At 64.3% G+C, this 53,497-nt stretch carries 61 protein-coding genes and 1 riboswitch (1 of these 62 cut by a window edge); of the genes, 20 read left to right on the top strand and 41 right to left on the bottom strand.

The annotated features are described in order from the left end of the window. Positions 1-15 precede the first annotated feature (15 nt). Both XH81_RS23890 and XH81_RS23895 read right to left on the bottom strand, forming a co-directional pair. Positions 16-411, bottom strand: coding sequence for a VOC family protein (locus XH81_RS23890; RefSeq protein ID WP_028140132.1), 396 nt, complete (start codon positions 409-411; stop codon positions 16-18). Next, a complete protein-coding gene (locus XH81_RS23895; RefSeq protein ID WP_333913676.1) occupies positions 412-765 on the bottom strand; it encodes a c-type cytochrome in 354 nt (117 codons plus the stop codon). A 335-nt stretch (positions 766-1,100) separates the two neighbouring features. On the opposite strand from XH81_RS23895, the gene XH81_RS23900 reads away from it, so the two are divergent. Beyond that, entirely contained in the window at positions 1,101-1,409 is a 309-nt protein-coding gene (locus XH81_RS23900; RefSeq protein WP_038947481.1) for a hypothetical protein, read from the top strand. A 62-nt stretch (positions 1,410-1,471) separates the two neighbouring features. Here XH81_RS23900 and arfB read toward each other — a convergent pair whose 3' ends face one another. The 7 genes from arfB to XH81_RS23935 form a co-directional block, all read right to left on the bottom strand. Beyond that, a complete protein-coding gene (arfB, locus tag XH81_RS23905) occupies positions 1,472-1,888 on the bottom strand; it encodes an alternative ribosome rescue aminoacyl-tRNA hydrolase ArfB (RefSeq protein WP_028140135.1) in 417 nt (138 codons plus the stop codon). A 117-nt stretch (positions 1,889-2,005) separates the two neighbouring features. Then, positions 2,006-3,373, bottom strand: coding sequence for a M16 family metallopeptidase (locus XH81_RS23910; protein ID WP_028140136.1), 1,368 nt, complete (start codon positions 3,371-3,373; stop codon positions 2,006-2,008). Then, positions 3,370-4,764 carry a M16 family metallopeptidase gene (locus XH81_RS23915; RefSeq protein WP_442868203.1) on the bottom strand — a complete coding sequence of 465 codons (1,395 nt, stop codon included), beginning with the start codon at positions 4,762-4,764 and terminating at the stop codon, positions 3,370-3,372. Before XH81_RS23915 ends, XH81_RS23910 begins: the two co-directional genes overlap by 4 nt. Positions 4,765-4,954: 190 nt before the next feature. After that, positions 4,955-5,680 (bottom strand): hypothetical protein, encoded by a 726-nt coding sequence (locus tag XH81_RS23920; RefSeq protein WP_028140138.1) that lies wholly within the window; start codon positions 5,678-5,680, stop codon positions 4,955-4,957. 95 nt (positions 5,681-5,775) lie between these two features. Further along, entirely contained in the window at positions 5,776-6,270 is a 495-nt protein-coding gene (lspA, locus tag XH81_RS23925; RefSeq protein WP_028140139.1) for a signal peptidase II, read from the bottom strand. Between the two features lie 10 nt (positions 6,271-6,280). Continuing rightward, positions 6,281-9,289 carry an isoleucine--tRNA ligase gene (gene ileS, locus XH81_RS23930; RefSeq protein ID WP_028140140.1) on the bottom strand — a complete coding sequence of 1,003 codons (3,009 nt, stop codon included), beginning with the start codon at positions 9,287-9,289 and terminating at the stop codon, positions 6,281-6,283. A 203-nt stretch (positions 9,290-9,492) separates the two neighbouring features. Next, positions 9,493-10,464 carry a bifunctional riboflavin kinase/FAD synthetase gene (locus XH81_RS23935; RefSeq protein WP_028140141.1) on the bottom strand — a complete coding sequence of 324 codons (972 nt, stop codon included), beginning with the start codon at positions 10,462-10,464 and terminating at the stop codon, positions 9,493-9,495. A 229-nt stretch (positions 10,465-10,693) separates the two neighbouring features. On the opposite strand from XH81_RS23935, the gene XH81_RS23940 reads away from it, so the two are divergent. Continuing rightward, a complete protein-coding gene (locus XH81_RS23940; protein WP_008567674.1) occupies positions 10,694-11,089 on the top strand; it encodes a response regulator in 396 nt (131 codons plus the stop codon). Positions 11,090-11,275: 186 nt separating this feature from the next. Here XH81_RS23940 and XH81_RS23945 read toward each other — a convergent pair whose 3' ends face one another. The 9 genes from XH81_RS23945 to uvrC form a co-directional block, all read right to left on the bottom strand. Beyond that, the gene (locus XH81_RS23945) at positions 11,276-12,130 is read right to left on the bottom strand and encodes a TIGR01459 family HAD-type hydrolase (RefSeq protein ID WP_028140142.1); all 855 of its coding nucleotides are present in this window, start codon (positions 12,128-12,130) and stop codon (positions 11,276-11,278) included. A 15-nt stretch (positions 12,131-12,145) separates the two neighbouring features. After that, positions 12,146-13,651, bottom strand: coding sequence for an EAL domain-containing protein (locus XH81_RS23950; protein WP_028140143.1), 1,506 nt, complete (start codon positions 13,649-13,651; stop codon positions 12,146-12,148). Between the two features lie 149 nt (positions 13,652-13,800). Then, a complete protein-coding gene (locus XH81_RS23955; protein ID WP_028140144.1) occupies positions 13,801-14,931 on the bottom strand; it encodes a YihY/virulence factor BrkB family protein in 1,131 nt (376 codons plus the stop codon). Then, a complete protein-coding gene (locus XH81_RS23960) occupies positions 14,932-15,519 on the bottom strand; it encodes a phage holin family protein (protein WP_271596386.1) in 588 nt (195 codons plus the stop codon). A gap of 91 nt (positions 15,520-15,610) precedes the next feature. Beyond that, positions 15,611-16,570, bottom strand: coding sequence for a 50S ribosomal protein L3 N(5)-glutamine methyltransferase (prmB, locus tag XH81_RS23965; protein WP_028140146.1), 960 nt, complete (start codon positions 16,568-16,570; stop codon positions 15,611-15,613). Next, complete coding sequence (locus XH81_RS23970; RefSeq protein WP_028140147.1) at positions 16,570-17,052, bottom strand: molybdenum cofactor biosynthesis protein MoaE; 483 nt, start codon at positions 17,050-17,052, stop codon at positions 16,570-16,572. The genes prmB and XH81_RS23970 overlap by 1 nt, the downstream gene beginning before the upstream one ends. Before the next feature lie 3 nt (positions 17,053-17,055). Continuing rightward, positions 17,056-17,307: a molybdopterin converting factor subunit 1 gene (gene moaD / locus XH81_RS23975; protein WP_018318355.1), complete on the bottom strand. Its 252-nt coding sequence runs from the start codon at positions 17,305-17,307 to the stop codon at positions 17,056-17,058. Further along, positions 17,304-17,921, bottom strand: a complete 618-nt coding sequence (gene pgsA / locus XH81_RS23980) for a CDP-diacylglycerol--glycerol-3-phosphate 3-phosphatidyltransferase (protein WP_018318354.1) — start codon at positions 17,919-17,921, stop codon at positions 17,304-17,306. The genes moaD and pgsA overlap by 4 nt, the downstream gene beginning before the upstream one ends. Positions 17,922-18,018: 97 nt before the next feature. Continuing rightward, positions 18,019-20,073 (bottom strand): excinuclease ABC subunit UvrC, encoded by a 2,055-nt coding sequence (uvrC, locus tag XH81_RS23985; protein WP_028140148.1) that lies wholly within the window; start codon positions 20,071-20,073, stop codon positions 18,019-18,021. Between the two features lie 249 nt (positions 20,074-20,322). On the opposite strand from uvrC, the gene XH81_RS23990 reads away from it, so the two are divergent. Next, positions 20,323-20,946, top strand: a complete 624-nt coding sequence (locus tag XH81_RS23990; RefSeq protein ID WP_028140149.1) for an outer membrane protein — start codon at positions 20,323-20,325, stop codon at positions 20,944-20,946. 114 nt (positions 20,947-21,060) lie between these two features. Here the strand turns inward: XH81_RS23990 and XH81_RS23995 are convergent, their stop codons facing one another. The 4 genes from XH81_RS23995 to XH81_RS24010 form a co-directional block, all read right to left on the bottom strand. Next, complete coding sequence (locus XH81_RS23995) at positions 21,061-21,276, bottom strand: cold-shock protein (RefSeq protein ID WP_008544396.1); 216 nt, start codon at positions 21,274-21,276, stop codon at positions 21,061-21,063. Between the two features lie 268 nt (positions 21,277-21,544). Further along, positions 21,545-22,405 (bottom strand): 23S rRNA (adenine(2030)-N(6))-methyltransferase RlmJ, encoded by an 861-nt coding sequence (locus tag XH81_RS24000; protein ID WP_028140150.1) that lies wholly within the window; start codon positions 22,403-22,405, stop codon positions 21,545-21,547. A gap of 155 nt (positions 22,406-22,560) precedes the next feature. After that, positions 22,561-23,253 carry a ribonuclease T2 family protein gene (locus XH81_RS24005; RefSeq protein ID WP_028140151.1) on the bottom strand — a complete coding sequence of 231 codons (693 nt, stop codon included), beginning with the start codon at positions 23,251-23,253 and terminating at the stop codon, positions 22,561-22,563. 131 nt (positions 23,254-23,384) lie between these two features. After that, on the bottom strand, positions 23,385-23,846 hold the full coding sequence (locus XH81_RS24010; RefSeq protein ID WP_028140152.1) for a hypothetical protein: 462 nt from the start codon (positions 23,844-23,846) through the stop codon (positions 23,385-23,387). A 185-nt stretch (positions 23,847-24,031) separates the two neighbouring features. Between XH81_RS24010 and XH81_RS24015 the strand changes: the two genes are divergently transcribed. After that, positions 24,032-24,331: a hypothetical protein gene (locus XH81_RS24015; protein ID WP_028140153.1), complete on the top strand. Its 300-nt coding sequence runs from the start codon at positions 24,032-24,034 to the stop codon at positions 24,329-24,331. Positions 24,332-24,376: 45 nt separating this feature from the next. Further along, the gene (locus XH81_RS24020) at positions 24,377-24,907 is read left to right on the top strand and encodes a DUF3617 domain-containing protein (RefSeq protein ID WP_028140154.1); all 531 of its coding nucleotides are present in this window, start codon (positions 24,377-24,379) and stop codon (positions 24,905-24,907) included. 66 nt (positions 24,908-24,973) lie between these two features. On the opposite strand, the gene XH81_RS24025 is transcribed toward XH81_RS24020, so the two are convergent. From XH81_RS24025 to XH81_RS24035, 3 genes are read right to left on the bottom strand one after another with little or no spacing between them, the layout of a single operon-like run. Next, on the bottom strand, positions 24,974-26,362 hold the full coding sequence (locus XH81_RS24025; RefSeq protein WP_028140155.1) for an ATP-binding protein: 1,389 nt from the start codon (positions 26,360-26,362) through the stop codon (positions 24,974-24,976). Between the two features lie 18 nt (positions 26,363-26,380). Next, positions 26,381-27,112, bottom strand: coding sequence for a response regulator (locus tag XH81_RS24030; protein ID WP_028140156.1), 732 nt, complete (start codon positions 27,110-27,112; stop codon positions 26,381-26,383). Further along, positions 27,109-27,651 carry a MarR family winged helix-turn-helix transcriptional regulator gene (locus XH81_RS24035; RefSeq protein WP_028140157.1) on the bottom strand — a complete coding sequence of 181 codons (543 nt, stop codon included), beginning with the start codon at positions 27,649-27,651 and terminating at the stop codon, positions 27,109-27,111. Before XH81_RS24035 ends, XH81_RS24030 begins: the two co-directional genes overlap by 4 nt. Before the next feature lie 336 nt (positions 27,652-27,987). On the opposite strand from XH81_RS24035, the gene XH81_RS24040 reads away from it, so the two are divergent. The 5 genes from XH81_RS24040 to XH81_RS24060 all read left to right on the top strand — a co-directional run bounded on the left by XH81_RS24040 (position 27,988) and on the right by XH81_RS24060 (position 32,309). After that, positions 27,988-29,070, top strand: a complete 1,083-nt coding sequence (locus XH81_RS24040) for a branched-chain amino acid aminotransferase (RefSeq protein ID WP_028140158.1) — start codon at positions 27,988-27,990, stop codon at positions 29,068-29,070. 135 nt (positions 29,071-29,205) lie between these two features. Beyond that, a complete protein-coding gene (locus tag XH81_RS24045) occupies positions 29,206-29,730 on the top strand; it encodes a YegJ family protein (RefSeq protein ID WP_271596387.1) in 525 nt (174 codons plus the stop codon). Positions 29,731-29,874: 144 nt separating this feature from the next. Beyond that, positions 29,875-31,395, top strand: a complete 1,521-nt coding sequence (gene hisS, locus XH81_RS24050) for a histidine--tRNA ligase (RefSeq protein ID WP_028140160.1) — start codon at positions 29,875-29,877, stop codon at positions 31,393-31,395. A 55-nt stretch (positions 31,396-31,450) separates the two neighbouring features. Then, positions 31,451-31,717, top strand: a complete 267-nt coding sequence (locus XH81_RS24055) for a tautomerase family protein (RefSeq protein WP_109866587.1) — start codon at positions 31,451-31,453, stop codon at positions 31,715-31,717. Positions 31,718-31,904: 187 nt separating this feature from the next. Beyond that, entirely contained in the window at positions 31,905-32,309 is a 405-nt protein-coding gene (locus tag XH81_RS24060; protein ID WP_028140161.1) for a thioesterase family protein, read from the top strand. Between the two features lie 95 nt (positions 32,310-32,404). Here the strand turns inward: XH81_RS24060 and proC are convergent, their stop codons facing one another. Both proC and XH81_RS24070 read right to left on the bottom strand, forming a co-directional pair. Beyond that, entirely contained in the window at positions 32,405-33,241 is an 837-nt protein-coding gene (proC, locus tag XH81_RS24065; RefSeq protein WP_028140162.1) for a pyrroline-5-carboxylate reductase, read from the bottom strand. A gap of 163 nt (positions 33,242-33,404) precedes the next feature. Beyond that, complete coding sequence (locus XH81_RS24070; RefSeq protein WP_028140163.1) at positions 33,405-33,905, bottom strand: YbjN domain-containing protein; 501 nt, start codon at positions 33,903-33,905, stop codon at positions 33,405-33,407. A 411-nt stretch (positions 33,906-34,316) separates the two neighbouring features. Further along, a riboswitch (FMN riboswitch) is annotated at positions 34,317-34,477 on the top strand. Positions 34,478-34,552: 75 nt separating this feature from the next. On the opposite strand from XH81_RS24070, the gene XH81_RS24075 reads away from it, so the two are divergent. Further along, positions 34,553-35,113 (top strand): 6,7-dimethyl-8-ribityllumazine synthase, encoded by a 561-nt coding sequence (locus XH81_RS24075; RefSeq protein WP_038947465.1) that lies wholly within the window; start codon positions 34,553-34,555, stop codon positions 35,111-35,113. 113 nt (positions 35,114-35,226) lie between these two features. Here the strand turns inward: XH81_RS24075 and XH81_RS24080 are convergent, their stop codons facing one another. The 6 genes from XH81_RS24080 to XH81_RS24105 form a co-directional block, all read right to left on the bottom strand. After that, the gene (locus tag XH81_RS24080) at positions 35,227-36,180 is read right to left on the bottom strand and encodes a ribose-phosphate pyrophosphokinase (RefSeq protein ID WP_026202002.1); all 954 of its coding nucleotides are present in this window, start codon (positions 36,178-36,180) and stop codon (positions 35,227-35,229) included. 191 nt (positions 36,181-36,371) lie between these two features. Further along, positions 36,372-36,986, bottom strand: a complete 615-nt coding sequence (locus XH81_RS24085) for a hypothetical protein (protein WP_028140165.1) — start codon at positions 36,984-36,986, stop codon at positions 36,372-36,374. 187 nt (positions 36,987-37,173) lie between these two features. Beyond that, on the bottom strand, positions 37,174-37,941 hold the full coding sequence (gene pgeF / locus XH81_RS24090) for a peptidoglycan editing factor PgeF (protein WP_028140166.1): 768 nt from the start codon (positions 37,939-37,941) through the stop codon (positions 37,174-37,176). Next, on the bottom strand, positions 37,938-39,056 hold the full coding sequence (locus tag XH81_RS24095) for a class I SAM-dependent methyltransferase (RefSeq protein WP_028140167.1): 1,119 nt from the start codon (positions 39,054-39,056) through the stop codon (positions 37,938-37,940). Before XH81_RS24095 ends, pgeF begins: the two co-directional genes overlap by 4 nt. 20 nt (positions 39,057-39,076) lie before the next feature. Beyond that, complete coding sequence (gene lgt, locus XH81_RS24100; RefSeq protein WP_271596388.1) at positions 39,077-39,922, bottom strand: prolipoprotein diacylglyceryl transferase; 846 nt, start codon at positions 39,920-39,922, stop codon at positions 39,077-39,079. An 8-nt stretch (positions 39,923-39,930) separates the two neighbouring features. Further along, on the bottom strand, positions 39,931-40,668 hold the full coding sequence (locus tag XH81_RS24105; protein ID WP_028140169.1) for a dienelactone hydrolase family protein: 738 nt from the start codon (positions 40,666-40,668) through the stop codon (positions 39,931-39,933). A gap of 160 nt (positions 40,669-40,828) precedes the next feature. Here XH81_RS24105 and XH81_RS24110 point away from each other — a divergent pair, with 160 nt between their 5' ends. The 4 genes from XH81_RS24110 to ychF all read left to right on the top strand — a co-directional run bounded on the left by XH81_RS24110 (position 40,829) and on the right by ychF (position 43,831). Next, entirely contained in the window at positions 40,829-41,089 is a 261-nt protein-coding gene (locus tag XH81_RS24110; RefSeq protein WP_028140170.1) for an accessory factor UbiK family protein, read from the top strand. A gap of 264 nt (positions 41,090-41,353) precedes the next feature. Continuing rightward, on the top strand, positions 41,354-42,064 hold the full coding sequence (locus XH81_RS24115) for a 50S ribosomal protein L25/general stress protein Ctc (protein WP_028140171.1): 711 nt from the start codon (positions 41,354-41,356) through the stop codon (positions 42,062-42,064). 58 nt (positions 42,065-42,122) lie between these two features. Next, positions 42,123-42,728, top strand: a complete 606-nt coding sequence (gene pth / locus XH81_RS24120) for an aminoacyl-tRNA hydrolase (RefSeq protein WP_028140172.1) — start codon at positions 42,123-42,125, stop codon at positions 42,726-42,728. Positions 42,729-42,733: 5 nt separating this feature from the next. Continuing rightward, on the top strand, positions 42,734-43,831 hold the full coding sequence (gene ychF, locus XH81_RS24125; protein WP_028140173.1) for a redox-regulated ATPase YchF: 1,098 nt from the start codon (positions 42,734-42,736) through the stop codon (positions 43,829-43,831). Between the two features lie 148 nt (positions 43,832-43,979). On the opposite strand, the gene XH81_RS24130 is transcribed toward ychF, so the two are convergent. After that, positions 43,980-44,276, bottom strand: coding sequence for a DUF4282 domain-containing protein (locus tag XH81_RS24130; protein WP_018318325.1), 297 nt, complete (start codon positions 44,274-44,276; stop codon positions 43,980-43,982). Positions 44,277-44,443: 167 nt separating this feature from the next. Between XH81_RS24130 and XH81_RS24135 the strand changes: the two genes are divergently transcribed. From XH81_RS24135 to XH81_RS24145, 3 genes are all read left to right on the top strand, one after another. Next, positions 44,444-44,896 (top strand): MaoC family dehydratase, encoded by a 453-nt coding sequence (locus XH81_RS24135; RefSeq protein ID WP_028140174.1) that lies wholly within the window; start codon positions 44,444-44,446, stop codon positions 44,894-44,896. Continuing rightward, positions 44,896-45,375, top strand: coding sequence for a MaoC family dehydratase (locus tag XH81_RS24140; RefSeq protein WP_028140175.1), 480 nt, complete (start codon positions 44,896-44,898; stop codon positions 45,373-45,375). The genes XH81_RS24135 and XH81_RS24140 overlap by 1 nt, the downstream gene beginning before the upstream one ends. A gap of 198 nt (positions 45,376-45,573) precedes the next feature. Next, positions 45,574-45,720, top strand: a complete 147-nt coding sequence (locus XH81_RS24145; RefSeq protein ID WP_028140176.1) for a hypothetical protein — start codon at positions 45,574-45,576, stop codon at positions 45,718-45,720. Positions 45,721-45,760: 40 nt separating this feature from the next. Here XH81_RS24145 and XH81_RS24150 read toward each other — a convergent pair whose 3' ends face one another. The 5 genes from XH81_RS24150 to XH81_RS24170 all read right to left on the bottom strand — a co-directional run bounded on the left by XH81_RS24150 (position 45,761) and on the right by XH81_RS24170 (position 49,236). After that, positions 45,761-45,898 (bottom strand): hypothetical protein, encoded by a 138-nt coding sequence (locus XH81_RS24150; protein ID WP_162832260.1) that lies wholly within the window; start codon positions 45,896-45,898, stop codon positions 45,761-45,763. Between the two features lie 282 nt (positions 45,899-46,180). Continuing rightward, the gene (locus XH81_RS24155) at positions 46,181-46,603 is read right to left on the bottom strand and encodes a hypothetical protein (RefSeq protein ID WP_028140177.1); all 423 of its coding nucleotides are present in this window, start codon (positions 46,601-46,603) and stop codon (positions 46,181-46,183) included. A gap of 326 nt (positions 46,604-46,929) precedes the next feature. Beyond that, on the bottom strand, positions 46,930-47,847 hold the full coding sequence (locus XH81_RS24160) for a hypothetical protein (protein ID WP_028140178.1): 918 nt from the start codon (positions 47,845-47,847) through the stop codon (positions 46,930-46,932). A 271-nt stretch (positions 47,848-48,118) separates the two neighbouring features. Then, complete coding sequence (locus tag XH81_RS24165; protein ID WP_028140179.1) at positions 48,119-48,559, bottom strand: nuclear transport factor 2 family protein; 441 nt, start codon at positions 48,557-48,559, stop codon at positions 48,119-48,121. Between the two features lie 230 nt (positions 48,560-48,789). After that, the gene (locus XH81_RS24170) at positions 48,790-49,236 is read right to left on the bottom strand and encodes a nuclear transport factor 2 family protein (RefSeq protein ID WP_028140180.1); all 447 of its coding nucleotides are present in this window, start codon (positions 49,234-49,236) and stop codon (positions 48,790-48,792) included. 295 nt (positions 49,237-49,531) lie between these two features. Between XH81_RS24170 and XH81_RS24175 the strand changes: the two genes are divergently transcribed. Together XH81_RS24175 and XH81_RS24180 are read left to right on the top strand one after the other, a co-directional pair. Continuing rightward, positions 49,532-49,768, top strand: coding sequence for a hypothetical protein (locus XH81_RS24175; protein WP_028140181.1), 237 nt, complete (start codon positions 49,532-49,534; stop codon positions 49,766-49,768). A 138-nt stretch (positions 49,769-49,906) separates the two neighbouring features. Further along, positions 49,907-50,293, top strand: coding sequence for a hypothetical protein (locus tag XH81_RS24180; protein ID WP_028140182.1), 387 nt, complete (start codon positions 49,907-49,909; stop codon positions 50,291-50,293). 84 nt (positions 50,294-50,377) lie between these two features. Here XH81_RS24180 and XH81_RS24185 read toward each other — a convergent pair whose 3' ends face one another. After that, positions 50,378-52,783, bottom strand: coding sequence for an SIR2 family protein (locus XH81_RS24185; RefSeq protein WP_271596389.1), 2,406 nt, complete (start codon positions 52,781-52,783; stop codon positions 50,378-50,380). A 104-nt stretch (positions 52,784-52,887) separates the two neighbouring features. Continuing rightward, positions 52,888-53,497, bottom strand: partial view of an excinuclease ABC subunit UvrB gene (gene uvrB, locus XH81_RS24190; protein ID WP_080670075.1) — the end only. It continues 2,366 nt past the right edge of the window; 610 of the gene's 2,976 nt are visible here — the last part of the coding sequence; its start codon lies beyond the right edge, outside the window — the gene reads right to left on this strand; it ends in the stop codon at positions 52,888-52,890.

The raw sequence follows: 53,497 nt of genomic DNA on the forward strand, positions 1-53,497 counted from the left end.
GATTTTATGATTGGATCAGTTGAAACGTCCGCCCCGCTGGATCACCTCGATCTTGTAGCCATCGGGATCGCTGACGAAGAAGAAGCGCGCCAGCGTCCTGCCGTCGTGCTTGAAATCGCGTAAGGGCCCTGGCGCGAGCTTCTCGCGCTCGAAGCGGGCATGCTCGGTCTCGAGATCCTCGACCACGACGGCGAGATGGCCGTAGCCGTCGCCGGGCTGGTACGGCTCCTTGCGATCGAAATTCACCGTCAGCTCGACCTCGAAAGGTGAGGAGGGATGACGCAGATAGATCAGGGCGAAGTCCGCGAATTTCAGATGGTCGGCGACTTCGAGGCCGAAGGCACGCCGGTAGAAGTCGAGCGAGCGCGCTTCATCAAGCACGCGGATCATGGAATGCACCGGCTTTGCCATTCAGTGCTGCTCCTTCAGGTAAGCGATGATGGCGGCGCGCGTCTCCGGCTTGCCTTGCCGGTAGGCCATGACGACGCCGGGAATGACGGCTTGCGGATTGGTCAGCCACGCGTCGAGCCGGGCTTCGTCCCAGGTGAAATCCGCGTTCGCGAGGCCTTGCGAATACCTGAAGCCCTCGACCTTGCCGGCGGGACGGCCCACGACCTTGAGCAGCGGCGGTCCCTGGCGCGCCGGCTCCGACAGGCTCAACGTGTGGCACGCCGCGCATTGTTGCTTGAAGAGTGTCGCGCCAGCTGGCGGCATCGCGGCCGGCAAAGGCATTTGCGCGTCGGCAACCCGCACCACCAGCACCATCGCGGTGCACAATCCCAGCACGAACGCGCGCATCGTCTAGAGCCGCCCATCCACATCAACCTGCGCAAACTCTAGGCGGCGTCAGATGGGCGGTGGTAGTAGCGGGCTGTTTCGTTGCGCGCGGAGATGCTCGTGGGTCGCGCGTGTTCCGCGCCGCCTTATATGCGGAGCACAATTCCGCGAAACCGCCGTCAAATCCCTAAACGATCACCACACCATGCGCATTGCATGACGATTGCGCCGCTCGAATTCTCGACGCGATGCAATGGCCCGGTACAGACGAGCGGCGCGAAAGCCGCCGGGCCATTCATCGCGAAAAAATCCAGGAGAAATGGATGAAGTTGGTCAAGACCTCGATGATCGCATGCGCTCTGTCGGCTCTCATTGCGACGCCCGTTCTCGCGCAAAGCGCGCCCCCCACCGCCAAGCCGGGCGGCACCGTGCAGAGCAAACCCATGCAAGGCGGCACGATGGGCAACGGCGACGAGGAGATGAATGCTCAGCCGGGCGCGGCGGGCGAGAAGGCCGGCATGAAATCGACCAAGGGCACCAGGGGTACGGTCGGCACCACAGGCAGCGCTGCGCACAAGGGAACGGCCGACGATGCGGCGACGGGCGGCGCAGCCCCTTCCAAGCGTTACTAGTCCAGCCGCGTAAGACGGCACAACTCCGGTCGCCTCGCGGCCGGAGTTTTTTGCCGCGCTAATTAGTCGTCGAAGCGCCCGCCGCGTCCGGCCTTGACGTCGCTGCGGCGCTTCTTGCCGTCGAGCCGGCGCTGCTTTGAGCCAAAAGTCGGCTTTGTCGCCCGACGCGGCTTTGGCCGCACCATGGCTTCGCGCAGCATCTCCGTGAGGCGGTCGATGGCATCCTGGCGGTTGCGCTCCTGGGTACGGAAGCGCTGCGCCTGGATCACGATCACGCCGTCCTTGGTCATGCGCTGACCGGCGAGGCGGGCGAGCCGAATCGCCGCATCCTCCGGCAGGGTCAGCTTGCGCGCGTCGAAGCGCAGCTGCGCCGAGGTCGCGACCTTGTTGACGTTCTGCCCGCCCGGGCCGGAAGCACGGACAAAGCCGATCTCGATGTCGTCCTCGTCGATGACGAGATCGCGGGATATCCGCAGCATGATGGCACCATTCGTGATGTCCGGACATATCGCGGACGTCTGCATTGGGCAATGGTGCTTGGTGGAAACGCAAATGGCCGGGCGAGCCCGGCCATTTCAGGACATCCGAGAGGGACGTCAGTTCGACTTCGTCGCCGGAGCCGCGGACGGCTGCGCCGCGGCCTGCGGGGCGCGGCCGACGACGACGGTCAGGAGACCCTGGCCCCAAAGGCGCTTGGCGGCGGCCTTGGCGTCGTCCAGCGTCACGGCGTCGACGATGGCATTGCGCTTCTCGATATAGTCGATCGGCAGCTTGTCCTGCTGGTACTGCAGCAGCGCCTGCGCCAGCTTGGAGGAGGTGTCGAGCGCCAGCATCTGCGAGCCCTTGAGGTAGGACTTGGCCTCGTCGAGCTCCTTCTGCGTCGGGCCTTCCTCGGCGATCCGGCGCACTTCCTTGTCGATGGCGTCGATGGTGTCGCCGGCGCGGTCGGCGCGCGTGCCGGTATTGCCGATGAACACCGCCGAATGCTCCATCCAGAGCAGCGATTCGAACACCGAATAGGCCAGGCCTCGCTTCTCGCGGACCTCGCGATAGAGCCTGGAGGACAAGCCACCGCCGCCGAGGATGTGATTGACGACATAGGCCGCCATGAAGTTCGGATCGCTGCGCTTCACCCCTGGGCCACCGAATGTGATCACGGTCTGCGGCACGTCGAGCGTCACGAAGGCGCGCTGCGGCGGCTTTGCGGCCTCGACGTCCGGAACCGGCGTGAGGTTGGCCTTGGCGGGCAGGCTGCCGAAGGTATGGTCGAGCAGCTTGCCGAGGGTCGCCGGATCGACGTCGCCGACGACAGCGATCTTCAGCCCATCCTTTGCAAGCACGCGGCCGACATAGTCTTTCATGTCGGGGACCGTAATGGTCGGCACGCTGTCGAGGTTGCCGTTGGTCTGCCGGCCATAGGGATGATCGCCGAAGGCGACCTCCAGGAACTTGCGGCTCGCCAGCGAGGTCGGATTGGTGGTCTCGCGGCGCAGGCCCGAGACGACCTGCGAGCGGATGCGTTCGACATCGGCGGTGTCGAAATGCGGCGAGGTCAACGCGCTCCTGAGCAGGTCGAAGGCCTCGTCCTTGTTGTCGCGCAACATGCGCAGGCTGCCGCGGAAGGTGTCGCGGGTGGCGCTGAAGGAGAGCTCGATGGCGCGGCGGTCGAGCCGCTCGTGGAAGGTCTTGGAGTCGAGATCGCCGGAGCCTTCGTCGAGCAGGTCGCCGACCAGGTTGGCGACGCCCGGCTTGTCCTTGGGATCCTGCGCCGAGCCGCCGGCAAAGGAATATTCCATGGCGATCAGCGGCACGGTTGCGTCCTGCACGAACCAGGCTTCGATACCGCCCGGCGAGATCAGGTGCTGGATCTTTGCGGCCGCCTGTGACGGCGAGACCGCAGCGAGCGCGAGCGCAGCGCCGGTGGCAAGGGAGAATGCAGCGCGTCGAAGGAAGGGATAGGTCACGAACGCTTCTCCTCGCGCTTGGTGGCGGCAGTGTCCTTGATCAGATAGCCCGTCACCGAGCGCTTCTTCTCGAGCCATTTCTGCGCAACGGCGCGGACCTGCTCGGCGGTGACCGCGCGGATGCGGTCGGGCCAGCTCCTGATGTCCTCGATCGACAGGCCCGTGGTCAGCGCGCCGCCATACCAGCGTGCCAGCACCGCCTGATTGTCCTGGGCGTAGATCGCCTCCGCGATCAGCTGGGTCTTGACCCGCTCCAGATCCTCGGCGCGGATCGGGTTCTGCGCGACATTGGCGATGACGCCGTCGACCGCCTGCTCGACCTCGGCAAAGCTGACGCCGGGTTTTGGTGAGGCCGAGATGGCGAACTGGGTCGGGTCGAGTGAGATGCTCGAATAGCTGGCGTTGGCGGAGACCGCGAGCGGCTTGTCGACGACGAGGGCGCGGTAGAGATAGGAATTGCTGCCACTGCCCATCAGCTGCGCCAACACGTCGAGTGCCGCGCTTTCACCGGCCGCAGCCGTGGTTGCCGAGGGCACCAGATAATAGCGCCGCATGCTCGGCTGCTCGACGCGCGGGTCGGCCAGCGTGACGGTGCGCGGGGCGGCGGGCTCCGGCTCCTGCGGACGGACGCGCCGCGCCGGAATCGCTGATTGCGCCGGGATGGAGCCGAAATTGCGCTCCACCAGCGGGCGTATGTCGGCGGCCTCGACGTCGCCGGCGATCACCAGGATCGCGTTGTTCGGCGCATAGAAGCGGCGGTAGAAGGCGAGTGCGTCCTCGCGGTCGAGCTTCTCGATCTCCTGATGCCAGCCGATCACGGGACGGCCGTAGGGATGATTGAGATAGAGCGCGGCCATGATCTGCTCGTTCAGCCGCGCGTCCGGATTGTTGGCGACGCGCATATTGTACTCTTCGAGCACGACGTCGCGCTCGGGCAGCACGTTCTCGTCCTTCAGGATGAGGCCCGTCATGCGGTCGGCCTCGAACTCCATCATGGTCGGCAGCTGCTCTTTCGGCACGCGCTGGTAATAGTTGGTGTAGTCGACCGAGGTCGAGGCGTTCTCGTTGCCGCCGACGCGAAGCACGGTCTGGGAGAATTCGCCGACGGGATGCTTCGAGGTGCCCTTGAACATCAGGTGCTCGAGGAAGTGGGCGAGGCCGGACTTGCCCGGCGTCTCGTCGGCCGAGCCGACCTTGTACCAGATCATCTCGGTGACGACGGGCGTGCGGTGGTCGGGGATCACCACGACCTGCATGCCGTTGCTGAGCGTGAAGTTGGCGGGCGGGGCCGATGTTACCGTGGTCTGGGCAAGGGCCGCGCCGGCCGAGAGGATGCTCGTCGAAAGCAGCGCGGCAAAGAGGCAGGCAGCCGATCGGTAAGAGGACATCATGATCCTTTTGAAAGGCCGAGGTCCGGATGTCCGGCTCGGACGGCACGGCATGCTACACCGTGCGGCTGAGGCTTCGCGTCACGAAGCAGAGAACCCAACGCGGTGGCAAGTTACTGATCAGCAATTTATGCGCCTCGGCCGGCGTACATGAAGCGCCGGCGCGGGGTTTCGGGTCTGTGGAACAGGAACGCTATTGTTCCTTGTCCTTGCCGGACATGATGTCGAAATAGGTCCGCCGCGACTTGTCCGGTCCGGCGCCATAGGAGTAGTTCGGAGACGGCGTCTGATAGCCCGGCGGCGGCTCGACCAGCGACTGGCGCGGCGGCTCCTCGGTGAATTTCTTTTCTTCGGTGGCGTTGCCGCCCTTCATCATATTCCACAGGCCGCCGGAGAAGCCGAGTTCGGCGGGGCTGAGTGACGGATTGCCGTTGGTGCCCGGCTGGATCGGGTCATTGCTTGTCCGGGGGGCTGCGGCGACCTGGCCGGCCTTCATCTCGGCAGGCGTCAGCTGTCGGGCGGCCTGCCAGTTTTCCGTTTCCTTGGTCGCCTTCTTGCGCGCGGCGATGGCTTCCTTGCGGCGCTTCTCCTCGGGGTCCTTGGGCCAGTTCGGAGCGGCCTTGGCCTGGGTCGCGGGAGGCGGCAGGTCGAGCTTGGGCGGCACCACCAGCGGCGAGCGCTCGCGGTATTCGATGCCGGGCTTTTCCATGCTCTTGGCGCCGATGCCGGACATCAGATTGTCGATGATCTTCTCTTCGAAGGTCATCCCGTCATCTTCCTCGTCGTCGTCACCGGCGCGGGCTGCGCCGGCCGACATGACGAGACCGATGCCGAGCGCGACAGCGGACAATTTCAACGCCTGCCAAAGCCCCGATCGGGGGTCTCGAACCATCGAAAAGCTGGTCTTCGAGCTGCGCATTACTGTACCTGTTCCATATTGTGTCAGATCGCCGCTCGCACGCGGCAAACCCTCGCAAAGGCCGGGTTCCACCTGCCGGTCCGTATCGGCCGGGATCAGGGCGCTTTTGCGGCGGGTACCCCCAGGAAGGAATCATACAATAGCCCCGCCACCCCAGCAACGATGGCCACGTCGGCGAGGTTAAACACATACCAATTATAGGTATTTCCGCCGATCTCGATGTGGAGCAGGGCGAAATCGACCACCGCGCCATAGGCGAGGCGGTCGATGCCGTTGCCGATGGCGCCGCCGATGATCAGCCCCAGCGCGACCGTGGCAAGCCGGGTGTGCGAGCGGGCCATCCAGATCGCCAGCGCGACCACGGCGATGGCCTTGACGGCCATCAGCGCGAGCTGTGCCGCCTGGCTGTCGTTCTGGAGCCAGCCGAAGCTGATGCCGATATTCCAGGCCAGCACCAGGTCGAAGAACGGCGTCACCTTCACCACGCCGCGACGGGCGAGGTCGAACCCGTTCAGCAGCCAGAGCTTCGAGGCCTGGTCGGCCACAAGCGTGACCAGGGCCGCGAGGATGCCGGCGCGGAGCGGGGTCATGGGGTGCCGATCAGACGCTCACGCCCAACGCCTTCCACTCGCGCAGTGCTTGTGCGTCGCGCGGGGTGACGTCGGGGTATTCAGCGTCTTCGCCGACCGTCGGGGAGATCTTCCAGGAGCGGGCGCATTTGGTGCCGACCGCCTTCTCCACCACGACCGCGACACCGGGCACGGCATCGAGCCGGAATGCATCGGCGGGAGCCTCGCCCTCACGCACCTCGTAGTTCGAGGTGATGCAGATTTCGGCCAGGTCGACGTCGAACAGCGTCATCAGCATGTCCCGGTCGGCGACATAAATCACCGGCGAGGCTTCCAGCGACGAGCCGATGTTCTTGGCGGCGCGTTCGAGCTCGAGCGCGCCCGTGACGACACGGCGGACGTTACGGATCGCTTCCCATTTCGCGGCGAGCTTGTCGTCGCGCAAGGCTTCGAGATCGTTCGGGAACTGGGTCAGATGCACCGACGGTTCGGCGTTGGGGCGATACATGCGCCAGCCTTCCTCCGCGGTGAAGCTGAGGATCGGCGCCAGCCATTTCAGGACCGAGGCGCACAACAGGTCGATCGTCGTCAGCGCCGCCTTGCGCGTCGGCGACGACGGCGGATCGCAATAAAGCGTGTCCTTGCGGATGTCGAAATAGAACGCCGAGAGTTCGCTGTTCAGGAAAGCGGACAGGATCGCGACCACCGACTTGAAGTCGAACTCCTGATAGGCCTTGCCGATGGCGGCGGCGCGGATCGCGAGCTCGTGCAGCATCAGCCGCTCGAGCTCGGGCATCTCGGCGGGCGCGACCGCCTCAGTCGGCTTGTAATGATGCAGCGTGCCGAGCATCCAGCGCACGGTGTTGCGCAGCTTGCGGTAGGTCTCGACCGTGTTCTTCAGGATCTCGGGACCGATGCGCTGGTCGTCGGTGTAGTCGCAAGACGCGACCCAGAGCCTCAAGATGTCGGCGCCGGATTCCTTGATGACGGCCTGCGGCTCGATGGTGTTGCCGAGTGACTTCGACATCTTGCGGCCGTCCTCGGCCTGGGTGAAGCCGTGGGTCAGCACGATGTCGTAAGGAGCCCGACCGCGCGTGCCGCAGCTCTCCAGCAGCGAGGAGTGGAACCAGCCGCGATGCTGGTCCGAGCCTTCCAGATACATCACCGTGTCGGTGCCGCCGTCGACCTTGCGCTTGATGCCGGCGAGCCCGGGAAACTGCACGGGGTCTTCGAGCACGAAGGCGTGCGTCGAGCCGGAATCGAACCAGACGTCGAGAATGTCGTCGACCTTCTGCCAGTCTTCATTGGCACGCGCGCCCAGGAAGCGCTCGCGCGCGCCTTTCGCGTACCAGGCATCGGCGCCTTCCTGCTCGAAGGCATCGCCGATACGGGTATTGACGGCCTCGTCCTGGAGGATCTCGGCGGAGCCGTCGCCCTTCTCGCGCACGAACACGGCGATCGGCACGCCCCAGGCGCGCTGGCGCGAGATCACCCAATCGGGCCGCGCCTCGATCATGCCGTTGATGCGGTTTTCGCCTGAAGGCGGCACCCATTGCGTCACCGAGATCGCGTGCAGCGCGCGGGCCCGCAGCGTGTCGCCGCTCTTCGCCTTGCCGCTCGCCGCAACGTCCTTGTCCATCGCGATGAACCATTGCGGCGTATTGCGGAAGATCACCGGCTTCTTGGAGCGCCAGGAGTGCGGATATTGGTGCTTGAGCCGGCCGCGCGCCAGCAGCATGCCTCTTTCGACGAGCGCCTTGATCACGGCCTCGTTGGCGTCGCCCTTCTCGCCCTTGTCGTTGATGACACGCTTGCCGGCAAAGCCCGGCGCATGATCGGTGTAGGCGCCGTTCTCGTCGACGGTATAGGGGATTGCCGTGGTGATGCCGCGTGCATCGAGATCGCGCGCCTGCGCCATCCAGGCATCGAAGTCCTCGCGACCATGGCCAGGCGCGGTGTGCACGAAGCCGGTGCCGGTGTCGTCGGTGACGTGGTCGCCGGGCAATAGCGGCACGATGAAGTCGTAGCCGCCGGCAAGGCCCTTCAGCGGATGGGCGCATTCGATCGCGTCCATGGTGTCGCCGGGGATATCGCGCACCTTCTCGAAGGCCGTCACGCGGGCCTGCTTGAAGACCTCTTCAGCGAGCGCATCGGCGAGGATCAGGAGGTCGCCCGTCTTGGTCCAATTGTCGGCGGGCGCGTCCGTCACCTTGTACAGGCCGTAGGCGATCTTCGGCGAGAACGAGATGGCGCGGTTGCCCGGCAGCGTCCACGGCGTGGTGGTCCAGATCACGACGCTTGCGGAGGCGAGAGCGCCGTGCGCGGGCGACGTGACCGGGAATTTCACCCACACCGTATCGGAGGTGTGGTCCTCGTACTCGACCTCGGCTTCGGCCAATGCGGTCTTCTCGACCACGCTCCACATCACCGGCTTGGAGCCGCGATAGAGCGTGCCGTTGGCGGCGAACTTCATCAGCTCGCGCGCGATCTGGGCTTCGGCCGGATAGCTCATGGTGGCGTAGGGATGATCCCAATCGCCGATGACGCCGAGGCGCTTGAACTCCTCGCGTTGCACGCCGAGCCAATGCGTGGCGTAGGCGCGGCACTCCTTGCGGAAGTCGATCATCGCGGTGGAGTCGCGGAAATCGGGCTTCTGCTTGCCCTTCTTGCGATAATGCTCTTCCTCGACCTTCCATTCGATCGGCAGGCCGTGGCAGTCCCAGCCTGGCACGTAGTTGGAATCGAAGCCGAGCATCTGCTGGCTCTTGGTGACGAGATCCTTGAGGATCTTGTTCAGCGCCGTGCCGATATGGATGTTGCCGTTGGCATAGGGCGGGCCGTCATGCAGCACGAACTTGGCGCGGCCCTTCGCGCTCTCGCGCAGTCTCTCGTAGAGGCCGATCTCGTACCAGCGCTTGAGGATCTCCGGCTCGCGCTGCGGCAGGCCGGCGCGCATCGGGAATTCGGTCTGCGGCAGGAACAGGGTCTTCGAATAGTCTTTGGCTTCAGACTTTGGGGACTTTTGCGGCTTTTCGGACATGAGGCTGACTGGCTCGGAAGGGCGCGGGAACGGATGGCGATGCGGAATCGCGGGGTGAAACGACAAAATCCCGGTCTTGCGCCGAGCCCTCAGGCTCAGGCGGAAGCCGGGCCGCTAATCCCTATGATGCGCCGCGCAAACATGGGCTCTCCATAGCAGGGGGCCAAGGGAAGCGCAAAGGTTCGGGGAAGCCGGGTTCGGGCTCAATCGATGGTGCCGAGCCGCGGAAACGCGTCCGGGGCGGCCGCCAGGATGGCGCGGGCACGGGCGGAATCGTCGTCCATCTGCCGGATCAAGGCCTCCAGACTGTCGAATTTCAGCTCCTCGCGAATGAAGCCGACGAAGGCGCAGTCCAGAGCCTGCCCGTAGAGGTCGCCCTTGAAGTCGAACAGGAAGATCTCGAGGAGGGGAGCGCCATTATCAAAGGTCGGGCGGCGGCCGAAGCTCGCCACCCCGTCCAGCCGCTCAGGCCCGCGGCCGACGCGCACCGCATAGATGCCGTGCTTCAATCCGCAATTGGCGTCGAGGCGGATGTTGGCGGTGGGGTAGCCGAGATCGCGGCCGCGCTTCTCGCCGTGGATCACCTCGCCAGTGACGAACCAGGGTGCGCTCAGCATGGTGGTGGCCTCGTCCAGCTGGCCTTCGGCGAGTGCGATCCGGATCGCGCTGGAGGACACCGGCCGCTCGTCGATATCGACATGGGGCTGCACGTCGACCTCGATGCCGAGCCGGGGCGCTTCGTTGACCAGAAGGCTCGGCGAGCCGACGCGGCCTTTGCCGAAATGGAAGTCATAGCCGACCGCGATCCCGCTGACGCCGAGCCGCCCGATCAGGTCATGGTGAATGAAGTCTTGCGCGCTGGTTCCGGCACGGGCCTTGTCGAAGGTCATGACCACGGCGCCGGCAAGCCCGGTGCCGGCCAGAAGCCGCAACTTGGCCCGCTCATCCGTCAGACGGAATTGAGGGGTGTTGGGGCTGAAAAAACGCCGCGGATGCGGCTCGAAGGTCAATGCCAGCGCAGGGCGGCCCTGCGCCCGGCCCATTTCCAGGGCTGCGGCGATCACGGCGCGGTGGCCGAGATGAACCCCGTCGAAATTGCCCATGGCAACCACGGCACCCCTTGGAATAGCGGAGACCGGCGTGGTGTCGCGGATAATGGTAAAATGCGGAGCCATCAGGGGAATTCTCAAACCGGCAGGACCGGCCGGGACCGTGGCGCGACCGGCCGGATGAAGTCAAGCGGGAGGGGGCGGCCGCATCGAACGCGATTTCAGTTCTTGGGAGGCGTCCCCAATTAACGCGCTGTTTAACGCCTTGGTGCTAGTCCTTGAGCGTGGAACTGCCGGGCTCCGGCTTGGGCAGGTCCGATCGTAATATTCCTGCGTTTGTGTTGGGGGAGTCGAGATGGCGGTTGATTTGTCGATGCCGGTTCTGGTGGTGGATGACTACAGCACCATGATCCGTATCATCAGGAATCTGCTGAAGCAGCTTGGCTTCGAGAACATTGATGATGCCAGCGACGGTTCGGCAGCACTGAACAAGATGCGCGGCAAGAAATACGGGCTCGTGATCTCCGACTGGAACATGGAGCCGATGACGGGTTACGACCTGCTGCGCGAAGTGCGCGCGGATCCGAACCTCGCCACCACGCCCTTCATCATGATCACCGCGGAATCCAAGACCGAGAACGTGATCGCGGCCAAGAAGGCCGGCGTGAACAACTACATCGTCAAGCCGTTCAACGCGGCGACGCTGAAGACCAAGATCGAGGCGGTCTTCCCGGACATGGCGAGCGCGTAAGCGCCGCCTGATCCAAACACAGCTTTCTACAGAGATCGTCATGCCCGGGCTTGTCCCGGGCATTTGGCGTTACCGTCGTTCCGGGGCGCACGAAGGGGCGAACTATGGTGCGCGATTGCGCACCTGAGAACCTCGAGATTCCGGGTTCAGTGCTGCGCACTGCCCCGGAATGACGGAGCTAGAAAATCACCACTTCAGTTCGCGCATCAGCGCCTTCGGCGGGTGGCCGAACAATTCCATCACCGATGCCGGGTCGAGCTGGTCGAGACCCTCGAACTCCTCGGCATGGATGCCGCGGGTCACGAACAGGCAGTCGATGCCGAATTCGCGCGCGCCGGTTAAGTCGGTGCGGACGGAATCGCCGATCGCCAGCACTTTCTTCCGGTCGATCGGGTGGCCCTGGCGTTCGCCGGCGAGTGCCATCGCGCGCTCGTAGATCGGACGGTGCGGCTTGCCGTAGAAGATCACCTCGCCGCCGAGCTCGCGATAGAGCTCCGCGATGGCGCCGGCGCAATAGATCAGCCGGTCGCCGCGTTCCACCACGATGTCGGGGTTGGCGCAGACCAGCGTCAGCTTGCGCTCGCGCGCCTTCAGCATCATGCCGCGATAGTCTTCCGCCGTTTCGGTCTCGTCGTCATAGAGGCCGGTGCAGACGATGTAGTCGGCTTCCTCCAGCGGCGCGGTTTTCGCATCGAGGCCGCGATAGATCGAGTTGTCGCGCTCGGGGCCGAGCCAGAACATCTTGCGGCCGGGATGCTCGGCGACATAGAGCCGGGTCAGGTCGCCCGAAGACACGATCGCGTCATAGGTCTCGTCGGCGACGCCGAGCTTGCGCAATTGCCGCTGCACGCTATCGGCCGGGCGCGGTGCGTTGGTGATCAGGATCACCGTACCCCCGCGGCTGCGATAAGTGTGCAGCGCCTCGCAGGCCTCGGGGAAGGATTCGAGGCCGTTATGGACCACGCCCCAGATGTCGCTGAGCACGACATCGACACCGCCCACGAGCTCGCGCAGGCTTTCGGCGAAATGCAGCGTGGTCATGATGCGCAGCGCCGATCAGATGCGGCGCGCGAGCGCCGCGTTGCCGGTGATGCGTTGCGCCGGAGGAGCGGCTGACGTTGCGCCAGGTGTCGCGCCAGATTTCGTACCTTGGCTGGGGGGAGCGGAGCCATTGGATCCCTGAATGTCCTGCGCCTGGTTCGGCGAGGCCCCGCCGGTAGCAGATGCCCCCTCAGGCCGCAATGGCCGGGGCGGCGCGAACAGGAACCCCTGGCCGAACCGCACGTCATAGTCGAGCAGGTCCACGACCGCACGCTCGCCTTCGATCCGCTCCGCGATCAGGTCGATGCCGAAGCGGCCGAGCAGGTCGGAGAGGTCGGAGGGATGGATGTCCGAGGCCGAGGCCTGCCTGGGGTCGAGCAGCAGCGTGGCCGGCACCTTGATGAAGCGCACTCCGCGGTCGGCCAGCTCGCGCGGCTCGATGCGCAAATCGGTGACATGGTCGATCGAGAAACGGAAGCCGCGCTGAGCGAGCGCCGCGAGATTCTCGGTCTCGGCCGGGCCGAGACTGCGGAAGGTCGATTGCTTGAACTCCAGCACCAGCGAGGGCGCCAGCGCCCGGTTGGCTTCGAGGAAGTCGAGGCATTGCGCGAAGGTGGTGGAATTACCGAGCGTGGAGGCCGCGACGTTGCAGAACACGCCGACGTCCTTGTTGCGCACCATCAGGCGCCGCAGCACCTGCACACAGCGCAGCATCACCATGTTGTCGATGCGACCGATCAGCCCGGACGCTTCCGCGATGCTGATGAACTCCTCGGCGGCGATCAGCTGGTCGCGCTCGTCACGCAGGCGCGTCACCGCCTCGTAGAACCGCACCTTACGTTGCGGCAGTGTCACCATCGGCTGCAGGAAGATGTCGATGCGGTTTTCGTCGATCGCGTTGCGCAGCGTCGCCAGCAGCTGGGTCTGGTTGCGCCCGGTGACTGCCGGAACCGGATTGGCGGCCTGGGTCTGGATCGCCGGTGCCGGTCGTGACGGCGGTGCGGGCAACGGGGGAGGGGCCGCCGGCCGCTCCTCGAACGGCGCAATCAGGTCGATCGGCGCCTCCGGCTCCAGCCTGGCGATCGGAGCGGGAACGGGAGCCGGCGCTGGCGCATGGCCGGCCAACAGATCCTCATGGGTCGATACGGTGGTGGCGAGCTGCCTGACCAATCCGCCGAGCTCGTTGATCTCGCCGACCACCGACTGGATGCGGTCGGAGTTGGTCGAATTGGACGAGGCGATGCGTCCCTCGATCGCGGCTAACCGGCGGCCGAACTCCGCCACCTGGCGGGCCAGATCGGCGGTGCCGCGCGACAAATCGGCGATCTGGCCGCCGACGTCGCTGCGGTCGCGCAGCCGCATCGACACCGCGTTGTAGAGGATCAGGAAGGTCAGCGCGGTCAGCGCCACGATCGCGGATTCGGTTCCGCTGATGCCGGCGACGGCGTAGAGCACAAGCCCGAGCGAGGCCGCGACCAGTACCATGCAGATGGCGATGAAGATCGTCGAAATGCGAATCATGCCGCGCGTTACGCCTCAAAGAGCTGACTGCCTCACCCGGGAAAACACGGGTCACTGTGCGAACCCGTCACGCCTCATGCTCCCCCTAGGCCGTATGAGCTTAGCATCATTGTTGATTCGAGGGGATAGCAGCCCGGTCCCGGGCGCGGTCAGGCTGGCGCGGCGGCTCCGACCGTGTCGGCCGAGACGGCGTCGCGGGTGCCGAGCGGCTTGGATGGCCCTTCGGTCGTGTCCTTCAGCGTCTGCCGTTCGATCTCCGAATTCAGCTCGGCGCCGAACATGATGACGATTGCCGACATCCACATCCAGGTCATCAAACCGATTGCGGCGCCGAGCGAGCCGTAGGTCGCATTGTAGTTGGTAAACTCGGAGAGATACCAGGAGAGCAGCGCCGAGCCGGCAATCCAGAGAATGGCGGCAATCACCGCGCCGAGGCTGAGCCATTGCCAGCGCGGCGCATCGCGGCTGGGCGCGAAGCGGTAGAGGATGGCAAGCGCCACCAGCAGGACGAGGAACATGAGCGGCCATCGTGCCAGCGCCACGATCAGCTTGCTTTCGGGCGCCATGCCGAGATGATTGAGCGCCAGCGGGAAGGCAACGACAAGCCCCACCATCACCAGCAGCGCCACGATGCCACCGACCGTGAAGGCCAGAGACACCATGTTAAGCTTGATGAAGCTGCGCTTCTCGCGCTCCTCATAAGCGACGTTGAGTGCATCGAAGATCGCCTTGACGCCCGCATTGGCGCTCCAGATCGCCAGCACAAGGCCGAACAGGAACGTCGCACCGAGCGTGGTACTGCCATGTGAGACCACGCGCGCCACCTGCTCCTCGACGATCTGGAACGAGCCCTCAGGGAGCATCGTCGCGAGCGTCTGCAGATTGGCGCTGATCGTCTTAGGATCGGCGAACAGGCCGTAGGAGGAAACCAGCGCCGTAACCGCCGGAAAGATCGCGAGCAGCCCAAAGAACACGACGCCGCCCGCTGTCGCCAGAAGGCGATCCTCGTCGATGCGCTGATAGGTCCGCCAGAAGATATCCTTCCAGCCCTTCCAGGGGATCTCAAGCGGGCTCTTCGCGCGGCGGCCATGGCCGGGCTGCACGGCCGCGTGCGCGGGGTGCGTCTCCGGAGAATTCGCCTCGCCTTTGCGATGGTCTTGCGGCGGCCCCGATGGGACCAGGTCCCTGTCCTGAAAGTAGCGCTCCGCCGTCAGCACGAAGACGGCCGTCGCTGCCACCAGCAGCCAGGAGTCGAGCTGTTCGGAGCGCCGCAGCAGCATTCAAGCGTCCAATCTTTGACCGTGACGTCTGCGGCGCGCCGCCGTAAACCCCGCCAGCCCAATCGCCGCGAGCATCAGGCCAAGCTGCACGGGCCGGTTGGTGCGAACGGGTGAGGCCCTTCTGCCATGGCCGCGCTCGCCCGGCGCGAGCGGCACCAGGGGAATCGTCGTCGCGACCTCCTTCACCGCCTGCTTGACCGTTCCGCGCGGAATCCGAGGGGAGGCGATCGCAACGCGCATCCGGCTGGCGAGCGGTACGATCTGCTTGGTCGGCCGCTTCATCATCGCCAAGGCGACGCCGGCGCAAACCGCGGCGAGCACCAGCAGCACGGCGGCGACGGCACCAAAGCCCCAGAACTGTCCGTAGGTGATTGCAACCCAGCGGTAGAGGGCGATCAGGCCGACGAAGAAGGTCGCGATCACGAACAGCCCGGCGACCGCGAACAGACCGGCCGCGACCGCGTAGGACGTCGCGCGCCCGGTGGCCTGGCTGGTGCGGTCACGCAAATAGGATTGCGCGGCGCGCTTGAGGTGGTTGAGTTTCAGCGCCATGCCGGCGCGCAGCAATTCGCCCGATGGCGCGAGCATGCGGACATCCTCCGAGAGCGAGAAAATTCGTTCGGGGGATGAACGTGGCGGAATTTGACTTGTTCCGACGGAGCTCCGTCCGTTTGGTGAATCAGGCGAGATCGGCGGCCGCGATCCAGAACACCTCGCCCTCGGAGTCCTCGGTGTCGAGCCAGAGCAGCGGCAGTTCCGGAAAGGCCTCGTCGACCAATTCCCGGCCGCGGCCGATCTCGCAGATCAGTCCGCCGTCCGGGGTGAGGTGATCGGGCGCCTCAGCCAGGATGCGGCGGACCACGTCGAGGCCATCGGCGCCGCCGTCGAACGCGAGCTTGGGTTCGGCCCGGCACTCAGGCGGCAGTGCGGCCATGCCTTCTGCGTCGACATAGGGCGGGTTGGTGATGATCAGGTCGTAACGCGCATCGCCGAGCGGGGCGAACAGATCGCCGCGATACAGGCTGATCCGGTCCTCGAGCCCGTATTCGCCGACATTGCGCGTGGCGACCTCGAACGCGCCCTTGGAGATGTCGACGGCATCGACGGCGGCGTTCGGGAAATGATGCGCGGCGAGGATGGCGAGGCATCCCGATCCCGTGCAGAGATCGAGCACGCGCTCGACGCCCGTAGGGTCGGCGATCAGCGCTCCAGCATTGCCTTCGCCGCCGAAATGCGACTCGAGGAGCTCGCCGATGAAGGAGCGTGGAACGATGACGCGCTCGTCGACATAGAAGGGCAGGCCGCGCATGTAGATCTTGTTGACGAGATAGGCGGCCGGCTTGCGCGTGGTGACGCGTTGATGGACGAGGTCGAGGATGGTCTTGCCCTCCGCCGCCGTGACCCGTGCGTTGGCAAAAATCTCGAACTGCTCGGGATTGAGATGCAGCGCTTCGCTCACCAGGAAGGCTGCTTCGGCAATCGGATCGGTCGTCCCGTGCGCAAAGGCGAGCTCGGCTTCGACAAAGCGGCTCACCCCGTAGCGGACGAAATCGAGCAGCGTGAGAAGTTCGCCCGGGCCGACTTTGGCGAGCTTGGGCGCGGCGCGGCCGCCGACGGTCTTTTTGGATGCTTTTGCCATCAGGATCGGGTCCAGCGCGCGGCGGCCTCGTCGTCACGGGCGTGGGCCTCGACCCAGCCGGTGCCGGCTTCGCTCTCTTCCTTCTTCCAGAACGGGGCACTGGTCTTGAGGTAGTCCATCAGGAACTCGGCGGCATGGAATGCGGCCTGGCGGTGCTGCGAGGCGGTCAGCACCAGCACGATGTTCTGGCCCGGCATGAAGCGGCCGACGCGATGGATCACGGTGACGCCGTTCAGCGGCCAGCGCGAGGTCGCCTCGTCGGCATGACGCCTGATCTCTTCCTCGGCCATGCCAGGATAGTGCTCGAGCGTGAGCGCGGCGACCTTGGCGCTGTCATCGTCCGCGCGGCAGATGCCGGAGAAGCTCACGACCGCGCCGATGTCGGTCCGGCTCTTGGTCAGGACCGCGATCTCGCGCGCGATGTCGAAATCGTCTTCTTGAATACGGATGGTGACGGGGCAGCTGGCGACAGGGGAAGTCATGGCCTAGCCGCCGGTCATCGGCGGGAAGAACGCGATCTCGCGGGCGCCCGCGATCGCGGCATCCGATTTGACATGGGCATGGTCGATCGCGGTGCGGATCACCTTCGGCTTCTCGAACGCGTAGGCATAGGCCTCACTCTGGCCGGACAGCCAGGCGATCAGCTCCTCGACGGTGCGCACGGTCGCCGGCGGCTCGATGGTCTCCTCCGCCTTGCCGACGCGCTCGCGCACCCAGGCGAAATATTTCACCTTCATCCCTCGTCCTCCTTGATGAGGTGATGGATGCCGGCGCGGAAATAATCGTAGCCGGTGTAGATAGTCACGATCGCCGAGGCCCACAGCAGCGCGAGGCCAATCATCGAGACGACGGGCACCACCTCGTCGCCGGCGGGTCCCGCGAGCAGGAAGCCGATGGCGACCAGCTGGACCGTGGTCTTCCACTTCGCAAGCTTGGTCACGGGCACGCTGACCCTGAGCGCGGCGAGGTATTCGCGCAGGCCCGAGACCAGGATCTCGCGGCACAGGATGACGATGGCGGCCCACAACGACCAGCCATGGATGATGCCGTCGGCGGCCAGCATCAGCAGGCACGAGGCGACCAGCAGCTTGTCGGCGATCGGGTCGAGCATCCGGCCGAACGCCGATTGCTGATTCCAGATCCGCGCGTAATAGCCGTCGAGGTAATCGGTGACCGCGGCCGCGATGAAGAGGGCCACCGCCACCCAGCGCAGCCAGAGCGGCTGATCCAGAATCGACTGCGCATAGATGCATCCGACGACAACCGGGATCGCGGCGATCCGGCCATAGGTCAGGATGTTGGGGAGGGACATCGCGCGGCTGGTCGTCCCTCGTGTGGTGGCGATGTTCATCCGTCCTACCAATACCGCTGCTGCCTGAACGTCAACCGTCCCGCGCCCCAAATGAGGTGCGGACACGACGATCATATGACTGCGGTCCCCCTTTAATTCATCCCGGCTGGGGATGGAAATACTCGAAAATCCTGCGCGCGCTCTCGGCACTGACCCCCGGAACCTTGCCGAGATCGGCGATCGAGGCCCGTTCGATCTCCTTCAGGGTTCCGAAATGATGCAGCAAGGCACGTTTGCGTGACGGGCCGATGCCCGGAATTTCCTGCAAACCAGCCTCGCGGATATCCTTCTTGCGCAGCTTGCGGTGAGAGCCGATGACGAAGCGGTGGGCCTCGTCGCGCAGCCGCTGGATGAAATAGAGCACGGGATCGCGCGGCTCCAGCTTGATCGCCTCACGCTCCGGCATGAACAGGGTCTCGCGGCCGGCATCCCGGTCCGGTCCCTTGGCGACCGACATCAGCGACACCTGGGTCAGGCCGAGATTTGCAAAGATCTCGCGCACGGCGTTGAGCTGGCCGCGGCCGCCGTCGATGATGACGAGATCGGGCCATTGCGGGAAATCGTCGTCCTTGGCTTTGGCCGCCCCTTCCTCGGGCGGATTGATCAGGCGCTTGAAGCGCCGCTCCAGCACCTCGCGCATCATGGCGAAGTCGTCGCCCGGCGTGATCCCTTCCGACTTGATGTTGAACTTGCGGTACTGGTTCTTCACGAAACCGTCGGGGCCGGCGACGATCATGGCGCCGACCGCATTGGTGCCCTGGATGTGGCTGTTGTCGTAGACCTCGATGCGCTTGGGCGAATGCGGCAGGCTCAGCGTCGTGGCGATGGCGTCGAGCAGGCGGCTTTGCGTGGCGGTGTCCGCGAGCTTGCGGCCGAGGGCCTCGCGCGCATTGGTCAGCGCGTGGGCGACGAGTTCCTTCTTCTCGCCGCGCTTGGGCGCGGTGACCTCGATCTTGTGGCCGGCCTTGATCGAGAGCGCATTGGCGAGCAGCTCGCTCTCCTCGATCTCGTGCGAGAGCAGGATGTTCCTCGGCGGCGGCTTGTCGTCGTAGAACTGGGCGAGGAAGGAGCCGAGCACCTCTTCGGGGGTGTACGTCTTCTCCGCGCGCGGAAAATAGGCCCGGTTGCCCCAGTTCTGGCCGGTGCGGAAGAAGAACACCTCGACGCAGGAGAAGCCGCCCTCCTGATGGATGGCGAACACGTCGGCTTCCTCGACGGTGCGCGGATTGATGCCCTGCTGCGACTGGATCGCCGACAAAGCGGCGAGGCGGTCGCGGTAGAGTGCGGCGCGCTCGAACTCGAGCTCACCGGACGCCTTCTCCATCTCGCCCGCAAGCTCCTGCTTCACCGCATGGCTCTTGCCGGACAGGAAGTCGCTCGCCTCGCGCACCAGGGTCGTATAGCCGGGAAAGTCGATCTCGCGGGTGCAGGGGCCGGCGCAGCGGCGGATCTGGTAGAGCAGGCAGGGCCGGCTGCGGCTCTCGAAGAAGGAATCCGTGCAGGAGCGGATCAGGAAGGCGCGCTGCAGCGCCGTGATGGTGCGGTTGACCGCGCCGGCGGAGGCGAACGGACCGAAATAGCGCCCGGGCCGGCTCTGCGCGCCGCGATGTTTCAGGATCTGCGGCGCCCAATGGTCACCGGTGATCAGGATGTAGGGAAACGATTTGTCGTCGCGCAGCTGCACGTTGAAGCGCGGCCGCAGCTGCTTGATGAGGTTGGCTTCCAGCAGCAACGCCTCGGTCTCGGTGTTGGTCGAGACGATCTCCACGGTGACCGTGGCCGCGATCATGCGCAGGATGCGGGCCGGCTGTGGCGCATTCTGGCGCGCATAGTTGGAGAGGCGCTTTTTGACGTTCTTGGCCTTGCCGACATAGAGCACGTCGGCATTCGCATTGAGCATGCGATAGACGCCGGGCGAGGTCGGGGCGAGCCGGACCGCGCGCTCGATCGCCTCATGGCCGGACGCCAGCGGGCCTTCGCCGACGGCGCCGCTCTCTTCCAGGATATCGGGCAGCCGCGCATCGTCCTCGTCATCGCCGCCGCTGGTGGCGGGATCGAGATCCGGAGGCGTCTCGGCTGGGACGTCCGGCGCGGTGCCAAGCACGGGTTTGGGCGCGCGGTCGTCCGGATTGTCGGTGGAATCGTGAACCATGGAGCGAATTTAGGCGCTGGGGGTGCCGATTTGAAGTTCCGGCCGTGCGGCACGCACAGGATGGCGGCGCAGTTCCCGGTAACGCTTGCTTAAGCCTGTTAACAGCGCGGTAACCCGGCTTAACAGCCCTTTAACTTAAAACTCTCGATAAATCTTACCCGAAAAGGTCGTGGTTCCGTAACCATGCCGTTTGCCTGGCGCGGCGGCGCGGGCGCCGCACCGGTGACGGCAGTTGCGTTGGAGTGTGTGATGAAGAGGCTCGTTGTGGGCGCAGCCGCGTTGGTTGCCGCCGGCTGGACAGCTTCGGCGGAGGCCGCCGACATGAATTACGGTCAGCGCGCGCCCTATACCGTCAACCAGCCGCTCAACGCGTATAGCTGGGCAGGCCCCTATCTCGGCGGCAACATCGGCTATGAATGGGGCTCGGTGGACAACAACCCCTCGAAGCCGTCGGGCTTCGTCGGCGGCGTGCAAGCCGGTTACAACTTCCAGAATGGCCCGTTTGTGTTCGGCGTCGAGGGCGACATCCAGGCCGCCGGTGCCGACGACACCTTCGCACCGTGGAAATTCTCCAATCCGTGGTTCGGCACCCTGCGCGGCCGCGCCGGCTATGCCTTCAGCAACGTGCTGTTCTATGGCACCGCCGGCCTCGCCTTCGGCGAGCTGCGTGCGCAGACCTTCGGCTGGACGGAATCGCACACCACCGCCGGCTGGACCATCGGCGCCGGTGCGGAAGTCGGTCTGGCCCCCAACTGGAGCGCCAAGCTGGAATATCTCTACATCGATCTGTCGACGACACAGTTCGCAATTACAGGGGTGTCAAACGGCTATAGCGCCAGCGTTGTGCGCGCAGGCGTGAACTATCGTTTCTGATAGCTGAAGAAGAAAATACCGGACCACAACCTCCCGGCCGCTCGCGGCCGGGAATTTTTTGCGCCAGGTATTTTTTGCGCCAAGTATTGCGCCGAATGTTGTGCGTCAGGCCCGCTAGGACAGGATGACCAGATTGACCGCCTTCGGTCCCTTCCCCTTCTTGTCGGGTTCGACTTCGAAAGTAATACGCTGTCCTTCCGCAAGGTCCTTCAGTCCGGCTCGCTCCACAGCAGTAATATGTACGAATACGTCGCGGCCGCCGTCGTCAGGCTTGATGAAACCGTAGCCGCGTTCGCCGTTGAAAAACTTGACCGTTCCCGTCATGGCCATCGGGAAACTCCCCCTCATTGCTCCTCCGCCGCGACGCAGACTCACGTCACGACATGACCGGGCACTACGGAGCCCGGGAGCTGGCCATCCTTGGGCGGACCGCTGGCGGTCCGGCCGGATCTTTCTTAGGCCTTCACTCCGCCGCAACCATTCGCGGAAGCGGAACGTAAAGCCAGTCACGGAAACAGCATAATACGGTTCTCTGCAGATTGACTACCGCTCCTGCATATTTTTCCCAAGAATGCCGGAGTGTTACGGCTTCTTGGCTCTAGGGCTTGGGCACCTCCAATCGGAATCTGGCAGCACCACCTTGGCCGAGCGGCATTTCCAGCTCGGGCAGGATCGTCTTGAGCTCGCCCTGCAGCGTGTAGGGCGGATTGACGATCAGGAGCCCGGTGGAGGCGAGAGCCCCGCCATCGAGCTGAGGCGCGACGCTGAACTCGAGGCGCAGACAATTTCCCGGCGGCTTTGCTGCAGCTGCGAGCCGCGCCACCGTTTGGACCAGTGTGTCGGTGGCGCGCCGGTTCTTGGCGGGATACCAAATGACATAGATGCCGGTCGGCCATTTCGCGAAGGCGGTGGAGAAGGTTTCGCCCAGCCGCTCGAACTCGTCCTTGGCCTCGAAGGGTGGATCGATCAGCACGAGGCCGCGCCGCTCCTTCGGCGGCACGAAGGCCGGCAGCGCCACCCAGCCGTCGAGGTCGACCACGCGCGCCTGTTCGTCGCGGCGCAGCACGGCGATCAGCGCTTTCCGCGCCTTCGGCTCGAGCTCGCAGGCGACGAGTCGGTCTTGCGGCCGGAGCAGGCCGCGCGCAATCAACGGCGAGCCCGGATAGGCTTTGAGCTCACCCTTCGGATTGAAGGCGCGGACGATATCGAGATAGGGTTGTACCAGCGCCAGGGTCTCGTTCGACAGGCGTGCCTGCATCAGCCGCGCGATGCCGGTCAGCCATTCGCCGCCCCGGCGCGCCTCGTCGCTGTCGAGATCGTAGAGGCCGGCGCCGGCATGGGTGTCGATGACGCGGAACGCCCCCGGCTTGTCCTGCAGATAGGTGATGATGCGCGCCAGCACGATGTGCTTGATGACATCGGCGAAGTTGCCGGCGTGGAAGGCGTGACTGTAATTCATGGCGGAGAGTTACGACATCGCGCGATGAAAGTAACTGCCGTCATTCTCCGGGGCGGTGCGCAGCACCGAGCCCGGAATCCATTTCGCCACCGGCTATGCGGGACAATGGATTCTTCGCGCTTCGCGGCCCCGGAATGACGGTCTGAGAAGTCGGCCTATCCACCCCTGATCGGCGGCATGGTGACCTGGTCGCGGCGGCAGGTGCGGCGTTCGATCTCGTCGCAAGCGCGGAATTGCAGGTCCTTGCTGAGGCAGATACGGACCTCGGACAGCCGCGTCCGGTTGCAGGTGACCGAGACGGCGGCATTGCTCAGTCCCGGATTGGCCTTGATGAAGGCTTCCTCGACCTCCGCCGGCGCCACGGACTTGGCCTGCGGCAAATCGAGATATTCGGTCGGGATCTTGATCGCAGCGCGCGCCTTGCGGATCGTCTCGAAATAACTGCGGCCCTCGAGGCCCGAGCAGGTGCCGTGCTTATCCCATTCGTTAAAGATCAGGCCCGGCGCCGGCATCAAATCGAGCATCGAGGAGACGATGCTGCGGTTCAGCCGCGGTGCGGGCCGCTGGCAATATTCGGGGAAGCCGTTCTCATATTGCGGCCACAGCCCATGCACCACGAAGGCGTAGGGCCGACCGCTGCACTGGATCTGCGAGCGGCCGCCACGCTCGGCCGCCTCCTCGCAGAACGAGGGCGACCACGATAGCGACAGCACATAGAAGTCGAATTCGCCGGGCGCGTTCTGCCGCTTGTCCTGGGCGCTTGCGCTGCCGGCGAGCAAGGCCAGTCCGGCGGCAAGGGTCAGGGAGATCACGAGACGGGAAAACAAATGCAATCTGGAATGAAACATAGCGACGCCCCTCAACTAGACTGTGCGAGGAAGCCTAGCAGGCGATGGGAACATTTCAAGAACAAAATTCGGGCGGCCGCCGTTCGGCGCCTCGAGCGACCAATCAGGGCTTCCTAATCAGGGCTTCCTGATCAGGGCTTGGCGGCGCGGCAGGCCGGATTGTAGGCCCAGTTGCGGTCGAGCCCGACCACGCACCATTCGACGCCGTTGCCATAGCCGGCGAAGCCGCCATCCTCGATGATCGAGAAGTGCACCTTGCGCACCTTGCCGTCATTGAGCATGGCCTCGCCGGTGCAATAGCGGCGCGGAATGTTGTCGGACTGCCAGGGCCGGAATGCGGTCTCGCGAACGGCGGAGAAGCCGGTGATCCTCAACGAGGAATTCCAGAACGTGCTTTCCTTTTCCCAGAACTGGGTGGCGATGGTCGGCAGCGCCCTGTCGCAATCGGCGACGGCGCCGTCATAGCGCGGTCCGCTCAGCCAGAAGTTCAGCTCCAGCGGATTGGCGGCCCTGGCCTCACCGAGCGACATCGCTCCGAACATGAGGCCGAGCACAGCGGCATAGCGGAGCAATTTCAGGAGGGGGGCGCGCATGGTCAATCCGGACAGCTAAAGTCTTGCGAAGGTTGGACGGTGCCGCGAAGGCCGGGGGAGGTCAAGTGCAGCGCGGCAACACTTCGCCAGGAGTTGACCACAACTTCGTGGTTGGCAGGGCTTGGGTTCTTTCCACTTTCCTTCCGGCACCGTAAACTGGCGACCAGCCAATTGGAGTGACGGGAATGCGAATCATTGCGGCCGCGGGTCTTCTCGCCAGCCTGGTTGTCTCGGGTCTGATGGCGAGCCAGTCGGCGCGCGCCGATTATGTGCCGCCGTTCAAGGGCAACGACACCGGCGGCATCATCGCCTATTCGATGGCCACCCAGGTCGACGCCCGGCAGGCCGCGGTCGACCACTGCGCGCGCTACGGCAAGGTCGTGAAATTCCTGGCGGTGCAGGCCTATGAGGGCGGTTACATCTCGTTCTCCTGCCGCTGGGTGCCTTATGGCGCCGCCGACCAGCCGATCCGCACGCTCTACTGAGGCGCTGTCGTAACGCCGCACTCTCTCAGCCGGGAGCCTTTTCACATGACGCGCAAACTCGCTTTGCTCGGCTCGGCCCTTTGCCTCGTGGTTTCGGCAGGCGGTGCCTTTGCCGACGACCTGCCGGTGCGCAAGGCTGGTCTTTGGGAGATGAAGCTGGTCACGAGCGGCTCGCCCGTGCCCGAGATGACCATGCAGCACTGCACCGACGAGACCGTCGACAAGGAGATGAGCAACAACGTCTCCCCGATGGCCAAGCAGATCTGCGCCAAGCAGGAGATCAAGAAGACCGCGACCGGCTATGTCAGCGATTCCGAGTGCAGCGTCGCCGGCGTCAGCACGACCTCGCATGCCGAGATCACGGGCGATTTCAACTCGGCCTATACGGTGAAGACCTCCTCGCACGCACAAGGCGGTGTCGCCGGCGCTGCGGGACGCGATACCACCATGACGCTGCAAGCCAAATGGCTTGGGGCCTGCAAACCGGACCAGAAGCCCGGCGACATCGTGATGCCCGGCGGCTTCAAGATGAACGTGCGCGACATGGATAAGCTGAAGGCGCTGCTGCCGAAGTAGGTAAGCGTTGCCCCGAAACCGGTGCGCTCCCTCGCCCCGTTCTTACGGGGAGAGGTGAGGCTGCAGCTACACCGGTATCCGCACGCTGGCCCTCAATCCCCCCATCGGACTGTCGCCGAGGGTGATGTCGCCGCCATGCGAGCGGGCGATGTCGCGGGCGATGGCAAGGCCAAGGCCCGTGCCGCCTTCATCCTGGTTGCGGGCGTTGTCGAGCCGCAGGAACGGCTTGAACACTTCTTCGCGCAAATGCGCGGGAATGCCGGGGCCGTCGTCGTCGATCGTCACGGTCAAATAACGGTGATCGCGCTGGCCGGTGATGGCGATGGCCTTGCCGTAGCGCGCCGCGTTGGTGACGAGATTGGCGAGGCAGCGTTTGAACGAGGCCGGCTTCACCGTCACGACGGGCAGGCCGTGGAAGGCGACGGTCGCGGTGTGACCGTGGCGCTCGGCGTCGCCGCGCAGCTCCTCGAGCGCCTGCGCCATGTCGGTCGGCTGCGACTGCTCGCCGGAATCGCCGCGGGCGAAGGCGAGGTAATCCTCCAGCATCATCGACATTTCGTCGACGTCCTTGCGCATGCCCTCGAGCTCGGGGCTGTCGCCGATCAGCGCCAGCTCCAGCTTGAAGCGGGTCAGGATGGTGCGCAGATCGTGGCTGACGCCGGCGAGCATCGCGGTGCGCTGCTCCATGGTGCGCTCGATGCGCGACTTCATCTCGAGGAAGGCGACCGCCGCGCGCCGCACCTCGCGCGCGCCCCTGGGGCGGAAGTTCGGCGCTTCGCGGCCCTTGCCGAAGCTTTCGGCGGCGTCGGCAAGACGCAGGATCGGCTTGATCTGGTTGCGCAGGAACAGCACGGCCACGATCAGCAAAATCGAGGACGTGCCGACCATCCAGAACAGGAATATCTCCGAGTTGGAGGCATAGGCGGCGCTGCGCTGCGCGAACACGCGCATCACGGCATCGTCGAGCTGGATGCGGATCTCGACGAGATTGGAGCGGCCGACCGTGTCAATCCAGAACGAGCGCCCGATCTGGCGGCCGAGCTGCACCGACAGCGTCTGGTCGAGCAGCGAGAAGAACGGCTTTGGTCCCGGCGGCGGCATGTCGCCGGCGGGCAGGAAATCGACGACGAGGCCGAGGCGCTGCTGGGCGATGCGGCGGATCTGCTCGCGATCCCGGTCTTGCGGATACCCCTTGTAGACGTCGATCAGCGCGGCGATGTCCTGCACCACGGCGGCCGACAGTCGGCGCGTCACCGTATTCCAGTGCCGCTCCATGAACACGAAGGCGACGACCGATTGCAGCACCACCATCGGCACGATCATGATGAGCAGCGCGCGGGCGTAGAGGCCGGTCGGCATCCACCCCTTGAACGCGTTGCCCATCCAGCCGTTGACGGCGGAGACGCGGCCGGCGGCGCTTCGGAGCAGCGTCAGGCCGGTATCGATCGTGCTCATCGGTCGCGCTTCACTGATTTATGGCGAGGCTACCAGCCGGTAGCCGATGCCGCGCACCGCCTGGAGGAACAGCGGATTGGCGGGGTCGGTCTCGATCTTGCGCCTGAGGCGGTTGATCTGCACGTCGACGGCGCGCTCGTTGACGCTGCCGTTGCCGGTCAGCGCACTGCGCGGCACGGTCTCGCCCGGCGTCTCCGAGAGGATGCGCAGCATCTCGCGCTCGCGGTCGGTGAGGTGGATGACCTCCTCGCCCTGGCGCAGTTCACCGCGATCGAGATGATAGACGTAGGGACCGAACGCGATCTTCTCCACCGCCGTGGCCTGCGGCGGCGGCGCGGCGCGCTTGAGGATGTTGTTGATGCGCAGCGCCAGCTCGCGCGGCTCGAACGGTTTCGCCACGTAGTCGTCGGCGCCGATCTGCAGGCCCTCGATGCGCGCTTCCGCCTCGTGTCGTGCCGTCAACATCACGATCGGCACGGAGGAGGATGTCCGGATGAAGCGGGCGAGATCGAAGCCGGTCTCGCCGGGCATCATCACGTCGAGGATCAAGAGGTCGAAATGCAGGCCCAGCAGTTTCGAGCGTGCATCGCCGGCGCTCGCGGCGGTGGTGACGCGGTAGCCCTCGGCGGCGAGGAAGCGCGAGAGCAGATCGCGGATGCGGCGGTCGTCGTCGACGAGCAGCAGATGCGGCGCGTCATCGGCCGGGCGCGCCGGCGGGCGGGCGAGAGTGGCAGCGAGCGTCACGGTCACTCCTTGGCGTCGTGGTTGACGGAAGCGAAGATCGTCTCGAGCACCTTGTCCGGATCGTCGCGATCGATCATCGCGCGCAAGAAGCGCTTGACGGTTTCCGCATCCTGCGGACCCATTTCGGCGAGCGCCTTGGTGATCCGCGTGGTCTGCAGACCGGCGAGCTTCTGCACCAGCGCCTCGCCCTTCGGCGTCGCGTAGAGCAGGCGCTGGCGGCGGTCATTGTCGCCGGTCTTCTGTACGATGTAGCCCTCGTCCAGCAGTTGCTTGAGCACGCGGCCGAGCGATTGCTTGGTGATGCGCAGGACGTCGAGCAGATCGGCGACCTTGAGGCCGGGATAGCGGTAGACGAAGTGCATGACCCGGTGGTGGGCGCGGCCGAAGCCGAAAGCCTCCAGCTCCTGGTCGGGATCGCCGACGAAGTCGCGATAGGCGAAGAACAGTAGCTCGATGATATCCCAGCGCAAATTGCCTCCGTCGTCTGCGGCCGGCTTGGGCTCGGCGGCGTCGTGAGAGGAAGTCGCGAAATTTATGTCAGGCATATTGACGTATCTTGGGTTCAATGTTACAAAACGATTGACCAGCACGAAATTTTAGATCGTTTCGCGCGGGTGGCATCGAAGCAGGGCGGCTGGAGAGAGCCGGACAGGCGACGACGGCCGGATAGATCTACCGTGCGATTGTCGAGCGGCGTTTCGGCAAAACATACTGGACTTCCGCCTTCCGCAAAAGCATGTCCTCGGCGATATGCTGGCCACGGAAACCGGCCGTAACAAGGCTGGCGGCGGTCCGGCCTAAAACCAATCAAGCCAGCCGGGCCCGAAAAGGGCAGGCCGGCGCCAGAACGGCGCCGCCACCGGCAAGCGGGAGGCAAGGACATGAGCATGAAATTCGACATCCAGCCCGCATCCAATCCGACGTCCGAGAAGGACCGCGTGGCCAAGCTGGTGGACCCCGGCTTCGGACGAGTCTTCACCGATCACATGGCGATCGTGCGCTACAACCAGGCCAAGGGCGGCTGGTACGAGGCGAAGATCGAGGCACGCGCCAATTTCCAGATGGATCCGGCCGGCGCGGTGCTGCACTACGCCCAGGAAATCTTCGAGGGCCTCAAGGCCTACAAGCGCGACGATGGCGGCGTGAACCTGTTCCGTCCCGACGCCAATGCGCGGCGCTTCAAGGATTCCGCCGACCGCATGGCGATGGCGCAGCTGCCCGAGGACGTCTTCATCGAGGCGGTCGAGCAGGTCGTGCGTATCGACCGCGCCTGGATGCCGGGCGGCGAGGGCAGCCTCTACCTGCGGCCCTTCATGATCGCGAGCGAGACCTTCCTCGGCGTCAAGCCGTCGTCCGAATATATCTTCGCCGTCATCGCTTCGCCGGTCGGCTCCTACTTCAAGGGCGGGCCTGCGCCGGTGTCGATCTGGGTCTCGGAGAATTACACGCGCGCGGCCGTCGGCGGCACCGGTGCCGTCAAATGCGGCGGCAACTATGCCGCGAGCCTGCGCGCCCAGGCCGAAGCGATCCAGCATGGCTGCGATCAGGTCGTCTTCCTCGACGCGGTCGAGCGCCGCTACATCGAGGAGCTCGGCGGCATGAACGTGTTCTTCGTGTTCGATGACGGTTCGCTCTCGACGCCGCCGCTCGGCACCATCCTGCCCGGCATCACCCGCGATTCCATCATCGCGCTCGCCAAGGATGCCGGCAAGACCGTGCGCGAGGAGCCGTATTCGCTCGACCAGTGGCGCAAGGATGCGGCCAGCGGCAAGCTCAAGGAAGCGTTTGCCTGTGGCACCGCGGCCGTGATCTCGCCGATCGGCAAGGTACGCTCGGTGAGCGGCGATTTCGAAATTAGCGGCGGCGCCGCCGGCCCCGTCGCCATGGGCCTGCGCAAGCAGCTCGTCGACATCCAGTACGGCCGCACCAACGATCCCCACAACTGGATCCGCAAGGTGTTTTGAGATACGGCGATGCGCGTTTCCCCTCTCGTGAGGAGAGGGGAAACGCGCATCGTTTGTGGTTTTTCGTGCACTGAACGTGCCGTTGCCGACATGCGACAAAGTCTGGACACATCTGGACATCAGGACTTCGCAACCATGGCAACGAAACTCTCCCAACCCATGAAATGGGTCGTTCTCGCCGCAATCGCCGGCGTTTCCGTTTTCGGCATCCTGACCATCGGCCCGATGCATGAGGTGGTCGCGCAAGATCGCTCGCCGATCGTCGATGTGCGCACCAGCGATCCCGAGATGAATGCCGCGATCGCGCGCGCCCGTGGCTCGCTTCCAACTTTCTGGGCCTCCTATGACACGCCGAAGCCGTCGGAGGCTGGGCACGCCCTGAAGGTGCGCTTCTCGACCCGCAAGGGCGGTGAGCACATCTGGATCGGCGAGGTGAAGAAGCGGCCTGACGGGACCTATTCTGGTCTCCTCGCCAACGAACCGCGTGACCTGCCAGGCAAGCGGGCCGGCGACGAGGTCAAGTTCACCGAGGCTGACATTTCGGACTGGATGTTCATGCGCAACGGCAAGATCCTCGGCGGCGAAACCATCAAGCCGACGCTGAAGTCGCTGCCGAAGGCAGACGCGGATGCCCTGAGAGCGCGGATGGAGAAGCCGTAAAGGTTGGCAGTCATTCCGGGATGGTCCGAAGGACCAGACCCGGAATCTCGAGATTCCGGGTTCGATGCTTGCGCATCGCCCCGGAATGACGGCGTCCCCTAAGCACCGGTTGCCGCTTCGCGCCCCGGCTGGTAAATGCCGCGCATGGCCGAGAAACCCAAAAAACCCCAGAAACTGAAGGCGCGCCTGCCGCGCGGGCTCGAGGATCGCGATCCCTCAGCGATCCGGGCGACGCGCGAGATGGTCGAGAAGATCCGCGCCGTCTACGAGCTCTACGGCTTCGAGCCGGTGGAAACGCCGGCGATGGAATACACCGATGCGCTCGGCAAGTTCCTGCCCGACCAGGACCGTCCGAACGAGGGCGTGTTCTCGTTCCAGGACGACGACGAGCAGTGGATCAGCCTGCGCTACGATTTGACGGCGCCGCTCGCCCGCTACGTCGGCGAGCGCTACGGCACCGACGCTCTGGTCTTGCCCTACCGCAGCTACCGCGTCGGTTACGTCTTCCGCAACGAAAAGCCCGGCCCGGGCCGATTTCGGCAGTTCATGCAGTTCGACGCCGACACGGTCGGCTCGGCAACGCCGGCGGCGGATGCCGAGATCTGCATGATGGCCGCGGACACGATGGAGGCGCTCGGCATCGCGCGCGGCTCCTATGTCGTGAAGGTCAACAACCGCAAGGTGCTCGACGGGGTGCTGGAAGCCATCGGGCTCGGTGGCGACGAGAACGCAGGCCGCAGGCTGACCGTGCTGCGCGCGATCGACAAGCTCGACAAGTTTTCCGCCGACGAGGTGCGCAAGCTGCTCGGTCCCGGACGATGGGACGGCGGCGAGGAAGGCAAGGGCGACTTCACCAAGGGCGCCAATCTGAGCGCCGCTGAAGCTGATGTCGTGCTCGCCATCACCAAGCCGCGCGAGGATTGGAAAGAGGCCATTGCCGCGGCCGAAACCTACCTCGCCAAGAGCGAGATCGGTCAGGCCGGCGTGAGCGAGCTGGACGAGATTGCCAAGCTGGTCACGGCGTCGGGTTACGGTGCGGACCGCATCAAGATCGATCCCTCCGTCGTGCGCGGCCTCGAATACTACACCGGCCCCGTCTACGAGGTCGAACTGCTGCTCGAGACCAAGGACGAGAAGGGCCGCCCGGTGCGCTTCGGCTCGGTCGGCGGGGGCGGGCGTTACGATGGCCTGGTCTCGCGCTTCCGCGGCGAGCCCGTGCCGGCGACCGGCTTCTCGATCGGCGTCTCGCGGCTCCAGGCCGCGCTGACGCTGCTCGGCAAGCTCGACACCAAGCCGGAGTTCGGTCCCGTCGTCGTCACCGTGTTCGACCGCGACCGCGTCGCCGACTATCAGAAGATGGTGGCTAGCTTGCGCGCCGCCGGCATCCGCGCCGAGCTCTATCTCGGCAATCCCAAGAACATGGGCAACCAGCTCAAATATGCCGACCGCCGCAATTCACCGTGCGTGATCATCCAGGGCTCGGATGAAAAGGCGCGCGGCGAGCTGCAGATCAAGGATCTGATCGAAGGCGCGAAGGCGGCCGCGGCGATCGCCTCCAACCAGGAATGGCGCGAGAGCCGACCGGCGCAATTCTCGTGCAGCGAAGCCGATCTCGTCGCCAAGGTGCGTGAGGTCCTGGCCCGTCATGACGTAAAGTGGGGATAGCTATTCCGCCAGGCCGTCATGCCCGGGCTTGTCCCGGGCATCGACGTCTTGTTTGATGGATAAGCACGTGAATGGCCGGGACAAGCCCGGCCATGACGACAGCAACAGGGAGAAAACAATGCCTGAGATCACTGTCAGCATGGCCGAAGGCCGCACCGACGAGCAGAAGGCCGGCATGATGCGCGACATCACCCAGGCGTTGGTGAAGAATCTCGGCGTCGATGCCGATGCCGTCGTCATCCAGATCAACGAAGCCCCGCTCCGTCACAAGATGAAGGGCGGCAAGACCTTCGTGGAGCGCGCGGCGGCGGCGAAGAAATAGCCACTGGCGGTTCGGCATTCACCGCTGTCGTCCCGGACAAGCGTCAGCGCAGATCCGGGGCCCATAACCACAGGGAGCGGTTATCTGGCCAGCTGGTAACTCCGAATCTTCGCCAAACTCGATCCTGTGGTTATGGGTCCCGGATCAGCGCTCGCTTGCCCGGGACGACAGCGGAGTTTGAGGCACCATGGACGCACGCGATTTCATCAAGGTCGGCATGAATGCCGAGCGCACGCTGGTGGTCCCGGCGGAGCGCACGGTCGGGCATTTCGTGCCGGGCATGCCGTTTGTCTACGCGACGCCGATGATGATCCTGGAAATGGAGATGACCGCGGGCGATGCGATCCGCGCTGCGCTTCAGCCCGGCTGGGTCACTGTCGGCACCGAGGTCGACATCCGCCATCTCGCAGCCGCGCTCGTCGGCGCGACGGTGCGGACCACCGCGAAGGTCGTCGCCGTCGAACGCCGCGTCATCCGCTTCGAGGTCGAGGCGTCCGAGGGCACGCGCAAGCTCGGCGAGGGCCGCCACGCGCGCGGGCTCGTCAATGTCGAGATGTTCAACAGGCGGTTAGCCGCGGGCACGACGCCGTAGGGTGGGCAAAGGCGCGAGGCGTCGTGCCCACCATTTTCTCCGCGATGGATACAGATCGTGGGCACGCTCCGCTTTGCCCACCCTACGGCACAGTCCTAGTTCGCCAATTCCTTCGACCGCTTTGTCGCCGCCGCGATCGCGCGGATCATGAGATCGCGCAGACCCGGCTCGGCCATCAGCACACCGAGCGCGGCGGCCGTGGTGCCGCCGGGCGAGGTGACGTTCTGACGCAACGTGCTCGATGGCAGCTCCGACTGGTGCAGCAGTTCGCCGGAGCCGGCCACGGTCTCGCGCGCCAGCCTGGTCGCGAGCGGCTCGGGCAATCCGGCCTCGACGCCGGCGCGGGCGAGCTCCTCGGCGAGCAGAAACACATATGCCGGGCCGGAGCCGGAGACGGCGGTCACCGCGTCCATCAGGCTCTCGTCATCGACCCATTCGACTGAGCCGGTGGCGCGCAGCAGCGCATCGGCCACTGCGCGCTGCGCGGCGCTGACGTTCTTCGCGGCGACCGCAACGGTGATGCCGCGGCCGATCGCGGCCGGCGTGTTCGGCATCGCGCGCACCACGGCGCCGCCGCAGACCTCGGCAAGCGATGCGATCGTGGTTCCCGCCATGATCGAGACCACCGAGGTCTTGTCCGAGACGAACGATTTCAGCTTCGCGCCGGCCTCGCGGAACATCTGCGGTTTCACCGCGACGACCAGCGTCTCGACCGTGCCGACCGTTGTCACATCAGGATTGAGCGCGACGCCCTTGGCGGCAAGCGCGGTGATCTCGGGCGAGATGTGCGGATCGACCACCGCGACACGGCGCGGGTCGAGTCCGCCCGACAGCCATCCGGTCAGCATCGCGCCGCCCATCTTGCCGGCGCCGGCGAGGAGGATGGTGCCGGTGATGTTTTGGAGGGTACTGCTATCTGCCACTGCGATCACCTTGCAAACGGTGTCGTCCCTGCGAACGCAGGGACCATAACCACCGGCGATTCTAGTGGATCGAGAGCAGAGCAACAAGCCGCGTGCCACAAGGGGCATCACGCGGTGGGTCCCGGATCGGCGCTTCGCTTGTCCGGGACGACGGCGGAGCGCTGGGCGAGACTTACGCCTCTCCCACCGTGTCGAACATCGCCGCGTCCATCGCTTCGGTCGTGGTCTTGCCCGCCCACACCACGAACTGGAACGCCGGGAAATAGCGCTCGCAGGCGTGGATGGCGCCGGCGAGCATGGCCTCGCATTGCGCGGTCGAGGCGGTCAGGCCGCCGGGCAGCACCAGGGCCTGGCGGTGCATGACCATGCCGGTGTTGGTCCACAAATCGAAATGACCGACCCACAACTGCTCGTTCACAGCGGCGACGAGCCGCTGCACCTCGCCGCGGCGCGCAACCGGAATCTTCATGTCGAACGCGCAGGCCAGATGCAGCGCCTCGATCTCGCCCATCCAGGTGAAGGAGAGCTGGTAGTCGGTCCATTGTCCCTTGGAGACAATGGTGAGTTCGTCCTCGCCGGAGCGTTCGAACGGCCAGTTGTTGCTGGCAGCGATATCCTCGACCACCGCGAGCGGATGGCTTTTGGAATCGATAGTGCTTTCGAGCAGGGACATGCCGTCTCGACCTCTTGCCTTCTTGTTGTCCTTGATACGCACGCGGTCGGCCCGGCACGCTCCCTCAACGTCGCTGGTGCGATCCCTCGGATCAGCGCGGGCCTGTCGCGGATCAAGTGATGTGATTTGCGGAATCTGCGCAACGGGGTCCCGAGTCCGTCCACAAGTCAGGACTCGTTCGTCCACAGCTCATCTCCGCCACAATTCTTAACGGAGGGAAGTCCTCGATCCGGATGGATGAGAACAAACCGGAATCGGATTCGCGGGGGAGGGCGCCATTCGTTAATTCCGCCGCGCGAGGGCCGGGCCGCCATGACGGCATGGGACCATGCGCCTTCCCCATGCGGAACACGCTTGCTGCGGCCGCCGGCTGGCGTCATATTTCCAGCCAGGCCGTTCATCCCGGACGGCCGATGTTCTCAGGGCGGGGTGAAAGTCCCCACCGGCGGTAAGGGCCGAAAGGCCTAAGCCCGCGAGCGCCTTGCCTAAGGTCTTCTTGCCGAGGGGAAGGGTCAGCAGATTCGGTGCAACTCCGAAGCCGACGGTTAAAGTCCGGATGAAAGAGAACGGTCGGAGGCAGACGCATCGCAAGATGCGGCTGTTTGTCGTTCCGTGTGCCCTGATTCTGGTCCTTGAGAAGGAAAGCCATGAATCAGATGCTGCAAGACCCCAAAACCGAAACTTCTGAAGCCGCCCAACCGCCGGTTCCGCATGACCCGGCGCCCGACCACCCGCGCTTTGCCAAGCCGCAGCGGGTGGCCTTCGTGCAGGCCTGCTGGCACCGCGACGTGGTCGAGGAGGCGCGTATCGCCTTCATCAAGGAGGCCGAGGCGCGCCATCTCACCCATGTCGACGTGTTCGAGGTACCTGGCTCGTTCGAGATCCCGCTGCACGCGCAGGTCCTCGCCAAGACGCGGCGCTATACCGCCATCGTCGCGGCCGGCCTGGTCGTCGATGGTGGCATCTATCGCCACGAATTCGTCGCCGACACCGTGATCAAGGCGTTGATGGACGTGCAGCTGCGCACCGAAGTGCCGGTGTTCTCCGCGGTGCTGACGCCGCAGCAATTCCACGAGACCGAGGTGCACTACGACTTCTTCCGCAAGCATTTTGCGATCAAGGGCGTCGAGGTCGCGGCCGCTTGTGCGGAGACGTTGCTCGGTCTGGAGCGCCTGCGCGGCCAGGTCGCGGCGGGGATCGTGGGGTAGGCATGGTCATTCCGGGGCGCGCGAAGCGCGAGCCCGGAATCCATTGATCGACACGGATTGCTGCAAGATGGATTCCGGGTTCGGCGCTCTCGTGCCGCCCCGGAATGACGGTGTCAGTCGAACAGGCTCGACACCGACTCTTCCGCCGCCGTGCGCGCGATCGCGTCGGAGATCAGGCTGGCGATCGGCAGCGTGCGGATGTTCGGCGCCTTGGTCACCGCGTCCGTCGGCAGGATCGAGTCGGTGATCACGAGCTCCTTCAGCCGCGAGCCCGCGATGCGGGCGGCCGCGCCGCCGGAGAGCACGCCGTGGGTGATGTAGGCGTAGACGTCCTTGGCACCCTTGGCGATCAGCGCGTCGGCCGCGTTCACCAGCGTGCCGCCGGAGTCCACGATGTCGTCGATCAGGATACAGGTGTAGCCGGCGACGTCGCCGATCACGTTCATGACCTCGGATTCGCCCGCCCGTTCGCGGCGCTTGTCGACGATCGCGAGCGGAGTGTTGATGCGCTTGGCGAGGCCGCGCGCGCGGGCCACGCCGCCGACGTCGGGCGAGATCACCATGGTCTTGGAGAGGTCGAACCTCTCCTTGATGTCGCGCACCATCAGTGGCGCGGCGTAGAGGTTGTCGGTCGGAATGTCGAAGAAGCCCTGGATCTGGCCGGCGTGCAGATCGAGCGTCATGACGCGGTCGACACCGGCCTGCGTGATCAGGTTGGCGACCAGCTTGGCCGAGATCGGCGTGCGCGAGCCCGACTTACGGTCCTGCCGGGCGTAGCCGAAATAGGGCAGCACCGCCGTGATGCGGCGCGCCGAGGAGCGGCGCAGCGCGTCGGTGATGATCAGCAATTCCATCAGATGGTCGTTCGCCGGGAACGAGGTCGACTGGATGATGAAGGCATCCGAGCCGCGCACGTTCTCCTGGATCTCGACGAAGATCTCCATGTCGGCGAAGCGCCGCACCACCGCCTTGGTCAGCGGCAGGTCCAGGCCCTGCGCGATCGCCTGCGCGAGGGCCGGATTGGAGTTGCCGGCGACGAGCTTGATGGAGCCGTTTTTGGCCGACATAGACGCTTCCTCCCGCGCTTTGCTGGATACGACGTTCAACATCTCAGATCCCACTGGAAGCACGGTTACGACGGGCGAGGAAATATCAGGCCGGAGGCTGCAATGGCAACCCGGGATGCTACGTTTTCCCTTCGAAATCCTGAGTCGGGCCAACGGCTTGGCCGCAACTTGAGGCCGTGGTTTAGCGGGGGTTATCGGTCGGCGTAGCCGAGTGCCGTGGCCGGCATCTCCGCCACTGGGCCCTGCGGGATCACGCTCGCCACCGCCGGGCCCCGCAAGCCAGGAGCCGTGCCCGGGGCATCCGGCGTTCCGTTGATCATGTTGGAAAGTCCGCTGAATCCGGCCTGGGCGATCTTCCGCAGCACGAGGTCGTCAGCTGCTCCCCACGGATCGCGGCCGCCTTTGGCCGAGGTCGGTTCCTCGCCGGAGAGGCGCAGCGCCCGCTGCTGGTTGGCGTCGTAGACGTCCCAGACCCAGGCGATCACCGTCTTGCCGCGCACCACCTGAGCGGAGAGATAGCTGCGCACGCGGTAGGCGGCGGTCCCTTCGCGGGAGACGACGGACAGGCTGCGCAGCTTGGATTCGCTGTCGATCACGCCGACCATGCGGTCGAACACCTGCGGCGGCGGCCCGTCGATCGATTCGAAGGCGACCGTTGCCCCGGAGCCGGCGCTCGGCGCCATCGCATAGGAGTTGGCGGCCCCACCGCCGCCGGCGCAGCCGCCAAGCGCGGTCGCTGCCGCGAGCAGCATGACCGCCAGCACGCGCGAACCCGCACGGCCCAGGATGAATGACGCGTCCCTCATTATGGAGGGCAGCGATATCGTTAAAATCGATTAAGGTCTAGGGCGGGAGCGACACAACACACGGTCATTCCGGGGCGCGCCACTTGGCGCGAGCCCGGAATCCATTTCGCCGCGTGAATTGCTGCACGATGGATTCCGGGTTCTCGCTTCGCGAGGCCCGGAATGACACACAGTGTTGCCCTTGTGTTCACGCTTCCAGCGCGATCGCGTGGACGTGGCGGCCGTAATCCGGCTCCTTGCGATGCACCGAGCGGCGATAGCTGAAGAAGCGCTCGTCGGCGTAGGTGTCGACGCCGAGATCGTCGATCATCAGGATGCCGGCGGCCTCCAGCCGCTTGCGGATGAAGCCGGCGAGGTCGAACATCGCGTGTCCCTCGCGCACCGACGGGATGAAGAACATCGCGTTGTCGGCATCGGCCTCGATGAAGCGCGCCACGAACTCGTTGCCGACCTCGTAGCTGTCCTGTCGGATCAAGGGCCCGATCGCGGCGATGATGCCGCTGCGCGTCGCGCCGAGTTTTTCCATCGCTAGAATCGTCGCCTCCAGCACGCCCGTCAGCGCGCCCTTCCATCCCGCATGTGCGCCACCGATCACGCGCGCGTTGGGATCGACGAACAGCACCGGCCCGCAATCGGCTGTGGAGACGCCGAGCGCGATGCCGGGCGTGTTCGTCACCAGCGCATCGCCCTTCGGCCGCGGCCCGTTCGGCCACGGCGCTTCTGCGACGAGCACGTCGGGCGAATGGATCTGGTGCAGGCTGAGGAAGCGTTCCGGCGCAACGCCGACATGCTCGGCCATGCGGCGGCGGTTCTCCGCGACAAGGGCCTGATCGTCATTGGAGCCGAGGCCGCCGTTCAGCGCGGAGTAGATGCCGCTGGAGACGCCGCCTTCGCGGGTGAAGAACGAGTGGCGCAGGCCGGGCACAGCCGACAGCAGCGACGAAGCGAGCGTCATGAGGCTTCTCCGGCCTGTTCGAGATCGCTGAGGCCGGCAATGCCTGTCAACCGCGGCTCGGAGATGCCGAGCACCTTGAACATCGAGCCCATGCCGCTGCGCCCGGTATCCGTCAGCCGCTTGAGGGCGATCGAAATGTCGGTGGCGACCTCCGGCGTTGCCTTCTGCATCAAGGCGGCGGCCCTTGTGTCGATGCCGATCCGCTTGAGGAAGTCGCCTTGCGTCACCGGCCCGTGCACGCGCGCGCCGACATCTTCGGCCGCGCGCGCCAGCGCCTGGAAGTCGACATGAGCGGTGACGTCGGCCTGGCCCGGCGCCTTCAAGGGATCGGCGAAGGTGTGGCGCGCAATCGCCTGGAACGTGTCGCCGGCATCGCTGCGCAAATGGCCATAGTCGATGATCAGCGCCGCGCCGTCCTGGTCGCGGACGCGCGTGGCGAGCTTCATGATCTCGCCGTCGGGGCGCCATTCGAACACGGCGCCGACGGGTGCGGCGCGCACGAGCGGCGGCAGGAGCACGTCGAAGCGCGGCGTCGGCTCGGGCGCTGCGCCGAATTGAAGCTTGCCGTTGGGATCGATCTCGATGACGCGCTCGTGCCAGCCGTACTCGTGGCGGACCATCTGGTGGACCGGCAGCACGTCGAAATATTCGTTGGCGAGGATGATGCTCGGTCCCTCAGGCACGTCGTCGATGCTGTCGTGCCAGGCGATGTTGCGCACGCCCGACAGCGTCGCATTCTGCCGCTCGCGCAAGACGGGATTGACCTCGACCATGTGGATGTGAAGCGCCTGGTAGAGCGGCGGCAGCACGCGAAGGGCGCGCAACGCGTCCGCCATCATGGTGCCGCGGCCGGGGCCGAGCTCGATCAGCCGCAGGAACTGCGGCGAGCCCATCTGCTTCCACACCGAGGCGGTCCACAACCCCAGGAGCTCGCCGAACATCTGGCTGACTTCGGGTGAGGTTGTGAAGTCGCCCTCACGCCCGAGCGGATCGCGCGAAACGTAATAGCCATGGCGCGGATGGATCAGGCACAGTTCCATGTACCGCCAGACCGGCATGGGACCTGAGGATTTGATCAGCGCCTTGATCTCGTTGAGTAGCGGCTGTTCGGTCACGGCTATCTTCTCGAAATGAATTAACGAACGGCCCCTGCGGGCTTCGGCGCACCGCGCCGGACTGCCAATACAATAAGTATGCCGCCCACGATAAGCATCGGAAGCGACAGCAGCATGCCCATGGTTAATCCGCCCCAGAGGAAACCGAGCTGGGCGTCCGGTTCGCGGAAGTGCTCGCCGGCGATCCGGGTCAGACCGTAGATCAGGATGAAGGCGCCGAGGATCATGCCCGGCCGCTTCAGCGCGCCGAGCCGGATCATCACCGCGAGCACGGTGAACAGCAGGATACCTTCCATGCCGGCCTCGTAGAGCTGGCTCGGATGACGCGGCAGCTGCGTCGGATCGTTGGGGAAGATCATCGCCCAGGGCAGGCTCGCATCGGTGGCGCGGCCCCACAATTCGCCGTTGATGAAGTTGGCGATGCGCCCGAGCAGCAGCCCGACCGGGGCGACCGCGGTGGTGATGTCACCGAGCGACAGGATCGAGACGCCATTGCGAAAGGCGAACCACATCACCGCAACGACGCAGCCGAGGAAGCCGCCATGGAAGGACATGCCGCCCTCCCACAACCGGAAGATCGCGGCAGGATGATCGATGAAGAAAGGCAGATTGTAGAACAGCACGTAGCCGGTGCGGCCGCCGAGAATGATGCCGAGCGTGACCCAGAGGATGAAGTCGTCAATCTGCAGCAGCGACATCGGCGCGGGGCCGCCCCACAGGCGCTCCTTCTTCAGCAGCGAGCGCGCATAGAGCCAGCCGAACACGATGCCGCAGATATAGGCCAGCGCATACCAGCGGATCGCGAACGGGCCGATCTCGAGCGCAATCGGCTTGAAGGCGGGGAAGTCGATGAGAAGAAGCTGCATCTCGCCTTCTATATCTGGACGAGATTGCGGCGATAGAGCGCCAAGAGGCGCTCCCAATGCCGCTCGGCGGCGTCGCGGTCATAGACCGGGCGCTTGGGGAAGGCGAAGCCGTGATGCGTGCCGGGATAGATCTCGACCTCGGCTTTGGCGCCGTTCATGCCTTCTTTGACTTTCTCGATAATCTCCGGCGGCGCGTAGACATCGGTCTCGGCGCAGGCGAAATAGAGCTCGGCCTTGGTCTTAGCCGCAGCCAGGTGCGGGCTGTCGGTCTGATCCGTTGCCAGCTGCACGCCGTAGACCGAGGCGGCTGCCTTGACGCTGTCAGGAAAATGCGTGGCGGCGTTGATGGCGTAGCGGCCGCTCATGCAGTAGCCAACGGTGCCGACCAGCTTGGTGTTCGCGGCCGCCTGGCCCTCGGCATAGGTGAGCAGCGCCCGGGTGTCGTCCATGATCATGGGGATGGTGAGCGACCCCATCAGCTGGAACATGCGCTTGCGCTCCGGCGCGTTCGGGTCGGCCGGAAGCGCGCCGAGCTCCATCACGCCGGAGCGATAATAGAGGTTCGGCAGCATCACGTAATAGCCCGAGGTAGCGAGCCGGCGCGCCATGTCGCGCAGCTCTTCGCGGATCGCCGGCGCGTCCATGTAGAACAGGATGACCGGAAACGGCCCGCCACGTTCGGGATGGCTGATGAAGGTTGCGGTGTGGCCGTCCCTGGTGGGGATCGCGATCTGCTGGTCGATCATCTCATGCGCCTTGATTCTTCTTATGCAGGGACGATGAATACGATTGCAAGGAAACCGGGGCATGACAAGGATACCTCCGATCGGGCCTTGAACCGTTCCGCTCGGATTGCCATTGTCTTTTCGAGAGTTCGCGCAAAGTAGAGGCCGCCAGGAGACCGAAATGACCCAGACCAACAACCGGTTTTTCGACGAGATCGGCCGCCTGATGAACGATGCCGCCGGTGCCGCCCAGGGCGTCAAGCGCGAGTTCGACACGGTGCTGCGCACCCAGGCCGAAAAATTCCTGCGCGACATGGATCTGGTCAAGCGCGAGGAGTTCGAGGCGGTCAAGGACATGGCCCGCCTGGCCCGCGAGGAGAACGAGGCGCTGAAGGCGCGCCTCGCGGCGGTGGAGGCCAAGCTCGGCGGGGCGCCGGGCTGAGGTCGTCATGCCCGGGCTTGTCCCGGGCATCCACGTCTAACCTGGTGCCCGGCAACACGTGGATGGCCGGGACGAGCCCGGCGATGACGGTGTTCCCCGGGATACCGGCCGCACAAAAAATCCTCGCATTTCCTTGTCATTTCCGCATCTTCCGGGTAAAAGCCCGCCAGTTCGTGGCCCCCGCACCCCTGGAGGCTTGCTGCGAACGATGCCATGGGCCGCGCTGCGGCCCATTAACTTTTGCAAAAACAAGGACTTAACGACATGGCGACGACCGTCAAGGAATTGAAGGCGACCGCACGTCCGAAGAGCGGCAAGGGGGCCGCCCGGGCTGAGCGTCGCGCCGGGCGAGTGCCCGGAGTGATCTATGGCAACAACCAGCCCCCCGTCACGATCTCGATCGAAGATCGCGAACTGCGCCAGCGCATCCTCGCCGGCCGGTTCCTGACCACGCTGGTCGACATCGATCTCGAGGGCAAGAAGCACCGCGTGATTCCGCGTGACTACCACCTCGATCCGGTCAAGGACTTCCCGATCCATGTCGACTTCATGCGGCTCGGCGAAGGCGCCACCATCCGCATCAGCGTGCCCTTGCACGTGGTGAAGTCGGAAGCCTCCCCGGGCGTGAAGCGCGGCGGCACCGTCAACATCGTCGCCCATGCGATCGAGCTCGAATGCGGCGTCGAGAGCATTCCGCAGTACATCGAGGCCGATGTCGGCTCGCTGGAAATCGGTCACTCCTTGCATCTGTCGGACGTCAAGCTGCCGAACGGCGTGAAGGCGCTGACCCGCGAGGACGCAACCCTCGTCACCATCGTGCCGCCGTCCGGCTACGCCGAAGAGCAGAAGGCCGCGGCTGCGGCTGCAGCTCCTGGCGCTGCTGCGGCTGCTCCGGCGGCTGGCGCTGCGGCTCCGGCTGCTGCTGCACCTGCCGCGGCTGCCAAGGCTCCCGCCGGCGGCGACAAGAAGAAGTAATCTCTCAAAGCTGGCGCGCGGTCCCTGATCGCGCGCCGAGCGAGGGGCGCGCCGCGTCATGCGACTCTTTGTTGGGCTCGGCAATCCCGGCGCGAAATACGCACGTAACCGGCACAATATCGGCTTCATGGCCGTCGACGAGATCGCGCGGCGTCATGGTTTCGCACCATGGCGCCGTCGTTTTCAGGGCGAGACCTCGGAAGGCACGCTCGGCACTGAGCGCGTGATCCTGCTCAAGCCCACGACGTACATGAACGATTCCGGCCGCAGCGTTCAGGAGGCGGCGAGCTTCTTCAAGATCGCCATGGGCGACGTCACCGTGTTTCACGATGAACTCGAGCTGCCGCCGGGCAAGGTGCGGGTGAAGATCGGCGGCGGCATCGCCGGCCATAACGGCCTGCGCTCGATCTCGGCGCATATCGGCAACGACTATCGCCGGGTGCGACTCGGCATCGGTCATCCCGGCGTCAAGGAACTGGTGCACGGCCACGTGCTGTCGGACTTCGCCAAGGCCGACAACGACTGGGTGACGGCGCTGTGCGAAGCGGTGGCCGAGCACGCAGGCCTGGTCGCCAAGGGCACGGACGCGACCTTCGCCAACAGGGTGCATCTCGCCATGCAGGCGAAGGGATTTTTGACCAAGGACGAGAACGGCAAGGAATAACGCTCGTGGGATTTAAATGCGGAATCGTCGGATTGCCCAATGTCGGCAAGTCGACCTTGTTCAATGCGCTGACCGAGACGGCCGCGGCGCAGGCGGCGAACTATCCGTTCTGCACCATCGAGCCGAATGTCGGCGAGGTCGCGGTGCCCGATCCCAGGCTCGACAAGCTCGCGGCGATCGCCAAGTCCGGCCAGATCATCCCGACCCGGCTGACCTTTGTCGACATCGCCGGCCTCGTGCGCGGTGCGTCCAAGGGTGAAGGCCTCGGCAACCAGTTCCTCGCCAACATCCGCGAGGTCGATGCCATCGCGCATGTCGTGCGCTGCTTCGAAGATTCCGACATCACCCATGTCGAGGGCAAGATCGCCCCGCTCGCCGACATCGAGACCATCGAGACCGAGCTGATGCTCGCCGACCTCGACAGCCTCGAGAAGCGCGTCGACAACCTCACCAAGAAGGCCAAGGGCAACGACAAGGACGCCAAGGAGCAGCTCGACCTCGTCAACCGCACCCTGGTGCTGCTGCGTGAAGGCAAGCCCGCGCGCCTCGTCGAGCGCAAGGCGGAGGAGGAGCGCGCCTTCGGCATGCTCGGCCTGCTGTCGTCCAAGCCCGTGCTCTATGTCTGCAACGTCGAGGAAGGCTCGGCCGCGACAGGCAATTCGTTCTCCCAGGCGGTGCAGGAGCAGGCCGCCAAGGAAGGCGCGGTTGCCGTCGTCATCTCCGCCAAGATCGAATCCGAGATCGCCACCATTTCGCGTGAGGAACGCGCCGACTTCCTGGAAACGCTGGGTCTAGAGGAAGCCGGCCTCGATCGCCTGATCCGCGCCGGCTACACGCTGCTCGACCTCATCACCTACTTCACGGTGGGCCCGAAGGAAGCACGCGCCTGGACCATCTACCGCGGCACCAAGGCACCGGGCGCGGCCGGCGTGATCCATACCGATTTCGAGAAGGGTTTTATCCGCGCAGAGACGATTGCGTTCGAGGATTACGTGGCGCTTGGCGGCGAAGCCGGCGCCCGCGATGCCGGCAAGCTGCGCCTCGAAGGTAAGGAATACGTCGTCGCCGACGGCGACGTGATGCATTTCCGGTTTAATACGTAAGGCTGAATCTCGTGCCCCGGACGCAGCGCAACGCTTCTTCGGCGGTGCGCTGCAGAGCCGGGGCCCAGAAGCTTCGAATTGTGGATGCATGGGTCCCGGCTCTGCGTCGCGTCATTTCATGCCGCGCCGCGTCCGGGACACGAGAGCCTCACCGCATTCCGCTGCCCTGGTCGCGGATGGCGCCGAGATGCTCGTTGATGCGGAAGACGATCAGGATCAGCTCCGCGGCGATGCGCGAGAATACGATTCCGACGACGACGCTGGCGATCGACGACAGCAGCACCAGGAAGCCGCCAAAGGGACTGATCGCCATCGCAGCCAGGCCGGAGAAGATGCCGGAGAGGCCGAACAGGCAGATCAACGCGATCACCAGCCAATAGAAGGTCTTGATGATCGTCGGCGTGATGAAGCGGTCCCACTGAAACAGATCGCTGAATGAAAACATTGCTCTCCCCAGGGCATCGGGCCTTGGTAAATGGATCTTGGCCCTCGGTTGATCCGACTCAAGACCAACGCCGCCACCCCGTATGTAGCACGAGCCATGCGGGCCGGCGGGTTGAGATTGCCGCAAAGTGCGGCCACAATCTGTCATTTCCGCTAGCCAATCCCAAGATGACCCTGACCTTCGAAGATTTCCCGCCCGGCCGGTTCGGAACATTCGGCCCGCGCCACGTCACCCGCGACGAGATTTTGGCCTTCGCGGCCGAGTTCGATCCGCAGCCGATGCATCTGGACGAGGAGGCTGCCAGCAAGAGCATGCTGCGTGGCCTGTCCGGCTCGGGCTGGCACCTCTGCTCGCTGATGATGCGGATGATGGCCGACGGTTTTATTACCCGCGCCGCGTCGCTGGGGTCTCCCGGCGTCGACGAGGTGCGTTGGCTCTCGCCGCTCCGGCCCGGCGACGATCTCATGCTCGACGTCGACGTGTTGGAGGCGCGCCCCTCGAAGAGCCGCCCCGAGCTCGGCATCGTCAAGTTCAAATGCACCGTGCGCAACGCCAAGGGTGAGCCGCTGGGCGAGATGACCTCGCCGATCCTGATCAAGCGGCGCGAGGGGGCGGTCTGATGCGGTTCTTCGACGACATCGAGATCGGCCAGCGCCGCGAGATCGGCACCTATACGTTCACGGCCGAGGCCATCAAGAATTTCGCCGCGAAGTTCGATCCGCAGCGTTTTCATCTCGACGAGGAGGAGGGCAAGAGCTCGCTGTTCGGCGGGCTTGCCGCCTCGGGCTGGCATGTCGGCTCGGCCTGCATGAGCCTGCTTGTCGCCGACGGCCAGCGCCTGGCGCGCGAGGCCGTATCGCGCGGTGAGGAGGTTGCGGTGTGGGGACCTTCGCCAGGCTTTCGCGATCTGCGCTGGATCAGGCCGGTGCTCGCCGGCGACACCGTCGCCTACGTCAACGTCGTCACCGACAAGCGCACTTCGGCCTCGCGCCCGGGCTGGGGCATCCTGACCGCCCGCACCACCGGCACCAACCAGCGCGGCGAGGACGTCTATTCCATCACCGCCAGCGCCTTCGTGCCGATGCGGAAGAGCGGTTAGATCTGTTCCAAGATGAACGGGCAAATGAGTGCGCGAGTGTTGCCCGCGCGCTATGGACGCGATTCCGGGCGGCTGCCATAAGCCTGCGCAACATGGTTACCGCGAAGCAGTTTGGCGGAACCAGTGAGTTGCTAACTAATTATGAACCTGTCGCTGTCTAATTGAAACGAATTGGGCAGAGTACAGGGGACGAGGACCATGGCAGATCGCGGCGCACTCAAGCTTGTCGGATTTCTCTTCGCTACCGCGACGCTGGCAGTGATGTTGGTCGCCGGCATGGTGGTGAAGGGCTATGCCGATGGCGCCTACACCCTGGAAGCCTCGGCTGTCGACGCGAGCCGGTAGGAATCTGTTAAGTTTCTCGGGGCCGGAAAACGGCCCCGCATCAGCGGCTGTAGACGAACGCCAGCACCGCGATCGCGACCACCAGCAATCCGACGAAGCGCAGCATGATCGTGCCGAGCTGATTGGGCGCGGGCCGCAGCGAGATCGGGTCCCTGTTGTCGGGCCGAATGCTTTCCATGAAATGTCCCCCGGCCCGGCCGCAAGAGAAGCGGGCGCTTGGCATTGGTCGCCGGGGAGGCGCGGGGGGTTCAAATGTGCACTCTCGTGTCCCGGACGCGCTGCAGAGTGTAACGCTGCGGCGCAGAGCCGGGACCCATTGCGCCGCGCATGAATCCTGACCATGGGCCCCGGCTCTGCGGCGCGTCACTGCGTGCCGCACCGCGTCCGGGGCACAGACCCCCCAGAATCAAAATCGCCGCGTTCCTTTCGGAACGCGGCGGTTCGGTGATGCTCAGTACGATCAGCTATTGCGCAGGCCGTCGGCGGCGCGCTTCCACTGCGCGACGTTGTCGGCGATCATGCGGGTCGACTTCATCGCGGCCTGGCTGAGCTGGGCGTAGCCGGAGATCTCGCGCTGGACGCGCTGGCCCTCGGCATGCAGCAGGTCACGCAGGCTCTCGAGCTCCGAAATCAGATTCTCGATCTCGGCGAGCGAGGTGCCGGCGACGCGCTGGATCAGCGAGTTGACGTTGGTGACGGTGGCCTCCGCGCTCGGATCGAGCGGGGGCGCATCCGTGGTCGTCGCCGCCGGACGGCGGAGATAGGCGATGTCGTTGCGGACGAAGTCGCGGATGCCGGCTTCGACTTCCGTAACTGCAGCGAGGTTGGTGTCGACCGTCTCGGTCTCGGCGGCTTCGGTCTTTTCCGGACGCATGGCGTTCATCGTTATTCCCCTGTTCGCGTTGAGCGCAGCGCGAGTGTCCCCCGCACGACGACGTCTGTGAGGCAGCCTGCATCTGGGCGCCGGAATTGGGCCGCAAATGGGCCGAGATGCGGCAAGGGCGGACCATTCGGTGGTTTTGCCGTGGCGTATGGTTACGAGAGTCTGAATGGCGGTAACCGCACGGAACCCATCCCCTCATGGTGAGGAGCACGCCCCTTCGCGCGCGTCTCGAACCATGCCGGCCCCGCTCTCGCAGCGCGGCCTCGATCCTTCGAGACGCTGCTTTTGAGCGCCCTCAGGATGAGGGCAAAGAGTAGAGGCTTGGCCTACCAGCTCTTCTTGAAACCCGCCGTCACGCTCTTGTTGATCGCGCCCTGCGAGGTCTCGCCGACTGAGCCGGAGACGGTGACGTTGTCGAACAGCTTTTGCTCGGCGCCGACCTTGCGCAGCCATTTGTCGTCCGTGGTCGACAGCGTCTGGCCGGCGGTGACGCTGGTGCCGGTGTCGGTGAGGGTGACCTTGGCGGACTGGTCGGTCTCGTAATTGCGGGTGATGTGGCCGCCGATGCCGGGGACCGCACTCGTGCCTTGCTGGTTGACGCTGTAGCCGTTCTGCAGCGTCAGCGAGGTGTCGCCGGACAGCGGCACCGATTTGGTCAGCGAGGCCCCGAGCTTGCTCTGTTCCGAGCCGGGATCGACGCGGGCTTCCACCGCGGTCTTGTCCCAGATGACTCCGGCGCCGGGCGCGGTCGCCGTCGCCCAGGCGCTGCCGGAGGATTGCGGCAGGTTGCCGCCATTGGTGGCCTTTTGCGCCAGCAGCTCGGACATCGTCCGCGGCTCGCTGGTCACCGTCATGTCGGCGCCGATCCGCGTATCCCAGAACGAGAACACGGACTGTTTCACCGTCACCGCCGAGGAGCCGTTCGCATTGGCATTCGACGACCAGTCGAGGCCGTCCTTGGCGGCGGCCTGGGCGCGCTTCTTGGCGGCGATCGGGTCGATGCCGGTGCCGGCGTCGACCGCGAGTTGACTCCAGTCGAGCTTGTCGACGTCGATGCCCTTGAGCACGTCGGGGTCGTTGACGTCGGGGGCCTCTGCCGTCTCGGTCTCGGCCTCGTCGGACGCGCCCGCGGGTGGGGAGAAGGGGGGAATGATCTGCGCCGAAACCGTCAGCACAGAGCCCAAGATGAACGCGGCCGCCAGCACCGGCAGCCTGGTCCAGCCACAACCTGTCGAGAATTCCATCGTCCTGCCCGCCAACCCCAGCGCATGTTGTCCGCCAATATAAGGCGGTCCTTGGTGATGACCATGCGCCATTCGGTCTGCTCGCATCAATGCGGATTTATCGTTGCGAAATTGTGGCAACTCGCGTGGGGACGCGAACCAACGGGCCGCGCGAGAGGCGCGCGCCCGACGACGAGCTTCCGGCACGACGGCATCCGGCGGGGCTGGAGGCCAGGACGTCGCGTCAGGCGTTGTCATAGGTCCCGAACAGCGGGGCCCGTTGGCGTCCCCCTCAGCCGACGCTGGTCATCTTCGGCAGATGAATGGCGCGGCCGAGTGCCTGCTCGACCAGGTCGAAGGTGTCGATCAGGACGCGCATGCTGGTGAGCTTGCCCGCCCTGAACTGGGCGAACTGCGCGACCCGCAAGCTGATCGGCTTGTTGGAATCCAGTGCCGTCAGCAAATAGCGCAGCATCGAGGCGGCGGAATCGACGCCCAGCATGATGCTCTCGCGGTCGAAGCGGCGGACCTGGAAATTGTCGGCGAGCTGGCGGATGACGTCGAGCACGGCGTCCTTGCCCTGGCGCGCGCCGAGGAACGGAAACATGTCGATCGGGCCGTAGAGCGCCCATTCGACGTCCTCGTCGATCAGGGCCTCGATGTCCTCGAAATGCCGGTCGTTGATCGCGCGGTGCAACGCGCGCGAGAAACGCCAGAGGCTGTGCTCTGTCATTTTGGGCAGTCCTGAAGCTGGCTTTGCGAAGAAAAACGGAAAACGACCCCAGCGCAGTCAGGCGGTGGGGCTCAACTCATTTGTATACGAATAAAATACCCGATTTCGGCCAAAACGCAATTCACGTTTTCGCAATGCACAATTGATGGCGATCTGTGAGATTTGCAACAAAACCCCGTAATCTCCCGGGTCCCGGCGGATCGCGTGCGGGTTCCAGGGGAGGAGCAGGCTCAGTCCACCCGTGCACCCACGATCAGCGGCCCGATCTCGCGCTCCAGCACCTGCTGCACCAGATCGTAGGAATCGATGATCTCGCGGATCTCCGCCACCAGCCCGCCGCGGAAGGTGTAGAACACGGCCATGTCGAACTGCACGATGCGGTCGTTGCTGCGCTTCCGGAAATAGGCCTGCATGTAGGTCGCGACCGCCTCGCCTTCGGCCAGGATGTGCGGTGCCTTGTAGCGGATTTCCGAATAGCGCGACCAGACCGTCTGCCAGAGCTCGCGCAGCTCTTGCTTGCCGTGGCGCGGCACCATGTGCGGCAGCACGTCGATGGGCGCATGGGTGAGGAAGTCGACGTCGTCGGTGCAGCACGCCAGCGCGGCCTCGAGATCGCCGCGCGCGAAGGCGTCGAGCAGATGCAGCACGCGTTGCCTGTTCAGCTTCTCAACCGTCATGCTGCTCCTGCCCTCACCGGCCGTGCTTTGCAAACGCTATCGTGCGGCTCGCGGGTCCATCAATCCGCAAAATCACAGAGTGATTGCAGGGTATGACGCGCGAGCACAATGCCCGGTTCATGGGGTGCAATTGCGGGTTGCGTGCGTTTCCGCATGCAAGAATTCGCTCGGCGCTTTGCGTCCTGCGTGACGCCGCGGGCACATCGCGGTCGCCTCCTGCCATGCGCCGGGCGTTGGAACCCGGACCCATTCGCGCCCGTTGAGACGCCGATACCGCATCCGGAGACATCGATCCATGAAGGCCCCGCTTTTCGCCATCGCCGCCGCGCTTCTGATGCTTGGCGCGACCTCCGCCGCCAGCGCCAAGGGCTGCATCAAGGGCGCCGTCGTCGGCGGCGTCGCCGGTCACTACGCCGGCCACCACGGCGTCCTCGGCGCCGCCGCCGGCTGCCTCTACGGCAGGCATCACGCCAAGGAACAGGACAAGCAGCGGCAGCAGCAGGGTCAGGTGAACGGCCAGGGCAAGCTGTAGGGGCGACCTCGATCCGCAGCGGCAGTCTGCTTCCTCTCCGCGCAAGCGGGCGAGGTGAGGAAGGGCGCGTGATCCATCTCACATCACCCCGTTCCCGATGCGGCTAACGTCATCGGCATGTCATCAGGGAGACGTGCCATGGCTACCCTCGCCACCGTCAGAAAGTCCCGCCTGCACAACGCGCTCGAAGGCCTCGCGCTGACCACGATCCTGCAGAGCTTCCCGACCTTCGCCGCTGCCGCCTTCCTGCTCAAGCTCTGCGGCAACCACGATCTCGTCGGCGATCCCGGCGTCGCCATCTTCGTCGCCATCGCCTCGCTCGCCCACGCCATGCTCGCCGTGACCCTCGGCCCGAGCTTCCCGCACCTGTTCAAGACCGTCTACGAACCAAAGTTCTTCGAGGCCCATCTGTCGCTGTCCGACAAGATCACGGCCTGGCGCACCCAGCCCGTCGCCTCGCTGCAGTTGGTGACCATCGTGCTGCTGCTGTCGGTGATGGCCGTGGTGACGGCGAGTGTGGGGTGAGGGGCTGGGTAGCTGAACTGCCCGGACGGACGTCGTCGTCACCGTACGGATAGTGCAACCCAGATAGGTAGTTACTTTCGAGGATTAGCCAAACGACTTGAGGAGCTCCGAGGTGCGAACGAGGTCGCCGCGAGCCTCTTGAACCAGACGATATCTCAAGACGTGCTTCGAGCTTCGATCAATTTGCTTGATCATTTGTTGAATCGCACTTTCGATGGCGCCCTTCTGCTCCGGTACTAGCTTTGGGCCATTTTGAAGCACGAAATCGTAGTAAGATCGAGCAACCTTGAAGGGATAGTAAGCGTGTTGCTCGGTTCTCGCCTGCTTAATCAATAACCCGTGGGCGTCGATGAACGCCTTGAAATAATCGCCATACGAATGATCAAGCGTTCGACTCACCAATAGAAAACGCGCGAAGTGGTTGTCGATCTGAAACGGATTGTAATTCGGAATGCTCCTTGCGATGCTGTATGCAGTCCGAAACAACACATCTGCGCTCTTGTACTCGGAGTGCTCGATTCTCGCGATCGCATACTGCAGCCAGAACTGAGGATTCCTGGCCATCGACGGCAGGGTGCGGAGATTGTCGTAGAATTGTACATAGTGGTCCGAATTTTTGGTCCGAGCAAATATCTTGTCAATGAAGCTAAATTTCATCAGCTCCTTTTGGGCCTCGTGCAGCAAGCGGTTTTCACGGCGGCCGACTTCGCAGGCTCGGATCGCTTTGATCAAATATTTCAGGCTTACGTCGTAGTCGATAATCTCCTTTAAGATGTATTGGCTTAGTATTGACGATTTCACTCGGATTCTCCCCGAGGCGAAATCAACATACTCTCTGCTTGTTTGATCCTTCTTCAATTTCGCCTGGCGCAGCAGATCGACTTGTGCGAGCTGTGCAACTGTCAACAAATCAGGGTTGAAATTCGCTACGTCCAGAAAGAGAAGGACGACGATACAGTTTAGGATCTCTCCATCAATCCCCGCGTAAAAGGTCTCGCGAATCTTATTCTTAAAGCTAGGCGATTCCAGCAGATGCAAAAGGAATGAACGAATTTCATTCCCACACTTGTTCTGAATGAATTGCAGTTTCTGGTCGAAGGATTTTGAACTGAGGTCGCCCCAAAGACCGTTTTCGCTGGCAAGATTGACGAGATCGCTGGCTTCTCGAAGTGAGAGCTGATTCAAGTCAACTTCGATAAAGTTCTGTTGAAAAATCTCTTCGACATCATTGTTCCTGAGATCGAAGGTGCTGCTTCGAGCGGTGGCAATGACCGCGCAATGAGGAGCCGCAAAGGATACTTTCTCGACAACGTCGCTATTACGGAAGATTTCTTCAACGATTACGACGTACTTTTGAGAATCGTCGGCAAGAAGCCGAACGTCATCATCTATGCTGTCGTAATTCTGTTTTAAGGTTAGGACCTGATAACCCCTTTGAGCAAGCGCGAGGCGGAGAAGGTGCAACAGAATCGTCTTGCCATTCCCGATGTCGGCGTGAATCAAGAACTTCTTCGAACCGGCATCTATTCTCTCCAGAATGGTTCTCAGCGAAGCTCTTTCAAATGCGTACCTTGCAGATCCTGCTCGCGAGCCAAGTAGTATTTCGTCCTTGATCTCTCCTCGGACAAATAGAGAGGTCACATCATCCGATGTTGGTTCAGATGCGAAGATGGGGCCTTCATACTTCTCGAACGAGGTGAAGCTGTCCCTGGTTGCCGCCGGCACCGGCACCCCGGCTAGCGCTTTGATGAACCCATCGACGCCTATCGGGAATACCTCACCATACTGAGAAAGTTCACGCCCAAAAACGGGGTCAAGCTCAGGAGTATCAATGAAGCAAGTCTTCGATTTCAGTATCGGATCCTCATAAACGATTCTGGCAACATCCAGGTCGTACATACTGTAACCGACGAACATAACCACAGTTGCTAGAGCGAGATCGTTTCTAAATGTTGCAGACCAAGGTGTGTCTAGGAAAGTATCTGTTAGATACGATGCACGCGTACGTTTGATGTCACTTTGGAAGGTGCGTATGTCGACCGACGAAAGACGTCCGTTCAAATGTACACATTGTGTAACGGCCCGATTGGTGTCGGCCCGATCGCGAAGTGTCGTCGCGATGATTCTTTTTGGGGCTTGATTTGCTGCGAGTTCGACAACGTTATCGTAGTTCGTAGTGTAGATGCGTCTCCACGGGAGACCTATCAACGATACCTGATCTTGTGAAGCTGCCGCCGCGGTTAGTCTCTCTTGCAACAGAGAGAGCAGCCTAGTCTCACCAAATTTAGCTATGTATTCCCGAGACAATACGTCCAGAGGATAATCAGAACTAAACTCCAGTTTCCCTTTGAGTAGACGTGCGAGCGAACCGCCAGTCGGTAAATGCTCATTCTGTCGATTCTTGGAGTGAGCGGAAAATCCCGAACCAAGAAACAATATTGCGTAACCATCGAAAATGCGGCTCGCAAAATACATAAGATCAGATTGCATGGGCTAGACTCGCAAATGAATCGCACCCTAACAAGTGCGTGGGCTCAACCGCAAGCTGTATTCGGTGGCTCCTTGCGTCTAGCAATGGATAGTGTAGGCGGCCCCTACCTCTTCTTCCACCCGCCCCGTCGTCCCGGCATCCCGCCCGTCGACTTCGGCGCCGGCCCAAACTCAGGCCCCGATTGTCGCGAGTCCGTCGGCTGGATGATCCGGCTCGTGCTACCGAACGGCTTTGCCGGCAGCGTCGGCTTTTCGCGATAGGGCAGCGATTCCGGCCCGTGCATCTCGTCGAGATGCGGCTTGTGGACCTTCGAGCCGCCTCCGCCGCCGCTGGCTTTCAGCGCGGAGCCCACGGTCTTCTTCTTCATGGCGCTGACCGGTAAATTCGCGGCGTCGCCGTACTTCTTGCTGCCGGCATAGGCGCCGGCCTTGCCCTGCACAGTGCGTTGCTTGGCGGTGGGATCGTCCACCACGGCGAGCTCGGTGGCGCGCAGCCGTTTGACCTCGTCGCGCAGGCGCGCGGCTTCCTCGAAGTTCAGATCGGCTGCGGCCTCGCGCATCCGCGTTTCCAGGTCGCCGAGCACGGCTTCGAAGTTGTGGCCGATCGAGATGACGTCGTCGGTCATGTCGTGGCCGCCGACCTCGATCAGCACGTGGTCGCGCTCGTAGACGGAGTTGAGGATGTCGCCGATCTGCTTCTTCACGCTCTCCGGC

It is taken from the genome of Bradyrhizobium sp. CCBAU 25360 (assembly GCF_028128695.1).
Lineage (GTDB): Bacteria > Pseudomonadota > Alphaproteobacteria > Rhizobiales > Xanthobacteraceae > Bradyrhizobium > Bradyrhizobium ottawaense.

What these genes read in the sequence shown, in the direction of transcription:
- XH81_RS24020 (WP_028140154.1), top strand. Translation starts at nt 24,377, where the DNA reads ATGACGCGCAAACTCGCTTTGCTCGGCTCGGCCCTTTGCCTCGTGGTT.
- XH81_RS24165 (WP_028140179.1), bottom strand. Translation starts at nt 48,559, where the DNA reads ATGACAGAGCACAGCCTCTGGCGTTTCTCGCGCGCGTTGCACCGCGCG.
- XH81_RS24130 (WP_018318325.1), bottom strand. Translation starts at nt 44,276, where the DNA reads ATGTTTTCATTCAGCGATCTGTTTCAGTGGGACCGCTTCATCACGCCG.
- XH81_RS24070 (WP_028140163.1), bottom strand. Translation starts at nt 33,905, where the DNA reads ATGTCCCTGCTCGAAAGCACTATCGATTCCAAAAGCCATCCGCTCGCG.
- pth (WP_028140172.1), top strand. Translation starts at nt 42,123, where the DNA reads ATGCGACTCTTTGTTGGGCTCGGCAATCCCGGCGCGAAATACGCACGT.
- XH81_RS23945 (WP_028140142.1), bottom strand. Translation starts at nt 12,130, where the DNA reads ATGACCACGCTGCATTTCGCCGAAAGCCTGCGCGAGCTCGTGGGCGGT.
- XH81_RS24085 (WP_028140165.1), bottom strand. Translation starts at nt 36,986, where the DNA reads ATGAGGGACGCGTCATTCATCCTGGGCCGTGCGGGTTCGCGCGTGCTG.
- XH81_RS23960 (WP_271596386.1), bottom strand. Translation starts at nt 15,519, where the DNA reads ATGCTCGCGCCATCGGGCGAATTGCTGCGCGCCGGCATGGCGCTGAAA.
- prmB (WP_028140146.1), bottom strand. Translation starts at nt 16,570, where the DNA reads ATGGCAAAAGCATCCAAAAAGACCGTCGGCGGCCGCGCCGCGCCCAAG.
- XH81_RS23935 (WP_028140141.1), bottom strand. Translation starts at nt 10,464, where the DNA reads ATGGCTCCGCATTTTACCATTATCCGCGACACCACGCCGGTCTCCGCT.
- XH81_RS24110 (WP_028140170.1), top strand. Translation starts at nt 40,829, where the DNA reads ATGACCCAGACCAACAACCGGTTTTTCGACGAGATCGGCCGCCTGATG.
- XH81_RS24045 (WP_271596387.1), top strand. Translation starts at nt 29,206, where the DNA reads ATGGCAACGAAACTCTCCCAACCCATGAAATGGGTCGTTCTCGCCGCA.
- XH81_RS23900 (WP_038947481.1), top strand. Translation starts at nt 1,101, where the DNA reads ATGAAGTTGGTCAAGACCTCGATGATCGCATGCGCTCTGTCGGCTCTC.
- XH81_RS24080 (WP_026202002.1), bottom strand. Translation starts at nt 36,180, where the DNA reads ATGTCGGCCAAAAACGGCTCCATCAAGCTCGTCGCCGGCAACTCCAAT.
- XH81_RS24010 (WP_028140152.1), bottom strand. Translation starts at nt 23,846, where the DNA reads ATGCGCGCCCCCCTCCTGAAATTGCTCCGCTATGCCGCTGTGCTCGGC.
- XH81_RS24040 (WP_028140158.1), top strand. Translation starts at nt 27,988, where the DNA reads ATGAGCATGAAATTCGACATCCAGCCCGCATCCAATCCGACGTCCGAG.
- XH81_RS23890 (WP_028140132.1), bottom strand. Translation starts at nt 411, where the DNA reads ATGGCAAAGCCGGTGCATTCCATGATCCGCGTGCTTGATGAAGCGCGC.
- XH81_RS24000 (WP_028140150.1), bottom strand. Translation starts at nt 22,405, where the DNA reads ATGAATTACAGTCACGCCTTCCACGCCGGCAACTTCGCCGATGTCATC.
- arfB (WP_028140135.1), bottom strand. Translation starts at nt 1,888, where the DNA reads ATGCTGCGGATATCCCGCGATCTCGTCATCGACGAGGACGACATCGAG.
- XH81_RS23955 (WP_028140144.1), bottom strand. Translation starts at nt 14,931, where the DNA reads ATGCTGCTGCGGCGCTCCGAACAGCTCGACTCCTGGCTGCTGGTGGCA.
- moaD (WP_018318355.1), bottom strand. Translation starts at nt 17,307, where the DNA reads ATGAAGGTGAAATATTTCGCCTGGGTGCGCGAGCGCGTCGGCAAGGCG.
- XH81_RS23970 (WP_028140147.1), bottom strand. Translation starts at nt 17,052, where the DNA reads ATGACTTCCCCTGTCGCCAGCTGCCCCGTCACCATCCGTATTCAAGAA.
- XH81_RS23915 (WP_442868203.1), bottom strand. Translation starts at nt 4,764, where the DNA reads ATGATGTCCTCTTACCGATCGGCTGCCTGCCTCTTTGCCGCGCTGCTT.
- XH81_RS24075 (WP_038947465.1), top strand. Translation starts at nt 34,553, where the DNA reads ATGAATCAGATGCTGCAAGACCCCAAAACCGAAACTTCTGAAGCCGCC.
- XH81_RS24140 (WP_028140175.1), top strand. Translation starts at nt 44,896, where the DNA reads ATGCGGTTCTTCGACGACATCGAGATCGGCCAGCGCCGCGAGATCGGC.
- lspA (WP_028140139.1), bottom strand. Translation starts at nt 6,270, where the DNA reads ATGACCCCGCTCCGCGCCGGCATCCTCGCGGCCCTGGTCACGCTTGTG.
- pgsA (WP_018318354.1), bottom strand. Translation starts at nt 17,921, where the DNA reads ATGAACATCGCCACCACACGAGGGACGACCAGCCGCGCGATGTCCCTC.
- XH81_RS24175 (WP_028140181.1), top strand. Translation starts at nt 49,532, where the DNA reads ATGAAGGCCCCGCTTTTCGCCATCGCCGCCGCGCTTCTGATGCTTGGC.
- XH81_RS24155 (WP_028140177.1), bottom strand. Translation starts at nt 46,603, where the DNA reads ATGAACGCCATGCGTCCGGAAAAGACCGAAGCCGCCGAGACCGAGACG.
- XH81_RS24145 (WP_028140176.1), top strand. Translation starts at nt 45,574, where the DNA reads ATGGCAGATCGCGGCGCACTCAAGCTTGTCGGATTTCTCTTCGCTACC.
- XH81_RS23895 (WP_333913676.1), bottom strand. Translation starts at nt 765, where the DNA reads ATGGTGCTGGTGGTGCGGGTTGCCGACGCGCAAATGCCTTTGCCGGCC.
- XH81_RS24015 (WP_028140153.1), top strand. Translation starts at nt 24,032, where the DNA reads ATGCGAATCATTGCGGCCGCGGGTCTTCTCGCCAGCCTGGTTGTCTCG.
- XH81_RS24150 (WP_162832260.1), bottom strand. Translation starts at nt 45,898, where the DNA reads ATGGAAAGCATTCGGCCCGACAACAGGGACCCGATCTCGCTGCGGCCC.
- hisS (WP_028140160.1), top strand. Translation starts at nt 29,875, where the DNA reads ATGGCCGAGAAACCCAAAAAACCCCAGAAACTGAAGGCGCGCCTGCCG.
- XH81_RS24135 (WP_028140174.1), top strand. Translation starts at nt 44,444, where the DNA reads ATGACCCTGACCTTCGAAGATTTCCCGCCCGGCCGGTTCGGAACATTC.
- XH81_RS24115 (WP_028140171.1), top strand. Translation starts at nt 41,354, where the DNA reads ATGGCGACGACCGTCAAGGAATTGAAGGCGACCGCACGTCCGAAGAGC.
- XH81_RS24185 (WP_271596389.1), bottom strand. Translation starts at nt 52,783, where the DNA reads ATGCAATCTGATCTTATGTATTTTGCGAGCCGCATTTTCGATGGTTAC.
- XH81_RS24180 (WP_028140182.1), top strand. Translation starts at nt 49,907, where the DNA reads ATGGCTACCCTCGCCACCGTCAGAAAGTCCCGCCTGCACAACGCGCTC.
- ileS (WP_028140140.1), bottom strand. Translation starts at nt 9,289, where the DNA reads ATGTCCGAAAAGCCGCAAAAGTCCCCAAAGTCTGAAGCCAAAGACTAT.
- XH81_RS24060 (WP_028140161.1), top strand. Translation starts at nt 31,905, where the DNA reads ATGGACGCACGCGATTTCATCAAGGTCGGCATGAATGCCGAGCGCACG.
- XH81_RS24035 (WP_028140157.1), bottom strand. Translation starts at nt 27,651, where the DNA reads ATGCCTGACATAAATTTCGCGACTTCCTCTCACGACGCCGCCGAGCCC.
- XH81_RS24170 (WP_028140180.1), bottom strand. Translation starts at nt 49,236, where the DNA reads ATGACGGTTGAGAAGCTGAACAGGCAACGCGTGCTGCATCTGCTCGAC.
- XH81_RS24005 (WP_028140151.1), bottom strand. Translation starts at nt 23,253, where the DNA reads ATGTTTCATTCCAGATTGCATTTGTTTTCCCGTCTCGTGATCTCCCTG.
- XH81_RS24025 (WP_028140155.1), bottom strand. Translation starts at nt 26,362, where the DNA reads ATGAGCACGATCGATACCGGCCTGACGCTGCTCCGAAGCGCCGCCGGC.
- XH81_RS24160 (WP_028140178.1), bottom strand. Translation starts at nt 47,847, where the DNA reads ATGGAATTCTCGACAGGTTGTGGCTGGACCAGGCTGCCGGTGCTGGCG.
- XH81_RS23995 (WP_008544396.1), bottom strand. Translation starts at nt 21,276, where the DNA reads ATGGCCATGACGGGAACGGTCAAGTTTTTCAACGGCGAACGCGGCTAC.
- lgt (WP_271596388.1), bottom strand. Translation starts at nt 39,922, where the DNA reads ATGCAGCTTCTTCTCATCGACTTCCCCGCCTTCAAGCCGATTGCGCTC.
- XH81_RS23940 (WP_008567674.1), top strand. Translation starts at nt 10,694, where the DNA reads ATGGCGGTTGATTTGTCGATGCCGGTTCTGGTGGTGGATGACTACAGC.
- XH81_RS23990 (WP_028140149.1), top strand. Translation starts at nt 20,323, where the DNA reads ATGAAGAGGCTCGTTGTGGGCGCAGCCGCGTTGGTTGCCGCCGGCTGG.
- XH81_RS24055 (WP_109866587.1), top strand. Translation starts at nt 31,451, where the DNA reads ATGGATAAGCACGTGAATGGCCGGGACAAGCCCGGCCATGACGACAGC.
- XH81_RS23920 (WP_028140138.1), bottom strand. Translation starts at nt 5,680, where the DNA reads ATGCGCAGCTCGAAGACCAGCTTTTCGATGGTTCGAGACCCCCGATCG.
- XH81_RS23950 (WP_028140143.1), bottom strand. Translation starts at nt 13,651, where the DNA reads ATGATTCGCATTTCGACGATCTTCATCGCCATCTGCATGGTACTGGTC.
- XH81_RS24105 (WP_028140169.1), bottom strand. Translation starts at nt 40,668, where the DNA reads ATGATCGACCAGCAGATCGCGATCCCCACCAGGGACGGCCACACCGCA.
- uvrC (WP_028140148.1), bottom strand. Translation starts at nt 20,073, where the DNA reads ATGGTTCACGATTCCACCGACAATCCGGACGACCGCGCGCCCAAACCC.
- pgeF (WP_028140166.1), bottom strand. Translation starts at nt 37,941, where the DNA reads ATGACGCTCGCTTCGTCGCTGCTGTCGGCTGTGCCCGGCCTGCGCCAC.